Genomic DNA, 54,952 nt, shown 5'->3' with positions numbered 1-54,952 from the left:
AGTCCCATGACCACGCAGTGACACTTGTCCATCTGGAGATTCTCAGGAATGCCACCGATGCCGATAGCCGCCCGCTGCTTGTGCACACCGTGTCGCCTCCGCTCAATCCACGAAAGAGTCGGTTCAGCAAAAACAATCCGGACTTCGCGCCAGGCTATATCAACTGCTTCGTGATCAATGGAGCGGTCATTGCCCCCGAGTTCGGTGACAAGGCAGCAGATTCGAAAGCCTTTGACCTGTTGTCCGAGCTCTACCCGGACCGTGAAGTGGTAAACCGGTGTGCATCTCCAGCCTTTGGTCGATGCAACGAGAGGCGGCAATCATGAGCCTGATCCAGTCATGCGCGCGTGAACGGGCACGATCCATACGCCTATCTGAAAGACGTCCTCATGCGCTTTCCTACCCAGCGCGCCAGTCAGATTATTGATCTGCTGCCACATAAGTGAGTTCGTTAAGCCTCGCTGTGTGTACGAGTTTGACTTTGCTTAGGGACGTGCCTCCAAAGCTGCATGAGCGCCAAAGAAGCAAGACTCGCGATAATGAGCGCAAGTGAGCTTATTCCAATGCTCAGCCCCCAAAAGTCGATCAAGTAACCTGTTACCACCGGGATCACTCCAGCGGGCACATACCCCCCCATGTTGAACACTGCGTTGGCTTCGGCTCTGCGCTGCGCAGGCACGCGGTCAGCAATAAGGGTCAGTCCACCTAACTGGCCCAAGCCTTGACCGGCGCCTGCCAACAGAGCGGAAACGATCAGCCATGGAGCGGAACCGGTTTTCAGCGCGATCCACACGAAAATCATTGAGAAGACAGTACCGATCCCGCTAAGCGAAAACACAGTACGGCTGCTGTATCGCTTCGCCGCAAACTGCACGCTCACGGCGACGAGGAACATTGAAAAGGCCATACAACCTGTGACAAGGGGACTATTCACGCCTAGAAAAGTCGCTATCAGCTTGGGGCCGAGCGACAGGATGAATGATGTCGAAGTTATTCCAGGGCCGAAGAACGCTATCCCCAATAGCACGATGCCGAGGTTTTCCTTAGCGACGGTGGGCAAGCGCGGTTTAAACGTACCGACCCCAAGCTTCTGGTTCTTTTGATTGAGTAACGCTAGGAGCGCCACGCACAAAATCGCGATTTCCACTCGGAAGACTGTGTGGATCGGGTTCGGAAGATATTGCGCAACGACCCCTGCCAATAGCGGCCCGGTGCCCGCTCCAGCCACCATCGCGACAGATGCCATTAGCGAAGCAAAATGCTTGCGATGAGGCTGAGCATGCTCGACGACATTCGCCATACCCCCAGATACAACGAGGCCCACCGAAACGCCGGTGAGGAAGCGTGCGAGCATCAAGACGCCGATGCTGTGCGCTTGGTCGAACAGAATCGCTGCAATGATAGCCAGCCCCACACAGGGTAGAAGCAAGGCTTTGCGCCCGTAGTGGTCGGACAGCTGCCCAGCGATGGTGAGCGTTAGAAGAAGACCGATGATGTAGCAGGCAAAAATTACGGTTAGCACCCCCGACGCGAAACCGAGGGACTGCTGCCAAAAGCTGTAGAGTGGCGTAGCGGCATTTGAAAGTATAAAAATCGCGGTCACGATCCACGCTGTACGGTATACAGCCATTGAGCTTTTTATGGGATGGGAACTGCTCATTGGTGAAGGGCCTCTCAGTGGGCAGGAATTCAATTCGGAGCCCAGAGTAGAGAAATGTTTCGTGATGACCCATTCATCAAAGTCACAAACCGGATGTGAAAAAATTCACAGCTCCTGTGCCTGCACTAATCCCTCCATGAGGAAATCAAGAACTGCCCGGATTTTTAGAGAGCTGCGTAAATCTTCATGAAACGCGAGCCAGATGGGTAGTTCCAGCGGTGTGTGATCCATATCAACCCTTGCCAGCCCATATTCTTTGCCTAAAAAATCCGGAAGGAAAACTATGCCAGCATTGCCTACGGCAGCTAATGCCTGGATGCGCAGGTCGTTGCTGGTGACGGAAAGCGGTCTTCCTTCCAGCCGATCCAGGAGCCATTGCTGCTGTACCGAATCGTCCATGCTACGGTCGTAGCCTATGAACTCGAACTCTTCAGGTTCACGTTGACTAATGTAGCCCTCGCTAGCATGCGGGTAAAAACGCAAGGAGCCGAGACTTTTGGCGACGACACTCTGTTCATCCGGCCTGCTGAAGGTAATGGCAATATCGGTTTCTTTCCTTGCCAGCGACGCAGTGGACTTGGCTCCGACGAGCGTCAGCTGCAACCGGGGATAACGCTCGCGCAATACCCCAAGTCGCCGAGCTACCAACGTTCCGAGGTATGCAGGAGGTGCAGACAAGATCACCGCACCCTCAATACGGCTTTCTCCCCCGTCAGCGAATCGCCTGAGCGCAAGTGACGCAGACTCCATCTGCGCTGCATATTCACCTACCCTCACACCGTCCTCGGTCAGTTGGTAGACACGGCCCCTACGATCTACCAGCTTCATGTCCAAAGAGGCTTCAAGGGCAGCTATTCGGCGAGCCACAGTCGCGTGCTCCACCCCCAGAGAGCGAGCCGCAGCGGCTAAGGAGCCCTCATGAACAAAGGCAAAGAAAAAACGGAGGCTGTCCCAGTCAAGCATATTGGTCATCAGGGTATGGTTAGGAGTGGATTTACAGCGAGCTAAAAGCGTAGCTTACCGATAAATCAGGTGGCGCTGCCGCATAAAGCTTGGACTTCATTTCGTCCCCACGTTTTCCGCCCCGCAAAAACCGTTTGGCGATTACAGCGATCACGACGAGCAAGGAATATTCAGTCCCCCCCGGGGGCCTGTAGAGCAACGGGCAAAATCGCGGGTGATATCAAGGGGCCCTTGTCCTTCCATCGGCGCTCCGACTTCGGCTCCACTGCTCACTACGCGCACTTCCATTTGCACCTAACACATCGCTTCCAGCATCCCCGACGCGGCTGCGGTTAGGATTCTAGCCCGGTGCAAGTCAGTTACGTTGCGCAAGGTGTATTGGACGGACGCTTACGATTTTTGCAGGTGGCAACTGAGTGGAATCGACCTGAAGGAGGTGGCGGCCCAGTGGGCACAGTTTCAGCTCCAATGTAAGCAAGGCTAGCGCGCAGGCCCTGCGAATGTGCTGTCCATCGCGTGTCGGTCGTAATCCAGCAGGTATGTATGATGCTGACGATACAGCTGTGAAAGCAGATCTTTGTTAGGGCCAACTACATCCATACCCCTGTCGTCATATGGGAAAACCATGACCCGCTTCTTCAAATTGAAGAGGTACAAAGCACACTTGGGTTTAGGCTCAATTGCAGCAAAATCTCTAGCCAATGCACACCAAAGAAATGCTTGAAGCAGGGCCACAGGCGCTTCAAATGCGATATTGATCCAATATTCCGGTTCGCTTTCGCAATACCAATCCTCTGGATCTATCTTCTCGCTCCAGACTGACCGTTCAGTGGGGATGTCAATGCCAGCAGATCGAAGGGCGTAGATCGAGGCCCGATGGACATGCGCGCAGGCACCGATACGGCTTTAGACAAGGTGATTGCGCGCAGTCGCACTGTGCTTATCTGTTCGCCAACCGCCGCACCAATCGCATGAAAGTGCTGGTGCATGACGGATTCGGAATATGGCTGGCGGCGCGCCGGTTGAACCAAGGCAAGTTCCACTGGCCTGGCATTCGCCATGGTTCTGAGATGGAACTGGATACCGAGCAACTTCAGGCATTGGTGCTGGGACTGCCATGGCAACGCGCAGTTGATGCAGCGTGTTGAGACGCTCGACCGTCAGGTTGACACGCTGGGTAAGACGGTCGAAACGATGGGTAAAACCATTGAGACGATGGGCAAGAAGATCAACCGCAATCAGGCGGTGATCGAGAAGCTGACCCACGAAATCGCCCAGCTCAAGCGTTTGAAGTTTGCCAAGCGCAGCGAGCAGATGAATCCTGAGCAGGCCAGTTTGCTCGATGACCTGATCGATACCGATATCGCAGCGATTGAAGCAGAGCTTCAGGCCTTGCAAGCAGTACCAGCGGCGTCCGAGAAAAAGCTGGCTCTTCGCAGGCTCGTTACGCAGTGGAAAACGGGCGGCGGCGATCATGAGTTTGATTCAGTCTGCGCGGCTCAATGGTCATGATCCGTATGCATATCTGAAAGATGTTCTCACGCGCCTGCCGACGCACCGGGCGAGTGAGATCGACCAGTTGCTGCCGCATCAGTGGGGGCCGACCCAACTAATGTAGATTGAATTGGGAGGCTCTTGCCACTCAAGGGCCGACTATTGGGTAGTGCTTAATACGGCACCCATAATTATTGCCATCTCCCTTACATATGCCATCCAAATACCGGTAATTAACGTGCACGGACTGTCCTTTGTTGGGCCACTGTCGACGTGGGAGCTCACTTTGGTAGTTTGTAGTTTCTGGGGTAAAAGTGAGGGTGGACCCTTCTTTTGGACATTCCACAGTGGGCGATGCCGGGATTACCTTCAGGATCTGGGCCTGTAGCTGCGGATACGGACGTTTCAATACATTAGTGATACGTAGTTCCATACTGCAAATTTGCCATACTGATGCTTGTACTGGCTCACACAACACGAAGAGGGACAAAGCAAATATCACATAGCGTGCTGCATAATTATCCATTATTTACCCTGCCTAGGACTCTGATATCCAGGGTATTATCAGACTCGGATTCATTGAATCATAGAGTGCTCATCAACCTTTTTGGTTAGCATTCAGCTAGGTCGATGCTGAATCAGTGGTCGGCACTAGGTGAATTGGCTAGCCGCTTACGCTAAACCGAGCAGCCAGCGACTTCATTTTGCTGATTTTTGTCGGCGTAGACCGGCAGCTATCGATCCGAATGAGACCATAGACGTCAAGAGCTGATAGAGGAGGACGGTGCTACGGCTAAACACCCCATCCTGGTTCCGTGTAGGGGATTTGATCTTGTTCGGGAAAGTCTGTCTGGTATTCGCCCCAGTCCATATACGAATAGTATTTGCTCATCGCTACGAAGTGACTTTCAGCTTCAACCTCCCAGATAAGTTTGGCTTTTTCGTGAAGAAGCCTGCGCGCCCCATCTCCGTGAGCATCGGCTAGGCAGAAAGTCTGGCAGCCATCCGGTTCCAGCCAAAGTTCATGTTTCATATCCACTACTCGTTATTGCTTGGCTTTATGGTGCCCGAAAATCTTGATCAAGTGTCCGCTCTTGGGTCACGCTCTACCCATTTCCTCGTACGAAGCATCGACGACTGTGATGCGCTCACCCCAAGCAGTTTCAGCGACTTCCCGGATAATTTCCGCTAGCGTCTCAACATCCACACCCTGGGCCTTGATGCAGGCCAAACGTCCGAGCGACCAATCGATAACGGTGCACTGTGGATACTTCCATAGCAATGCGGACAGGGCTTCCTGAGGCGGCTCTTTGCTGGTGTACATGAAGTCAAAGTACGGGGCACTGGCATCCTGAAGCGAGTACACCAGAGCCCAAGCACTTGATGGGCCGGGAAACCATAGGGTGACATTACGATGTGGAAAAAGGGGGGCAGATTTATTCTTCATTGCTGTTGAGGCTGGTGACAGAGAAACAAGTCTGTCCTGTTTTCATTGCAGACTGTCACACAGGCGGAAAGTCTTCATACGATTTTGGGATGTACCCCCAAATTCTCAGAACGTCAGCGCGCACGTCAAACTCGAATCCAATGTGTGCGACGATCTTCGATATTTCGTCTGTATGGTCAATGGTTGTACGTGCAAGCAGCCTTCCTTTTGAGGGGGCTGCTTCCAACAAGCCAATGTCGAACCATTCGACGGACGCAAATGGAAACGGCAGATGGTAAAACCACTCGACATCCCACCCTGAGATGTATCCAGTGACGGACTTGAATCGGTATGACGGACGCCAACCCTGAAGCTGGCGGAAATGGTTGATCAGCTCATCCCACTTGGTATTGTTCGATGCGCTTGCCAAGTTTCTCGCCGCTACGGCAGCATGGATTTTCTTCCGTGTTACATCATCATGGCCCGTGCCGGACTTCGGTAGCTCGCTCATATTCAGTCCTATCGATTTTTTGGTGTTCAAGAATGAATGACCGCTATTGGCTGTCAGTCACGAATGACTCCGCAGAGGTCCCTTGAACCTCTTTTCACCTTTAGGGTGATCGCCTTTACAGACGCATTCCCATCTCGAAAGCACGCGTCTCAAACCCGAACTCTGTGTACATGTGAGCCGCACGTGCATTGAACGGCCAGACAGACAACCTCAAGTCCTGAGCGTCATGTTCGATTGCCCAGTTTTTAACGAGTTGAATAAGCCCACGTCCAATACCTTTCCCCCAAAATTGCTCGGCAACACATACCGATCCGATGCGAACAACATTCAGCGGTTGCATCAGCGGCCCAGAACTTGCCGACAGGCTGACAGTAATGAAGGCTGCAGTCTGGTGACCGACATTCGCGATGAATACAACCTGACCCGGTTTCTCGAAAAGGCCTGACCAGTGAGGAAGGTCGCGCGAAAAGTCTTGGGTGGCAGCCGCGTAAATATCGGGACGGGCAGCGTGGTGCACCGCGTTAAGCAATTGTCCCAACTCACACATGCTAAGTGCGTCTTCTACCGTTGCGGTTCGGTAAGTAATGGCTTCGTCCATGATGTGCAACTCTCCTTGATTGGGTAGGTGGTTCGCAGGGCTCCCGGTCGTTGTCTCATGGTCGGGAGGATATTCCAATGGCTGCTTTTGGCTGATATTTGCCCAACACCTGCACTAACACGACCGCACATATCCACGCAGCTGTACCGGACTTAATCCAAGGCGTTGCCTGAACGTGGTTGCCATGTGCGCCTGGGAGTTAAAACCGCAGGTGTGGGCGATCTCTGCCAGGCTTGCTGTCGAATCGCGTATCAGTGCGCGGGCCTTGGCAAGACGTCGGTCGATCAGGTAACTGTGCGGGCTCTTGCCCGTCGCGTTCTTGAACGCCCGCATGAAATAGCCTTCGGATAATCCAAGTAAGCCCGCCATTGCCGGTATGCCCAGCGGCCCGTCGAGGCCAGCGTCAATGAACTCGTCGAGCAGACGCATCCGGCTGCCGGTGATAGAGCCTTGGGGTAGAGCCGAAAATGTTTGATCGCCCGTCGCCCGTTCAGCCAATGCGAGTGCCCAGGCCTCCCAATCGTCCTCCACTGAGGCTTGCAACAACGCGCCGCGCATTCGCAGGGCGAGGGTAATGGCCTGCTGATCAATGCGATTGTTGAATGCACTTTCCCCGACCAACGCATTACCGTCAGTGCGCATTACCCGCAGGTATTCACCGCCCATGGGGGACTCGGACAGCACGTCACAGCCGGCGGGGACGAACGCCAGACCGTTGGGCATGGCATCGAAGGGCAGCACTCGGTCGCTGCCAATGGCGTGAAGGCCTCGCTGGCTGTCGAAGGCAAAGCCAATCGCTGCCTGGGGCGCCACATACCGGGTCGCGTAGGCGGCGCCGGGTAGCAATTCAATCGTCCATGGCCCTGCCTCGACTCGGCGGACCGGTTCGGGGCGGGGCGTTGGCTGAAGGCGGCTTCGATGGTTCATGAACACCATAGTAGTGAAGCGGGGGCGCAAAAGTCAGGTCAGTTTTTTGAAAGCCTGCGTGATGCGCCCGTATCTAGACTGGGCAAAACCTCAGGGAGACGACTCATGAACAGACTGACTCGCGACGATATCGAACACGCTGCTCAGCACGTGTACCAGGTCATGCCCGCTACCGCTCAATACCCTTGGCCGTTGTTGGCCGAGCGCTTGGGTTGCACCGTTTGGGTCAAGCACGAAAACCACACACCGACAGGTGCTTTCAAGGTGCGTGGCGGCATTACCTTTATGCACTGGCTAAAGCGCGAGCACCCGGGCATCAAGGGTATTGTCGCCGCCACTCGCGGCAACCATGGCCAGAGCCTGGCGCTGGCAGCCGGCGCGCTGGGTTTGAAGGCGCTGATTGTAGTGCCGGAGGGTAACTCGGTAGAAAAGAACAATGCCATGCGCGCCTTTGGCGGTGAAGTGGTCGAGTGTGGTCGCGATTTCGATGAAGCCCGTGAAGAGGCCGCGCGCCTGGCGCAAGCGCATGGCCTCTATCTGGTTCCGCCGTTCCATGCCGAGTTGGTCAAAGGCGTGGCCACTTACGCGCTGGAGCTGTTCAAGGCTGCGCCGGATCTGGATACGGTCTACGTGCCGATTGGCTGTGGCTCGGGGATTTGTGGGGTGATCGCCGCCCGCGACGCACTTGGCCTGAACACCCGGGTGGTGGGCGTGGTTTCCACCAATGCCGAGGCCGCAAAGTTGTCGTTTGACGCAGGAGCACTATGCGAAACCGCCTCGGCGAATACCTTTGCTGACGGCCTTGCCGTGCGTAAGCCAATTCCAGAAGCCTTTGCCATCTACGCGCAAGGTGCGCAGCGAATCGTATCGGTCAGTGAGGCGCAGATTGCCGAGGCCATGTGCGTGTATTACACCGATACCCACAATCTTGCTGAAGGGGCGGGTGCGGCGGCCCTTGCGGCGCTGATTCAAGAGCGTGAAGCAATGGTTGGAAGGAGGGTGGGGGTGATTCTGTCCGGTGGGAATGTGGACCGATCGGTGTATGCGAGAGTGATTGCGTGAAGTAAGTCGATGGGGTAGATGACCGCTTCTGGCCGATTTCTGCCTGACTGTCATCGGCAAGAGCAGACATTGACGTGAAATAAAGCTGCCCGTTACTCCTGTGCTTAGGACAGAATGAGATCTTTCCTTAGACCATTCGGCCTTGTACACCATGGACGACTCTCGTTTCACCCCGGAGCAAGTGGCATCGCGATCTGGTATTGCTCAGGCGGATAGGCATGTGAGGCAATGGCTATTGAGTCTTCCAATCGCTGAGAGACTCGATTTTCTAAAGCGACTATGGCAACTGAACTACCGATACTCGCTCAAACTACTCCAAGCGGCACAGCTACCGAGGCAGGAAAACGAGTACTTATTCAGGTACTGGTTGCGTACTGGCAAACACAATACGGCGCAGGAACTAATCAAACGGTTACGGCCGGTTCTGGGGGAAAGAAAGTTCTGGCGGATTGCTTCACAAGAAAAGCTTTCACCGACCATGCGGGACTTCATGAATTACCACGGCCATGGACGCCTGGATTCTCAACTCGACGAAAAATAAATCTTTAGCCTTTTTTAGCAGTTTTTCGGCGTACCCAGCTAACACGTCCATGGGTGTTGACTGTTTTCTGCGGGTCGATTTTTGCTCTTGGTGACAGGTGGAAGACGGCTAAAAACGGACGATAAATAAAGACCACTTTGGGTCGAGAGCTGCCTCCTGGAATACGGAACGTCGCCATTACAATCGGGGGGAGAAGATGAACGAAGAATTCAGCTATGTCTGGTTGTTGCCACTGCTTGAGAAACCTTTCGAAACAGCTGCACTCGATTTGCCAGATGCGGTAAGAGCCCTTAGCGAAAAATATACACTGCCTGCCGATATAGTGTTGCAGCCGCTGGTAATCACAGCCTTGACGTCGCATTCCGAATATTGGTCGGGGCTGGCGCTTAAATGGCTTGAGGATGGTTTTCCTATAGACGTTGAGCTGACTGCGCTCTTGGCGCATTGCGCCGAGGACAAAACGTTGTCCCAGTCTCGCCGTCATAGGGCACGTAGGCTTGTTGGTCGGAAAAAATCAGGGAGCTGAATCCTATGTCTGGCTGTTATCGGCCAAAATCGGACAACTCGCTAACTGCTCGTTCCGCCGACGCTGAATGGAATCCGCTGAATCTCCGCTTCGCTCATTGCTCGCCAATCATTGGGCAAAATTCCATACTCCAATTCGGCGCTTTCCAATGCTTCTTCTAATCCGAGCATCAAGTGATCACCTTCAATCTGCATTTTTTCATAATCCCGAAAGCGAATTTCCAGATATACCGGATCACCGCCTTCCGCCTGTAAACCAAACAGTACGATAGCGGTTACATCTGGCCGGCCCTCGCTCACTTTGCGAACATAAGCAAATAGGTAACTCGTGGGTTTTGGCATGACGTCACTCGTATTGATGATGTGTAGAGGCCTTCTATGCGTCCGCTGTACGGCCAGAAGCGGCCGGTCACCAAAGGCCTAAAACTGGCCAGAAACGAGTATCTAATCACTGCCAATCGGGCCCGTCCTAGTGAGCAAGGCGAGCGGTTTGAACCATTTACTAGCTGGAGGTAATCGCAAATAGATTTTTACACAAGTAAGCATCCTCTCTTGGGATGAAATCTTCAGGGCTTTCATTGCAGGAAAATGCTTCGAAAACGTGGTTGATAATTTTCTTTGCTTGGTCCGTAGTAAGGGCTCGCGTGTCTATCAGCTCAAGAAGAGCATCAGCTATCTCGTTTAAACTAAAGCAGTATTCTTCAGCAGCAATCCTAAGCAGTGCTCGCATCTCCCTATATTTACAACCCGGATTTACGTCATTTGTCAAAAACTCAAGTGGCTCTTCCAGAGTTTCAAAAGGATAAATCTCTTGATACCTACAGCAGTACTCTATAAGGGTCCGTCTAACCTTCACGCCATCAAATTTTTGAGCGTTAGCCTCTAACAGTGCATTAATTTTCGTATTAGCTATCCAGCTCTTCATTGCGATGTCCACCTTAGTTAGTGCTTATTTAAGGGAAGTCGCCCAGCAGCTTCTGCCGATGGCAACGCTTCATGACAGGCCACTACCGGCCCTGAGTGTGTAAAAACGCTCATAGCTTCATCATCTTGGATCATTAACATTCTTGGCGGAACGATCACAAGGCAAATGCTGCGTGTCGCATCAGTCGCGACCTGGAACACGTCAACGCCGTTTTTACCGTTTTTACCGTTTTTACCGTCTTTTGGATGAGCAAAAATCAGCCTTTTTTAGGCCAGCAGCGCTTTCATCAAACCGTTGGCACCGATGATTTTCATGACCCGTTTCAGGTTGTAGGCGAGCACATTCAAGCTCATCTCTGCACTCACCCCGGCCAGCTTCCGCGTCAGGAAGTGCGTCGTACCCATCCGTTGTTTGAGCGTCCCGAAGGGATGCTCAACCGTCCGTTTTCGGACTCGCATCATCTCCGGGGACTTGCTCAGTCAAAGCTGCATTTCCTCCAGTATGGCTTCATGTTCCCAGCGTCGAATTCGTCGCTCCGTGCTCGGCGTGAACTGAGCTTTCAGCGCGCAGCCCTGGCATTTCGAACTCCAGTAACGGTGCAACTTCAGGCCTTTTTCAACGTAGGAATAGTGCCAGATCAGCGCCTCTCCAGCCGGGCAAATGTATTCATTTTTTGCCGCGTCCGCGTCATAGATGAAGGCATCGTTATTGAAACGCCCGTCAGCCTTGGCTCCAGAGGTCATCGGCTTGGGCACGTAGGCTGTGATGCCTGCATCGTGACAAGCCAGGATTTGTTCGCTTTTGAAGTAACCTCGGTCAGCCACTACCGACAACGTATCTGACGCTATCGCCTCGCGGGCCTGCCTGGCCATTGAACTGAGTTGGTCGCGGTCGGAACCGACGTTGGTCACCTCATGTGCAACGATCAAATGGTGCTGAATATCGACAGCTGTCTGCACGTTGTAGCCGACGATTTCTGTGCCGCGCGTCATTATGGAGCGGCTGTCTGGATCGGTCAGTGAGGCCTGTTTATCCGGCGATTCATTGAGCTGGATTTCGATCGCTTGAAGCTCTTTCATTTGAGTTTTGAGCTTGGCGATTTTCTCTTCGAGCCGCACGGCGCTAGGCTCGGAAGCTGCTGGCTCTTGCCGGTCGGCAGCATCGAGTGCAGTCAGGTAACGGTTGATGCTCGATTCAATTTCTTCCATTCGCCGCTTCAGTTTGGCGCTGGTGAAATTGCGGTCGCGGTTGTTGACGGCTTTGAATTTACTGCCGTCAATGGCGACCAGATTTTCTCCGAAAAGTCCCAACTGCTGACAGAGCACAACGAACTGGCGGCAGGCTCCTCGGATGGCCTTGCTGTTGTCTTTTCGGAAGTTGGCGATGGTCTTGAAATCCGGCGTCAATCGCCCGGTCAGCCACATCAATTCGACATTGCGCTGCGTCTCTCGCTCAAGGCGCCTGCTCGATTGAATGCGGTTGAGATAGCCGTAGATGTAAATCTTCAGCAGGATCGCGGGATGATAAGCTGGCCGGCCCATATCTGCCGGTATGACACCGTCAAAACCCAGCTTGACCAGGTTGAGTTCATCGACGAAAACGTCAACTACGCGCACCGCATTGGTATCGCTGACGTAGTCGTCAAGGCTCTCGGGAAGCAAGGTGCTTTGGCCGCGATGTTCGCCTTGGATGAAGCGCTTCATTGACGATCCCTGAGTTACTCCCTCGGAAATCATAGCAAAGGTGCGCGGAGGTATAGGCTCCATGGCAGAAGCAGACTTCAGTTACCCCTCTCACCGGTGAACAATTTTTGAGGTGCTGACGATGACCCGCTTACAGGTTGTAAAGATTGACTTAAGTGGGGTGGCGAGTTCCGATGAACTCCATTCCACCTTGAGGGTTGCGCTCGGATTCCCCGGCTGGTACGGCTGTAATTGGGATGCTTTCTGGGACGCAATTACAGGACTTGTGCAAATGCCCGCGCAACTGAAAATTTCAGGGTGGGATACTTTATCCAGACGTTTGCCGAGGGATGCGAAGCTCATGCAAAAATGCCTTGCAGACATGAAGGTTGAGTATCCGGAACTCGCATCAGATGTGGAGTTCGACTAAACGATTTTTCAAGTCTACCTTCGGCCGGGGCCACTTAAAAACGCCAGCTTCAGTCAGGGAAACTTTTAGCAGATCCAGCAACGAGATCCTTGGTTGAGTGCCGTTGGCTGATCTGTTTTTACACACTATGGGCCGGTTGCTGCCTGTCACGAAGGGCAGCAAACGACTCAAAACAGACGTCTTGGACCATAGTTTTATACCGCTCAGAAAACGATTTCGCACCGTGCTTCAGCGGCCTGTACTCGTAATATCAAACCAGACTCGAAGCACATGACAAGGTGATGATCTGGTTGGATGTTATCCGTGAGGTAGAAGGCTTGTGTCTCGGCGTAGGACTCCACCGCTCCAATCGAATGAATAACACCACCGCCTTCGTCAACTGGGTTTTCGTCCCGGCCACTCGCTGAAAAGTAGTCGACCTCATGGAAGCTGATAGTAATCTTGTTTGCTTCTTCGATCGGCACCCAAGCTTCAGTCCGTCGAGTAAAACTAAGCACAAGCGACCGATCCACGATGTCGTAATTGATGGCGCTGGCTTGGTAGAAGTTATGCAGATCGTACGCACGGTCGTGAATCTCAACCTCGATATGTCCGAACGCAAAGCCATGGAACTGCATGGGTTAGCCCTAATGATCTATCGGTGGGCGAGCATCGTACTGCATCGTCGAAATGACCGCCTCTGGCCGATTGCTGCCTGCCACCACCGGTTGAATCCACAGCCAGAAGCAGCCCTTCGAAGGTGCCTGCCAATCCAGGGGCGATTCACAGTGTCGATCCGCTGTTTGCACGTTAATCACTGACTCCGCCCCCCGCACGCTCTTGGATTTTCAAATGCCAACTGGTAGCGTGCAGCACCTCGCTGTATTGCCCGATCCCTTTCGTCATCGTTGCCAGTCCAAGGCAGACGCACGCGGATACCCGCTGCCCCACTCAAAGGCGCTGCGCAGGACGCATCGGGCGATGCACAGTCATTCGCAAATGGAGTTCACAATGACGCAAAACAGCACCGTGCTGTCCGGCATCCAGCTGGATCAATTCATGGACCGTCTTGAGGTCGAGCATCAGGAACACGGTGCCGACTACCTGTTGGGCCAGCTGCGCGCCCAGCCGCTCAAGGCGGCCTCGCTGGAGTCGATCGACCGTCTGCACGTGCTGTGGGTCAACGCCGGTGATGCTGACGCAGCCAAGGCGGTACTGGCCGACGACGGCCAGGCACTGATCGAGGCTACGCCTGACGGCGCGCGCAACGAACTCAAGGTCAACCTGCTGATCTGCCAACTGCGGCTGGGCAACTACCTCAAAGACGAGCAGGGCCTGCTGCAGGTGCTCGACACCCTGCAGCAATTGACCAACGAGCCGCTGACGTTCGACATCGAGCAGTACCGGCGCTACCGCATTTTCGACGATCTGCAGCACACCACCCTCGACGTCGCCCTCAAGGTTATCGAGGTGCGTCGCACCCTGGCCCTGATCAACCCCGGCCGTCACGCCCTGCGGGCCTGGGACGATGCCGATCAACACCGGCGCCGGGCCCGGGTGCTGGCCGCCCATGAACGTGACGAAGAGGCTCGCGAAGCCGCGCTGGCGGCAATTGCCGCGTTGCGCAACGCCGGCGAAGATCAGGATGTCGACGGTAACGACTGGCTGTGGCTGGGCGATGCGCTGATCGAAATCGTGCCGTTGCGCCTGGCGATGTTCGAGCAACCTGTGGTGCGGTTGATCGCCGAATTGTCGCTGCCCCGGCGCCGGGAATGGGAAGTACGCCTGGCGCGTCTGGCCGCCCGTTCACTGAAGGCCCAGGGCGACCTGGCCGGCGCATTGAAAATCTGTGAAGTGGCGACCCTGAGCCTGGAGTCCGGCGGCGGTGACAACTTCGTTGATTTCCATTTGCCCTGGCTGCTTGAGAACGGCCAGATCGACGAGGCCGGGCAACGTGCGTTCATGGAAATCTATGAAGTGCGCGACGAAATGTGGCCGGGCACGGCCTACTGGGTACACGATCGCCTGCTCGATGCCGAGGACCAGTCCGCGTGGTGGCCGTTGTGCGTGATGCGTGCCTGTGACGATCAAGCGGTGCTGGAGCGGTTCATTTCCGGCCTGCCGTGGCGTGACGAGTCGACGCCGTCCCAGGGTCCGCTGCTCGATGCACTGCATGCTGCGCGCGATGACCTTGAGCAAATCGACAACGTCTTCGCCCAGGCCCTTGCAGAAGCTCGGCGCCGCGCGCCGAACCACCCGTGGATCAGCCGCCTGATGGCGGTGCGTGAACGCCAGGCCGGGCGCATCGACGTCAACACCGAACTGACGATGCTGCGCGAGGCCGTCCCGGCCGGCGATATGCAGGACAACCGCAGCGCCTACAGCCTGGTCAGCGCCCATGCCAGTGTGTTCGGCATTATCGATGCCCTGCGCCAACCTTTGCCGCCAATGGCCAGTGGCATGTACTACTACCAGTTTGCGAATGCCATCGAAGACCTGGTCGAAGCGCAAGTCGAGAAGCTCTCGAGCGAGGAGACAGATCGGGCCTGGTCGTTGCTGCGCGAAGTACAAAAAGTTGCCTACGAACACGGCCAGGCCCGTATGGAGCAATGCTTCGCCAGCGGCCGCGGACACCGCTTCGATGCCTGCGCGCACCTGTACTCGATGCTGTGCAACAACCTGGCGATCAACTACCGCTGCTACAACGACCAGCGCCTGTATGAACAGGCCCTTGAGTTGCATACCCGCGGTATCGCCGCCAGCTCGTTCGCAGAACATTATCAGGGCATCCTCCAAAACCGCATTCTGTTGGAGGATAACCCGGGCATCGCCGAAGCCGCCGAACAGCTCTGGCACTACGCAGCCGACTATGGCTACAGCCGCCACGACCCGGAAGAATACCTGCAGGACGTCGCCCGCGCCCTGTACCGCCTGGACCGCGAACGCGAGATTCTGATCTGGCTGGAGCGTATTCTCAAATGGCAGGAAGAGCGCGGAATCAGCGACAAGGAGCTGAAATACTCGCCGCTGTTCGCACGGATAAAAGTTGCCATGTACCTGTCGTACAGCCTGCCGGAGGCGGCCACCAGCCTGTGGCTGCGTTACGCGCCGCACATCGACGAACGCGACGAATCCTCCCTGCTGGGCTGCGCCGGCGATGTGCTCAAGGGCCTCGGGCGCAAGGAAGAGGCCCTGGCCTATTACCAGCGTTCCATCCTGCGCAGTGATCCGAACAACGACGTTGACCAGAGCAACAATGAAATCTTCCGCCAGAGCATCGCCGAGCTGCAGGCTTCGGAAAAACCGGCCGGCAAGGCCTGGTGGCAGATATGGAAGTGACACCAGAGCTGCGACAATCCGGTTACGCCCCGCGCAACGCGCTCAATGCCGATCAACTCAAGCGTGGCATTGCCGAGCGCAGCAAGGCCCGCGGTGATGCGCCAGAGGTGGGCAAATGGTTGCTCAACCATTTCTACCGTCATCTGGTCGGCAACTTCGAGCCTGCGCGGCGGATCCTGACCCTGGAGCAGGCTGTCGAGGCACTGGGAACCGAGCCGCCGTCATGGGTGGCCAGGCATTTAAGCGACGCTGGCAAAGATTCGCAGCAGGCGCTTGCGCCGCTGGTCTGGGTCGATCCGCAGCAGGCGCCACTGCTGGCCCAGGAGGCCTTGCTGGTGGAGTTCCTGACCTCGCGTCAGGGCACGGCGCTGGCCGGCAAGCTCGACCGTATCAACTGCCCGCAGGCGCTGGCGCTGTGGCAAAAGGAACACGTGCAGATGACTGCGCGGGTCGAGCAGGGCTGGCGCCAGAGCCAGCCCGAGGCCTTGCTCACGCGGGTGACCACCGCTGAGCACGTATTGCAGGAGCTGCGCCCCGAGAGTTCTTTGCTGCGCGCGGAAATGGCCTTTGAAAGCTACGTGATGCGCCACTGCCTGGGCCAGTTCGCCGATCGCCGCGCCTTGACCGGCGGCTACGGCGAGCGCTATGCCGAAGCGGTGGAGCAGCGGCGCATGCGCGTGTTCAGTTTTCGCGATGGCCAGGGCCAGCCACACATCACCATCAGCCTGATCGTCCAGGCCGACGGCACCTTGACCGTCGAGCAGGTCAAGGGCAAGCAGAACCGGCCGCCGGTCGAGCGCTATTACCAGGACCTGCTGCAGTGCCTGAATGCCCTGGGCACCGACCAGCAGACGCCCGCCGACTGCATCGCCATCGGCATCGTGCGCACCGAAGCCGGCTGGCTGCGCATCGAAGAGGTCAGCGACCCGACCGCCCAGACTCGCCTGGTGGCCCGTTATCCGCAACTGTACGAGCGCCTCGATGCGCCTTCGGCCATGGTCGAATGGCTGGTGGCCGGGCGTCAGCCGCAGCAGTTCTTGCAGGTTGCCCCGCAAGCGGTGTCGGTCAAGTACGCCACCCGGCATATTTTCAGTAAACGCATTGAGCGTCAGCCTAATGACCCGCTGTACCTGACCGAAGGTGTGCCGTGGCCTGACATGACCTCGCCCCAGGCCGAGGAAATCCAGGCCTGGCAGGCCCGGGCAAGGTAAGGAGAACGGCATGTCTTTGTTTATCGCAGTTGTTGTTTCAGCCTGGTTGCTGTGGCGAGCATTCAGACCACGCGGCGCCACGCCGTTGTTCAGCCAGCGCAAGCACTGGTCGCTGCTGCTGGCCAGGCCCATGGCCGATGCGATGGAAGTCGAGGGCTTCTACTCGCCGGCGTGCGATCACTTCACCGAGCAAGCGCAGACGATCATGCGCGCAGCGTTGCTGCACCAGGCGGGGGTACGCAGCAATTGCAATGACGAGGCGGTGCGGGCGCACTTCAGTGCGACCCTCGAACAGCAATGGTACAGCCTCGACCTGCAGGCGCTGACGGCCGGCGATGAGCCGCGTGCGGCCATGGCCTTTGCCTGCGCGCGGGTGGCGTTTCTGGTCCGTTGTGCGTTGCTGATGCGTTGGCTCGAGCCCGATCTCGCCTGGCGTGTGCTGCTGCTCAATGCGCAGCGGGCGCAGGACTGTTTCGACGGTTGGGAAGATTTCGGCAAAGCCTATAAGCTGGGGCGCGAGCAGTGGGTTGCGGCGTTTCGCGTCGACTCGCTGGGCGAAGCGTTCCACGAGCAGCATCTGCACCAGTTGCTGGCGCCCGGCGGCGGTGCCTGGGCCGATATACCCTGGCGTACGCCAGCGGCGTTGAACCCGGCTCTGGCGGGGTAGCGGCGCAGCTGTTGGTTCAAGTATCCGAGAGGGGGCATTGCGATGATCGGCTTCACCTTCCGCCAGTTGGAGTATTTCATCGCCGCCGAGCAGGGCAGTGTCAGTGTTGCGGCGCGCATCAAGCGTCGAGGCTGATGGCAGATCAATAAGTCTGTCTCCTTATCAGATGCTTATCACTGCAATGCCAATCGAGTCAGCTGGTTCTAGATCGATGACGACTCAGACATCTCCACCAGCAGGTGCCCAAATGCGTCGGCCGCAGGTGTCTTTCCTGTGACACTCCAAATCAGTCTGAAATCTGCAGCCAGCAGCGGTGGCAGGCCATGCTGACCGTCAATCACCACCATACCAGGCTCCAGATCACCCAGCGGTAGAGCGGTGACGGCAAGCCCTGCCAATACCGCCGCTCGCAGTCCTTGTTGACTGGGGGAGGTAAAGGCGACTCTCCAATCTACAGTGGAATGCTCCAATGCCTCTACGGCCACCTGGCGGTGCAAGCAGGGCGCTGGTGCAAACGCCAGCGGCAAAGGGGCATCGCCGGTGAAGTCGAAACTCTGCGCCGCCGCCCACACAAACCGGGTTTCACGCAGCACGGTACCGTCGGCCTGACTTCCCGGCAATGCCAGGATCACGGCCAGATCGAGCCCATCGACATCGACCAGCGCGCGCAGATCGAGGTAGGTGCCGACGGTTACATCCAGGCGTACTGCGGGAAATTGTCTGGCGAACCGAGTCAGCAACGGCGGTAGACCATCGCCGATAAAGTTTTCTGGCACACCGAAGCGCACAGCCCCGGATACCGATGATTTTTTGAAACGCCGGGAGAGGGCGTTTTGCGCTCTGAGGACGTTTTCGGCATGGCGCAGAAAATCTTCGCCATCTTCTGTAAGCGTCAAACGTCGGGTGGTGCGCATCAGTAGCGTGGTACCGGCTTGTTCTTCCAAACGCCGGATCTGATGACTGATCGCCGACTGGCTCAAGTGCAGCCGCTCTGCGGCACGAGTGAAACTACCGGCCTCCTTGATCGCAACAAAGGCACGCAACAGAGTTGGGTCGAAGTCCATTAAGTCGACTCATGATAGATATTAATAAAACTTACGAAATTAAATCATTTCTGTCATTTTTTAATTGCTTCCAGAATGCGTCCGGTCACCTGGACTTGTACCGGGTGACCCTGGCAAGGCTATCGCGTCTCTTCCCTGATGGTGTTCGGGGTGGTCTTGCCAGCACCCATCAACTTGATCTGGAAGATCATGATGCCGTTCACTTCTTCGCAAAAAGATGTTTTCACACTAGCCGCCGTTTGCTTGGCCTCATTGATGTTCGGCCTGGAAATCTCGAGCGTGCCGGCAATCCTGCCCACTCTTGAATCGGTTCTGGGCAGCGATTTCAAAGATATACAGTGGATCATGAATGCCTACACCATCGCCTGCACCACGGTACTAATGGCCACCGGCATACTGGCGGATCGGTATGGGCGCAAGCGAGTGTTTGTCATTAGCCTGGTGCTTTTCGGCATTACCTCTCTGGGTTGTGGATGGGCGCCCAGCCCCGGTGTGTTGATCGCCAGTCGATGCCTGCAAGGTATGTCCGGTGGTGCCATGCTGATCTGTCAGGTGGCAGTGCTGTCTCACCGATTCCAGTCGGGAGCTGCGCGCGGCAAAGCTTTCAGTGCGTGGGGGATCGTGTTTGGCATCGGTTTGGGGTTCGGTCCGATTATTGGCGCAGCTATCGTAGCGTTGTCGAGTTGGGAATGGGTGTTCCTGGTGCATGCGCCAATTGCCGTGCTCGCGCTGGTGCTGGTGATCGCCGGTGTCGATGAATCACGCGATCCGCAGCGTCGCCGGCTTGATGTGTTGGGTATTATTTCACTGTCGCTGGCGGTGCTGGGCCTTTCCTGGTTCATCACTCAGGGAGCGGGGGTGGGGTTCTCCAGTGGCTCGGCGATCGCCAGTCTGGTTGTGGCAATGGTCAGCTTCATCGTCTTTGTCGTCGCACAGCGACGCAATGTCGATCCGATGTTCGACTTCTCAGTGTTCCGCATTCGCCGCTTCTCGGGTGCATTGCTGGGGGCGGCGGCCATGAACTTCAGCTTCTGGCCATTCATGATCTACCTGCCTCTGTACTTTCAAAATGGCCTGGGCTACGCCAGTGTGGGCACTGGTCTGGCACTGCTGGCCTATACGCTGCCGACGCTGGTTGTCCCCCCGTTGAGCGAGCGGCTGGCGCTGCGCTATCGACCTGACGTGGTGATTCCCGCAGGCTTGTTCACCATAGGTTTGGGATTCTTGCTGATGAAATGGGGCAGCAGTGTCGCGCATGCCAGCTGGCTGACGATGCTTCCGGGCTGCCTGATCGCCGGGATCGGGCTGGGGCTGACCAATACACCTGTTACCAATACCACCACCGGATCGGTGCCTAATGAGCGCGCCGGCATGGCATCGGGCATCGATATCAGCGCTCGTATGATCAGCCTTGCAATCAATATCGCGCTGATGGGATTCATCTTGGTGGAAGGTATTTTGTCTTCTCTACGCAACCAGTTATCTGGCTTGTCCGATGATGTTCAACTGAGGTTGCTGGCGGAAAATATTTCAGCCGGCAACTCTACCGTGTTGGCGCAGACTGGCCAGGGAACCACGATTCCGGTCGATGTCGCCAACGCAGCGTTGGCGCATGGGTTTGGCTGGGTGATGCTCTATGGCGGGGTTGCGGCATGGGTGCTGGTGGCAGCGAGCTGCTTGGTCTTTCGTTCGAGTAAAGCCGTTCATTTTCAGCGGTGACTGTCATCCGAAGGGCTGCTTTCAGCCGGTCGCGACTGGCAAAAAAACCAAAGCTGACATTAGACTTAAAACAGCCGTTCGCCTCGGTCAGCTACCGGTTGAGAGCCGCCCGGTGTCACACAACGCTAGCACGATGAAGGCTGCTCATATGTCCGACGCCCGCAGCCTTCAAACGGACCACCAGATCCTCGCGTGCCTCTCGCCCGCCAGAACGGACGTATTCAAGCTCCGACGCTGTGATCAATACCACTGGAACCAATCTGACCGGGGATAAAGGCATGTCATCCAGTTGGGTAGGGAAATCCGGTTCAGGGGCTCCCAGCAAGACGCCGGTAGAGTCGTCATCGGTCACGAAGAGTCTGGGGAGTTGATCACTCATGTGGTGCGACAGGCTGAACCCGGGAATTTCAAGAGATAGCGCACCGTACTGCTCGAGACGGTGGGTGATTCCTCCAGCATCTGCCACCGTTTTGGCAACGTGTTCCACCAGCTCGAATGCCCAACTGCGCTTGAAAGGATCGACCTCACCCAAGGGGCCACGGGCGTGCTCGGGTATATCTGCTGTTTCTATGAACAACTCCATCTCGAAACCATTGCCCATCCCTTCAGCGTCATCGAATGGATCTGACAGGCCTTCGGTGGCGATGATAACTGAGTCGCCACGGCGGACCACTCGGTAAGCCTGACGGGTCGAGGGCCAGTAAGGACCACCCGAAAAGCTCGGACTAATGATATAGGAAAGAACATCCCGCTCGACTGTGCCGACGGATCCCCAATGACGATCCAGGCACGCTTCGCTAGCTTGTCGGGCTGCCTGATTTACCACTTCAGCCTCAGTCAAGCTGCCGGGAGTAACAGGCTCGCGCAATTCGAGGGGTTGCGGTGTAGGTTGGACGTCTTGGGTCAAAGGAGTTTTCAATGAAATGAGAAGTTTCTTGAAGAAATTCATGTGCGTTCCTTGCTGGCTATCGGCTCAGCCCCACAAGTGTCAGCTCTCGCTGATCTGATGGCAGGCGTTGAACGCATTCTGGCGTATTGGCTTCGATATGAAAACGCAAAAGCACATTCCGCTCCTGCATCGCCATGGTGCAAAGTTGTGAGTCACCGTTGGTTTCGTAGACGCTCAACGGCAGCTTCTGGCCGTTATCTGCCCTTCGCGATGGGCATAAACCGGTCAGTAGTAGTCGTTCCCTCGCGTTAGGATTGATACAGAAAGCTGCCATGAGCAGCGATCGAGTCTGTAGATTTAGTGACGTCGGGGCTATAAGGGGCCCCGACACATTTGGTTCTTTTCGTCGCCCGGGGGTGGAGCAGAGGTGATCGTTCACTCGTCTGAGATGCGAGGCAAGCGGTCACTCCGCGCTCGCTGACCCACCGCATTCGTCACTAAGCCGGCTCTCCTGCTACGGCATGGAAATCCTGTACTCGGCGAGCTTGGCCTTGTGCTCCTCCAGCACGTACTTCTTGTTGGCGATCTGCGAGAACTTCATGAAGTCGGCCTTGGCGTCGTCCTTGTTTCCCAAATGGTCGTACGCGATCGCGCGCGCGTAATAGGCCCAGGCATAGTCCGGCTGGCGCTGAAGGCCGGTGCTGAACGCTTCAGCGGCCTCTCGGTACTGACCCAGGTCTGTCAGCGCGAGGCCCAGATGATAGTAGGTCGGCATGTGGAAGCCGGAACCCTTTCCGGCTTCTCCCATCCCGTTGTCAAGGTTGTACTGCACGAGTTCAAGAGCTTTTTTCGGGTTGCCAGCGTCGCGATACATGGCGCTCAAGTCCAGGTTGGCGCGCGGATCAGGCTTGACCGCCAGTTGCATGGATTTTTCCTTGGCGGCCACGGCTTCGGGAAAGTGCTTGAGGTTGCTGTAGGCGTCGGCCTGCACCGCGTAAATCAAGCTTTGCAGCGAGGCGGGCAGCGTATTTTTCTGCAGGCATAGATCACCTTCCTGCAGCGCCAGAGAGTAGTTTTCGGCTTTGGACGCTTTAAACTGATTAGTGCAGTGGACAAGGTTGGCTTTTTGCGGGTTCTGCATCCCTGCACAACCTGTGAGGATGACGGAGCAGGCGATCAGTGCGGGCCAGCGAGTATTCATGATAAGCATCCTTGTCAGTCGAGCAGATGAGCGTTGAGGTCAGGGCGATAGACCTGCAAGAGCGGCGCGGTCACGGTGCCTTGTAGCGAGCAGAACACGGTGGTGTGTCCCGCGAGCGGCGGTGTCGTGTCGCCCGTGTCGACGATCAGCACGCGGTCTACGAAACCAAACGGCGTGGCGACGCCGGGGCCGGTCAGTCCTTCGGTGCGCCATTGACCGATCGGGTCACCGATGCGGCGAATTTCGGCGCGGGTAATGGCTTTGCCCTGACTGACAAAGCGTGCGTTGTCGACGATCAGCGGCTTGAGTTTTGCGGCCACCTCTTGCGGCAAGCCATCGGCTACGAAACCCCAGAACAGAAAATTGCCGACGTTCTTGATGGTTTCGGCCTGGTTGTAATAACCGACCATACGCACGCCGTTAACGATCAGGGGCGTTTCGAAGTGTTGGTAAGTGCCACCTTCCTGCAGCGGACTCATGATGGTCGGTGCCTTGACCGAGCCGTAGTCACTCAGGCGCAAGGTACCTGCTGGCAGGCGGGCATCGCGCAGGCTCTCGAAGAAATGCGCGTCGCAACGAGAGAATTCGGTCAGCAGTTGTTCGGGCGTGGTGACGGTCTGGGCTTGGGCAGTGCAGGCGGCGCTGACGGCGAGCAAAGCAACGCCGAAAAAAAGAGAGCGGGACATTAAAATCATCCGTGAAGTGGGAACGAAGGCTGTCGGCTGGTGAGCCGGGAACTTGAGCAATACGGGCCTGCGGGAGAAGGCCAGCTTCTATTTTTTTTTTTGGCTGAAAGCAGGCATGGATCGAACGTCCGTATATGGACTCCTCCTCGTTGGCAACAAGTGCTCCGCTCACCAGCAAGCCAGATGTTTCTCGATCAAGCTCGCCACCTCGGCCGCGTGAGTAAAGCCCAGACTGTGATCGGCGCCAGGGAAAACGTGTAGTTCCGCGCGGGGTAACAGTTGAGCAAGGCGCTGGCCGACGGTAACGGGGCTGATCGGATCAGAATCTCCCCAGAGGAGCAGGACTGGCATGCGCAACTCGACCAGCCGGAGCGTGAGGTCGGTGCGGTCGTCGAGAAACCACCTCGGCAGTGTCGGGTTGTCGGCAGCAAAATCCGGGCGCCAGTCATGCGCGTTCAGAGCAGACATATCCACCCCACCAGAGGTGACGGTCAGTATCAGGTGCGTGATCAACTCAGGGCGTTCAAGCGCTGCAAGCACCGCGACTATGCCGCCCATGGATTGCGCCACCAGCGCTGTGGGCCGGTCGATTTCGGCCAGCACGCGAGTCACCAGATCATCCATACCGGTTACGCTGGGCAAGGGCGGAGTGTCTCCAAAGCCGGGCCAGCCGATATGGACCTGCTGCTCCGGGTGGGCCAGGCGCTCAGCAACCGGGCACCAAAACCGGGTGTTACCTGAGGCTCCGGGCAGGAAGAGGAGTTTGGCGGGGGATGCGATCACAAATTCGGTCCTTGAAGGTGGGATTGAAAGAGTCAGCAAGAGGGCAAAATGGATGCCGCAAGGTTCGATGACCACTTCGGAGCGAGAGCCGCCGGTAGTGAAGGGTCGGCTCGCGACCCGAAGCAGTCAGTCGACCTGGGGACAACATTTGGATGGCGTGTACCAATCGACTGCGGAGTCGACATGAAGGTGTTTTTGCTTTTGAGGCAAGAAGGGCGTGTCGAGCGTGCCCAGTGCTATCGAAACCCAGTCGGCAAATTCGCCTTGAAATCGTGACCAGAACAACGTCGAACCACAGTGCGCGCAGAACTCGCGTAACACCGTCGCTGAGGACGTATAGGTTTTGATGCTGGTGGCGCCACCAAGTATCCGTAGCGCGTTGCGGGGAACGCTGCCGTACGAAGCGAATGCTGCCCCGTGACCTTTGCGACACTGGCTGCAATGACAATGACTCACTGCTTTTGGTGGCGTGAGTAGCTCGTAACTGACTGCTGCACATAGGCAGCTTCCTTGGTATACCTCTGTCATGCACCCAACCCTGCACGTGAAAACACGCCAGCTTATCCATCTCAGTCAAGACAGTCGACTGACTGCTTTTGGCTGTGGATTCAACCGGTCATGAGGGGCAGCCATCGACCCAAGTGGGCATGCGACCGTCTCACGATCCATGTCTGCGGAGACTGCCTTTGCCTGTTTTTCTCTTGAGATTCCCTGACCCAATAGCGTTCAGCATTTTCTGAAACATCGGGCATTCGATATGACGGGGAGCAGGACAGGACGCAGCACGACGAAGCTCGTCACGTATGGCACTGAGGCGCTCGATGGTGCGGTCCAGTTCATCAGCCTTCTCTGCAAGCCTCTTGTGATCAATGGCAGGCTGACCGTCCGCGTCCAGCATGGCGGCGATATCGTCCAATGAAAACACCGCAGATTGCCCGAGCGCGATCAATGACAGTCGCTGGAGTACATCTGCACGAAATACGCGGCTCAGGCCACGACGACCTATCGAGCGGATAAGACCTTTTTCTTCGTAGTAGCGCAGGGTTGAAGAGGGCAAACCGGAACGACGTGCCACTTCACCGATATCCATCTCTTTCATGCTTGACCTCAAGTCGACTTGAACTTGCAGACTACCGGAATCAAACCGCCAAGACAGGCTGAAGGCAGGGGAAATATCATGGAAGTAGGTGAGACAGTACTGCGCATTCTGTTTGTTGGAATGGGGGCCACGCTGATCATGGACGTATCGGCTTTTATTCAAAAGCGGGTATTTGGCTTGGCGTCGCCTGACTATGGGCTCGTCGGTCGTTGGTTGGGCCACATGTTACAAGGGCGGTTTCGTCACGCCTCGATTGTGACTGCGCCCCGTGTCCAGAATGAACGCCTGGTTGGCTGGGTGTTCCACTACATCACTGGCTGTGTCTTTGCGATGATGCTCTACGGTGCCCAAGGGCTTGCCTGGATCTGCAATCCCTCTCTGATGCCCGCGCTGGTGACGGGCTTGATCAGTGTGATTGCACCTTTCTTCATCATGCAGCCCGCGTTCGGTTTTGGCATCGCGGCTTCGAGGGCAGCGGCACCGAACATGGCAAGGTGCAGAAGTGTCATTGCGCATCTGACGTTCGGAATCGGGCTCTTTGGGGCGGGGTGGCTATTGATGCTCCTCTTTCCTGCGCCGCTCTGCCTAAGGTGAGCGCCTGTGGGATCGCGGTGGGCTCTCAGCGCGCTGTCGCCCGGAGGTTAATCACGGCCAGGTGGGGATGTCGCCATCAGCGCTTGCTAAAGGCCAGACCAGCTGCGAACAGCACAAAGACCATGCCTGGTGTGATCCATCCACTTGATCACTTTCTCACGCCGCAGAACGCCGGCAAGGGATTGAGTAGCGCCAATCAACGTCGAAGACCACATCAAACCCAGCACCACGTGAATGCTGACCAAACCAAATGTCCAGGCAACCAGGCTGTGCCCGTGGGGGATAAATTGAGGGAGAAAAGAGACGTAGAAAATGCCGATTTTGGGATTGAGGACGTTCCCCATCATGCCCTTCAGGAACCAGTTTGCATTTGGCTTGCCGTCATCTTCGACGGGCGACAGTGAGCTACGCGGGCGCAGCAACATGTTCAATCCGAGCCATGCCAGATAAGCGGCGCCGCAGTATTTCAACAGACTGTACGCCAGCTCCGATACCGCAATCAGAGCACCCAGGCCAAAGGCGACAGCGGCGCCCCACAGTAAGCAGCCAGCATTGATACCGAGCGCAGCGCGAAACGCCTGTTGCTTGCCTTCCACCGTTGCGGTTCTCAAAACCAGAGCGGTATCGAGGCCGGGCGTCAGCGTTAGCAGAGTGGCTGCGAAGGTAAAGGCGAGGAGATTATCTGCAATAGACATCGGCGTATGACTTTAAAGTGATGACGCGCGAACGTTAGCACATGGCGGGTTGTCTTCTGCGACTACACGATCTTCCGGTCTTTTTACGAACGCTTCGGCTTCTGCATGGCTGCGAAATTTGATGCACCCTGCGTCCATCCAGACAACCCAGCCTTTCGGAGGCGGCTAGGCGGTGTCAGGACGGGTGTGCCGGGAGGTCTGGTGCCTGTTGCATTGAAAATGGAGAGTGGGTGTCATCTTGGCGTCATCGAATCGATGGCAAGATCCTCGCAAACCGTCTTGAGCGCTCAGCAGTGCTCCGCCTGGTGGCTGATGAATTTGCGAGGAATACCCGTATGAAAGGAGACGCCTCCCTGTTTGCGGCCATTGACCTGGGTTCCAATGCGTTCCGCATGATGATTGGCCAGTCGGTCAAACGGAACCGGCAATTCGTTATCCAGGAAGTGAAAACGCTGCGTGAGCCTGTCCGCTTGGCGGAGGGATTTCAGGGCGGGTCGCTGAACGAGCTGGCGCTGGATCGGGGATGGCAGGCACTCGCGCGATTTGGCAAAAAGTTACGCGGCTTTGAGGCCGGTCGTGTACGTGCGGTGGCGACCAGTGCCGTCCGCGAAGCTGATAATGCTCAATTGTTTCTGGGCAGTGCGGAGCGGCATTTAGGTTTTCGTATTGATGTCATCTCCGGGCATGAAGAGGCCCAACTGGTGTACGCCGGGGTTGCCCACACGATACCGGGTACAGAGAGTATGCGGCTGGTCGTGGACATCGGCGGTGGTTCCACTGAATTGATTCTGGGGCAAGGTGCTTACCCCCTGTTGACCGAGAGCATTGCCATTGGCAGCGGTACCTTTGGTGCACGTTACTTTCAGGGCGGTGGTATCACGGCTCAGGCGCTCCTCGAGGCTGAGCGGGTGGCCACCCTACAGTTTGAAAAAGTTGCACGTCGTTATCGTGCACTCGGTTGGCAGCAGACTATCGGCTCTTCAGGTACCGCAAGGATGCTGGCCAAAGTGCTCAAGGCCAATGGATTGAACGACTACGGCCAAAGCGGTATCACCTACGGCGGTCTGTTGCGTCTGTCATTGCGTCTGCTGGAAGCGGGGCATGTGAAACGTCTCAAATTAGCGGGCTTGCCAACTCATCGCCTCGGCATCTTGCCCGGAGGCCTGGTGCTGATGCTGGCGGCGTTCAAGGTATTTGGTATCCCGCATATGACTCCGTCCGAACCAGGCTTAAGGTTCGGCGTTCTTCATGGCCTGATGTGTAAACACTAGCGGAAACCGAAGCCGACTTTTTCAACACGGTTGGCCGATTTCTGCCTGTCGCCAAGGACATGGAAAGGGCATCGATATATTTTTCATTGCTGCGGCCCTTGCTGCTGAGACGGATGCTGCTGGCGTTGCGGTTTCTGTTGCGGCAGCGGCTGCGGTTGTTGCTGCGGCTGATGCGGTAACTGTCCCGCCTCGTGCTGCCGTTGAGGCAGCCTCTGTTGTGGCAGCGGCTGCGGTTGTTGCAGCGGCTGATGCGGCAGTTGTCCCGTCTCGTGCTGCTGTTGAGGCAGCCTCTGTTGTGGCAGCGGCTGCGGTTGTTGCAGCGGCTGATGCGGCAGTTGTCCTGCCTCGTGCTGCCGTTGAGGCAGCCTCTGTTGTGGCAGCGGCTGATGCGGCAGTTGTCCCGCCTCGCGCTGTTGTTGATGCAGCCTCTGTTGTGGCAGCGGCTGCGGTTGTTGCAGCGGCTGATGCGGTAGCTGTCCCGTCTCGCGCTGCTGTTGAGGCAGTCGCTGTTGCGGCTGCTGTGGCCGTGAAAGCATGTGTATGTGACGCCAGTGAGCACGATGGCGGAACCAGTCCCGATCGCGGTAGTGGCGGTTCCAGTAGCTGTCGAAGCCGAAGATCAGAATCGGCATACCTATCTGGGCGCCATAGTCGGGGATGTATACGCGCCGCCCGGCGTAATCGTACTCAAGTAAGTTGCCGGCTATCCAACCGCGTTCGCCATGCCAGCTGACATCGCACCACCGCCAGTCACTGAGGCAGCCATAGATCGTCAGCCTCGAGCCCCGAGGTACGGTCATGATGGGCGGATAGGCGAGATCCGGGCCGGTTCTGAGGACGCTGTTGGAAACGGTGTAGGCAAACTGGTCCTGAGCAAAGGTCATGGGAGTTGAAAGGCACGCAAGCACTCCAATGATCAAGTAGATAATCGGTTTCATGTCTCGGGCCCTCTGTACCGAGACATCATTTTACATCCGAATGAACGAATTCCCCCCTTGTCTCGGCACGCCCCCTATCTAGCGCTCCTGGCCGCTTTCTTCTGGTGGCCGTATATCCCGAAACAGGCTCAGCAGCAGTAAGTCGTAGGTGATCTTCAAACCGCCCGCGATCACCAATGGCCAACCAAAGGTCGATAAGCCCAGCAAATAACCAGCGAGCAATGGGCTCAACGCCGACGCCAGGCTTCGTGGGACCGTCGTGATACTGGCCGCAGCTGCGCGCTCCCCACGTGGCACGATTGCCATGATGTAGGAGCTACGGGTCGGCACATCCATTTGCGACAACGCGCTGCGTGCAAGCAGCAGGATGATTGCCAGGCTCAATGTCGGCATCAGAGGAATGAGGATCAGGAACAGGCTGGAGGGTAAGTGGGTAAACACCATCGTATTCACGAGTCCAAACCGATCGGCAATGCGATTCGCTGCCAGATATGAAAATGCCGTCAATACTCCGGTCCAGAAAAAAATCTGCCCTGCGATCGTGGTGGAAAGCTGAAACTTCTGGAATAGCCACAAGGCGATCATCGATTGCACTACGAAGCCACCCCCGAACGCATCCAGGCTAAACAAGGCTGCGAGGGTATAAACGACCCGTTTCGATTTTTGTAACGGCGCAGCCGGTGCCTTGTGCTCGTCCGTGCCAATCTCCTGAGGTAGCGTGGAGTAAATCAGGCCCGATGCCAGTCCTAATAAGCCGTAAAGGAGAAACATCGCTTGTAGCGCTTTCTTCCTGTCGAGCCCGGATGTCGCGACTATCCAATCAGGCGCCCCTGCGACCAGCGCCCCCAATGCGGCAGCCAACGCAGCGATCAGACTATAGCGGGCAAACACCGCCGTCCGCTGACGTTCGTCCACCAAGCCGGAAAGCACGGCATGCTCTAGCGGCAAGAATACGCTGACATCGCCGCTGGACGGATTCAATGTCCCGACGATGGCAATCACCAGCAAAGGCCAGAAATCGGTGACAGTCGCAAAACCAAAACCGGTTCCCGTCATGAGCAGCGAGGCCATCAGCAGCAACAGACGGTAGGTAAAACGATGAGCATAGAGGCCAACCAGGAGCGTCAATACACCTGAGCCTAACAACGTGCCGGTGGCGATCATCCCGACTTGAAGTGGCTGCATGCCCAATGCCAGCAAATACAGTGGCAGCAGTAAGCTGACGTAACCGTCGGCGAATGCCCGCAAGCCTCGCACGCATAGCAGACGGGAAAGGACCGGCGAGTTCACTTGACCCAGCGTGCAGGGCATTTTCCGACCGCGCCGCAGATCCGGCGGGTAGGCGCTTGCCCCTTAACGTTTGCGTCCAGACTTTCCGTTGCAGCGAGAGCATGGGACGCAGTGCAAATAAGGCTGGTTGCAATGATCATGGATTTCATCTGATCCATCTGAAACTCCGCAAGGCAAGCCGGACCGTGTCGAACAGCGACATTGTGTCTATTGCTCAGGTTCACCTCACCCGCTGGGCGGCCTCGATAAGACTGGGAAAAAGGGGACACATTTCCAAAGAGTCGGCAGCTTTGGTAAATGAACCTGCTTCGACGACCCGGGCAAACACGCGAATGGCTAAAAGTTGGTTCATGCTCGGTTGTGCCCAGTGGGTGAGTTCGGTCGCAGTCTAGTGTGTCAGGAGCAGAAAACCGAACTGACGCCCTTACTGTTCCCGTATCGGAAAAAACAGATCGAAACAGGTCACGCCATTTTCACTGGTGACGCTATAGCGGCCACTGTGCAACTGCATGATCGTGGCGACGATCGAAAGCCCCAGGCCATTGGACTGGGCCGAGCGCTCGCGTGATGGATCAACGCGGTAGAAACGCTCGAATAGTCTCGGAAGGTGTTCCGCCGGGATGGTGGTTCCGTAGTTGCGCACGCGCAGATTGATGCCGTCCTCGGACGGTGTGGCCTGGATCAACAGTTCGGAATGAGGTGCGCCATATTTGATCGCATTGGCGCACAGGTTGGCCAAGGCGCGGCGTAGCAGCATGGGCTCGGCCCAGATAAGGCCGTCGCCCTCCGCGCGGATGGTCATGTCGACGTCCGCGGCCAGGCCTTCAAAGTAATCGGCTACGCGTTCCAGCTCGTCGGCGGCGCCCAGTTCCTGGCGCTGATCACGAGCGCTACCGGGATCAGTACGAGCAAGGAACAGAATGTTGTCGAGCATGCGTGCCAGGCGTTCGAGTTCTTCGACGTTGGAGGCGAGCAACTGCTGGTAATGCTCCACGCTACGGTTCTTATGCATGGCGACCTGGATTTCGCCCAGCAAGTTGTTGATGGGTGTGCGCAGTTCGTGGGCCATGTCGGTCGAGACCTGGCTCAGTTGCGCAAAACCCTTGGCGAGTCGCTCAAGCATGGTGTTGAAGGAGTCGATCATCGGCAGCAACTCTTTCGGAGCACCTTGGCTGTCGAGTCGCTCTGTCAGGTTGCCGATGCCGATACCGTGGGCTTGTTGCGCCAGGCGCCTGACGGGCAACAAACCGCGGTGAACCAGGGCATATCCAGCCAACGCCAGGACGATCGCCGCGAGGCTGGCGAGGATGTAAACGCTGAGACGATAGCTGGCGAGTACGGCAGTTCGTTCGGTCATCAGGCAGCCAACGGTCAGTTTCAGCTTGCCCGAGTCGATACTTGCGGAGATGGCCGCGAAGGGCGTTCCGTTCACGGCGGGTAGATGCTGTACATCGGTCAGCGACAGGGAATGGTCCATGGTCACGGGAGTGAGGTCGGGAATATCGATATGACGGGGATTGACCAGCAGTAACGGGGCTTCCCCTGGAACGCCAATCGTGAGTATGTATTCGCGATTGCCCAGCATGTTCTGAAACAGCATAGGTTTGGTCTTGATCAGTTCCAGCGTATTGCTGCCATTAAGAAAAGTACGCAGCTGATCGATGCGGTAGACCAGAGTGGACTCGTCGCGTCGGATCAGTTCGCGCTCAAGATCGCGATACAGTGCGACGCCGGTGGTGGCCATCAGGGCGAAGGCCAGCAAGGCGAACACCACGGCCAGGCGCAGGGTGAGGGAGTAATGGCGACGGTTCATGGTTGCGTATCGAAGCGGTAGCCAATGCCCCGCACACTGTGGATCAGCTTCAGCTGGAAAGGGTCGTCGATTTTCAGGCGCAGGCGTCGCACCGCCACGTCGACCACGTTGGTATCGCTGTCAAAGTTCATGTCCCAGACCCGGGAGGCGATCAGTGAACGCGACAGCACCTGATCCTGATGCGTGGCGAACAGGTGCAACAAGGCAAACTCTTTGTTTGTCAGCGTCACTCGCACGCCGGCGCGGGTGACGCGGCGTTTGATGACATCGATCTGCAGGTCGGCGATCTGCAGTTGCTCTTCTTCCCGGGTTGGACCCCGACGGGTCAAGGTGCGCAGGCGTGCGACCAGTTCGGCGAAAGAAAAGGGTTTGATCAGGTAGTCGTCGGCCCCCAGCTCCAGGCCTTTGATTCGGTCGGCGATGTCATCGCGCGCGGTCAGGAACAATACCGGCGTATCGGCTTCCTTGCGCAGGCGGCGCAGTACTTCCCAACCGTCCATTTTCGGCATCATCACATCCAGCACGATGACGTCGAAAGGCGTTTCCAGGGCCAGGTATAAACCCTCGACGCCATCGCGGGCCAGGCTGACGGAGTATCCCTGCTCCTGCAGACCATTGAGTAAGTAATTGCCCGCCTTGGGCTCGTCTTCCACGACAAGGATGTTCATGAGAATGACCTTGGTTCGGTGTCGGCCTTCAACCCAAAAGTACGGGTCTGAACGCCGAGAGCAGGTCGCGCAATTTTAGCCCAATCATCAGGTTTTGTTGCGTATTGCCTGCTCCCGGACAGTCATGTGTATAAAGCATTCCATCAGTTTCCGTTGGTGCAACGTCCTTGAACCGAATAGTCCAGCACATGTTCCTGACCCTGATGATCCAGGTAATCGAGACGGGCTGGAGTGACGTCACATTGGTCCGGAATTTCAGTCATAGACAGGACTTTCGCAACGTCCAGGTGGACGAAGAAACCGGTCCTGTCGTGGATCACCGCCGAAGTGTCGTTGGTACCGGCGAAGGCTGAGCCGGTGGCGAGGAGGGTGGCGAGTCCGAGCGTTAACAGTTTCATGGCAGTATCTCCTTGTCTGAAGTGGACTGCCTGTTGTTTGGCAGTGAGTTCACGGTAACAAGGCAACTCCAACAGCCGACGAACAGGGCCATTACAAAGTTGTAATGCAAGGGCGGGGTGCTTGAGGCGATTGAAGCGAGAAGTTGCATCGAGAACTATCCTTACCTCTCCAGAGGAGGATGGCGATGAAGTACATGATCAGCTGGTTTGAACGGCCACAAGGTTCGCCTGCGGAGTACGAGAGTGCGCAGAAACGGATCCTGGAGGTGTTCGGTCAATGGAAAGCCCCGGACAATTTCAAGATCGAGGTGTTTGTCGTGCGCGTGGGCGAGTGGGGCGGACACATGCTGGTGGAGTGCGACGATCCGCTGGCGGTTCACAAGGTTTGCTCGACGTTTCCTGCGTTTGAATTCCAGGCGCGCCCGGTGGTTGCCGTCGAGGACGCGGTCCGGGTCGAACTCGAAGCTATCGCCTGGCGCGATGGCCTGAAACCCCAGTGATGCAGATTATCCCGGTGCTATCGAAGAGCGGGCGCATCGCCCGCTGAGCTTTGTTGAATGAACCGATCAATCAACCACCTTGCGGCGGGTCCTGGCGGCAGGTCCGTGCGATAGATGGCGTCGAAGGTGTACATCCCGCTTTTGTATTCCGGCATTTTCAGATGGACGAGTCGGCCAGCATCCAGATCTTCCCGGACCATCGTGATCGGCATGTTCCCCCAGCCAATGCCTTCACGCAGCAACATGTGTTTGGCTCCCAGGTCGGCCAGCCTCCAGGTGCGGGTACTGAGGACTGCGAAATCCTTGTCTTTTGTCAGGAGCGAACGGTCGGACAGCACAAGCTGGATGAACTCACGTCCAGCACCTGGAATATTCAACGCGCTTGAGGCCAGTGGATGATTGGGGGCTGCCACCGGAATCAGCTCGACACTGCCGACTGCAATTCTTTCGATACCATCAATCCCCTCATTCATCGGGCCACTGACGCCGACGGATGCACCGCCGTTGATCACCAGTTGAGTGACTGCGCCGAGCGCCTCCATATGCAAGTGGAGTGCAACCGTAGGAAATTCCTCTCGAAATGATTTGAGTGCGTCCACCACGCGCTCAGCGGGAAGCATCACATCCAGTACCACATGAACTTCAGCTTCGAGCCCCTGAAGCAGGCCTTTTACTTTGGCGCGTAACCCATGAATGCCATTGGCGATGGTTCTGGCTTCGGCCAGCACGGTGCGGCCGGCATCGGTGAGCTGGGGTTTGCGCGTCGTATGGCGGTCAAACAGCGACACGCCGAGTTGCATCTCAAGATTGGCGATCGAGTAGCTGATGACTGAAGTGGCTCGGTGCAGTTTTCGTGCGGCAGCCGCAAAACTGCCAACCTCGACAACCGTGAGGAACACACGCAGTTGATCGAGAGTGGGAGTGCCTGGGTCTGAGATCATTTCTATTTACTCGAACGTAATCGTCGAAATTAGTCGGCTATTGCGATTGTAGAGTGGGTGGCAGACTTTCTTCAACGCGGTGCTCCAATGGTGGATGCGCCCAACTTGATGGAAGAACGACCATGTCCCAATCTGCAGCGACTACCTCCAAAGATACCCATGAACTGTCCAGTGCTGTCGCTACCACCGCCACGGCGGCGCTGGTCGGCCGTGTGTTCCTCAGCGCCATCTTCATCCTCTCGGGCATCTCCAAGCTGAGCGCCCCGGCGATGATGATCGGCTACATCGGTTCGGTGGGTTTGCCATTCCCGCAACTCGCTCTGGCGTTGGCCATCATCATCGAGATCGGTGGCGGTATTGCGCTGATCGCTGGCTACCGCACCCGTGCCGTGGCGCTGGTGCTTGCGCTGTTCAGTGTGATCACCGCGCTGGCATTCCATAACAGCCTGGGCGACCAGAACCAGTTCATCCACTTCTTCAAGAACATCGCCATGGCGGGTGGCCTGTTGCAGGTCGTCGCATTCGGCGCCGGTCGCTTCAGCCTCGACGCCCGTCGTCGCTGAGCCAATGGCGCCGCAGTGGATGAACGCGTGCGGCGCCTCTCAGGTTCATCTTTCGAAATACTCCGAGGATTCACCATGAAAGCCATACGTGTGCATGAATACGGCAACCCGGATGTGCTGTCTTCGGCTTCGTTGTCGAAAACCTGCCGAGTAAGCACCGGGCGAAGGTTTCCTTCTGCCCGATGTCCAGCTTCGAGTCGCTCACTTCAATTTATAGGGGAGGTATCCTGTTTTGGCATAAAGAAACGCGAAAATAGTTCGGATTGTGATTTGATGTTTAATTTGGCGTAAATATTGCGGTGGTGAACTTTTATCGTCTCTGTCGACAGGGAAAGTTTTCCGGCTATCTCTTTGTTGGAGAAGCCACCCAGTAGCAATTTGAGTGCGTCATTTTCGCGTGTTGTTATTTGTTCTTGATTGAAGTGGATGTTGCTGCCAGCGGAAATGCATAGTTATCGATTTGCACGTATTCATTTAATGTGCGAATAAGCGATCTCCAGAACTTTGGACGGTTCAACTGCATGATCAGCGTTCCAATCGATCGGTGCCAGGCCAGGCTGTGAAGGTCGAGTGGCATTTTCTACCCCTTTAGGGTTAGGGATTCGTCGGTCAGGGGTAAGTATTCGTAGGTATTTACTATTCGCTAGTGCCCGGTATATTCACTATTCAGGGCTTGGAATGGCCATGAGGGCACATCGTCTTGACAAGGATAGTTGCATGAGAAAATCACCTTTGCGAAGCATTTTTTCAGCCTCGCTTCTCTGTGTAGGGATCAGCACATCAGTGGCGGCTGTAGAGCCTGGGATGTATCTGTATAACTGGTTTGGGCTTATCGCACCGGAGACCCCAAAGGAGTTTGAGCAGGAAACCGGTACCAGAATGCAGATGGATGCGTTCGACAGTGCCGAAATCATGCAGAGTAAGGTAATGGCTGGGCGCACGGGGTATGACGTGGTTGTGGCTACCTCCGACGTGTTGCCAAGCCTGATCCAGGCGGGAGTCCTTCAGCCGTTGGATCGTAATCAACTGAGCAATTTGTCACATATCGATCCTGAGATCTTGTCCCAGGTCGCGGTCAATGATCCTGGTAATCGCTACGCCGTGCCCTATTTATGGGGCACTACCGGCATTGGCTATGACGTTGATAAAGTCAAAGCGGCATTGGGTGAGGATGCTCCGGTGAATAGCTGGGATCTGATCTTCAAAGAAGAAAACATCAGCAAACTCCAGTCGTGTGGTGTGGCAATGCTCGACTCTCCCAGTGAGATCGTTTCGATTGCTTTGCATTACCTTGGGCTCCCCAGCAACAGCAGGAATCCGGATGATTACCAGAAAGCACAAGCCCTGCTGTTAAAAATCCGCCCCTACGTCCTCTATTTCGACTCATCCAGAATCGACGCTGACCTGGCGGATGGCAATATTTGTGCGGTGGTGGGATGGGCTAATGGCGCCCTTGCTGCGCGGGCCATAAACGAGAAGTCCAACACTGGACGCAAGATTGCCTACAGCCTTCCTCGCGAGGGCGCGCTGGTGTGGTCGGAAAATCTGGTTCTGCTAAAAAACGCACCTCACCCGAAGGAAGGGTTGGCGTTTATTAATTATATGTTGCGACCAGAAGTTATTGCCAAGACCTCAAACCACACGCTGTACCCTAACGCTAATAAAGATGCCACTGAGTTTGTCGAGCGGAAGCTGGCAGACAATCCTTGGGTTTACCCGGATCAAAAGACGATTGCTACACTTATTCCACTTGAACCGCTGCCATTGAAGTTGGAGCGTGTCCGCACCCGAGTTTGGAGCAAAGTCAAGACTGGCATTTGATCTGGCTGGGGTGTTGTCTTTACTGAAGAGTTGCTTCTGCTTCCGGCGATAGTCAGCGTTTATTTAAAATGCGGGTCATCACGTAGGGAGCAGGGGCAGCCTTTATCAGTCGACTGACTAAAGGGTTGTCACAGCCGTTCCAGGGAAGGAGAAAAGCCATGCGTCAAGGTGATTGCCAATGCTACGTGGAGTCGGACGAATACAAAGCCTACAAGGAAATTGAGGAACAGATCGCCCATTGCACGCCCGAACAAGCCTGGGCCATGTATTACGTCTCGGCCGGAGTGGTACGTCAAAACATCGCCCAGGCGGTGACGGAGCACATCGCCAGGGGTAACAAGGCACTGCTGGTTGAGTTTCCCGAACTTGCACCGGCTGCTACGGGTCATGTGTTGCCTGCGCGGTCTCTTGACTGACTTGCATCAGCCTTGAAGGCGCCCGTTCTACAAGTGCTGGCCAATCATTCACTGATCTAAATCGAAAGGCCAAATCGATATTCGTGCTCTGTCCCTTCTTGCCGAGAAGCATGTTCGATCGAGAAGCCACACCGTGTCAGTACTTTTGCCGAGCCGATATTGCCTGCGTATACGTTGGCAACCAGTTGTTTAAGGTTCCAATGCAGCTGCGCCTGCTGGATCAGATGCTTCACCGCCAGCGTTGCCAGCTCCTGGCCACAAGCGCTTTGAGCAAACGCGGCTAGGCGCGTTCATGCCGGCATGGTCGATCCTGTGCCTACCGTACTTCCCGGAGCCTTTATCCTGTGTCTGACATGCCGACCAACGCCGCCTATGCGAAACGCTTCAACGCCGTACTCGCCTACATTGACGCCAACCTCGAAGGTGTCCTTTCGGTGAAGACGTTGAGCCGTGTGGCGAACTTTTCGGAATTTCACTTCCATCGGCAATTCACCGCGTTCGTGGGCGTACCGGTCTCACGTTATGTGCAACTGATGCGGCTACGGCGCGCGGCGCATTGCCTGGCCTCCCTTGCGGATCATTCGGTGCTGGACGCCGCACTCGGTGCCGGCTTTGAAAGTCCCGAGGCATTCTCCAGGGCGTTCAGGCGGGCGTTCGGTATGACGCCGAGTGCATTCAGGAAGCAACCGAACTGGCAGGTCTGGGGTGCGGTGTTTGCAATTCCTCATTTTTCCAGGAGCATCATCATGCAGGTACGAATCGTGGAGTTTTCCGAAGTCAGGGTCGCAGCGCTTGAGCACTGCGGGCCAACCGGGCTCATCGATGAGAGCGTGCGCAAGTTCATCGAGTGGCGTACGCAGAGCGGACAGTCGCCGGTGGCATCGAGTCGCACCTTTGGCATTCCCTACGGCAACCCCGATACGACACCGCCGGAAGAATTCCGCTTCGCCATGTGCGGCGAGATTCACGAGGCAGTGGCGCCGAATGAGTTTGGCGTGCGCGAACTCGTCATTCCTGGCGGCCGTTGCGTGGTGGTGCGACACGTGGGCTCGACGGATCATATCGGCGAAACGATCTATCCGATCTACCGCGACTGGCTTCCTGCCAGCGGTGAGGAACTTCGTGACCATCCGCTGTACTTCGATTACCTGAGCGTCTATCCCGAGACACCGCACGATCAGTGGCAGACCGATATTTATATTCCGTTGCAATAGCGGTTGTGGCGCACGTTGCTTTCGACCCGGTGCTGTCGCTGGGCAATTGAGTGAGCGGCGGAGCCCTGTTTCAGGGCTCCGCTGAATGGCGACTCTCTCACCGCTTCAAAGCAACGCAAGCAGGCTCTGGCGTGGAAGAAAGATGGCCAATAGCTTTCATTTCAGTCATTTGTACCGTTCGAAGGCGTTTATACTGCGCGGGCTTTTGATCAATGCGCGCTCAACCGCCTGGGTACTCACTTGAAACGCGACCTTCGACTTGCCACTTTGCTGACCTCTCTGGTGTGTGTATCCGTGGTGGTGCTGACTGCCTGGCAGATCTGGACAGCCCGTGAGAACACCCTGAGTGACATTGAAACCGATACGTTGAATTTGACCAAGGCACTCAACACGTACACCGAGGGCACGTTCAAGCAAAGTGAAGTGGTATTGCTGGGGCTGACGGACAGGATCGAGAAAGACGGCACCGGCCCGCAGCAGCTCGAACGCCTGGAAGTACTGGTCGCTCAGGAGAAGGGTGCACTGAAGCAATTGAACAGCGTGGCGCTGTATGACGCTCAGGGTAACTGGATATTCTCGACCAACAAGCATGTCTCACCCAACAGCAGCCACGCTGATCGAGCATTCTTCAAGCATCACCGCGACAATTCGGACCGCGGCATCTTCATCGGTCCGGCGATTCTCAGTCGTGCCACTGGCGTCTGGGTGATTTCGGTCAGTCGACGAATCGATCATCCAGATGGAAGTTTTGCCGGGGTGATCGCCGCCACCTTGAGTCTCGAGCACTTCCTCAAGCTCTATCGAACCATGTCCGTTGGGCAGTATGGCGCGATTAGCCTGACCTCATCCGAAGGGCGTCTTCTGGTGCGGTATCCCTTCCAGGAGCAGGACATCGGGCGTGATCTGTCTCGTGCACCGATATTTTCCGAGTACCTGCGCAAGATGTCGTCGGGTACCGTGGACTTTGTTTCAAACGTCGATGGCATCCATCGAATCTACGCGTTCACCAGAAGCGATCAGTATCCCCTCGTGACGACGGTCGCGGTGGGCCAGGACGAGGCCATGCAAGCGTGGTGGAGCCAGACCAGGCAATCGGTTGCGGTGGTGATGGTGTTGCTGGGACTCCTGATTACGCTTGGGCGCAGATTGATTGCCGATATCAGTCATCGTATTCGGGCAGAGGCAGACCTGCGAACCACCCAGACTACGCTGATCGAGCTTAACCAGACGCTGGAAGTTCTCGCCAGCGAAGACAAGCTGACCGGTCTTGCCAATCGCCGGCATTTCGATCAGTTTCTGGATATCGAATTCAAGCGCGCCAAGCGCCAGCGAAGTCCTTTGTCGCTGATCCTGATCGATGTGGATTTTTTCAAGCGTTACAACGATCACTATGGGCATCTCGCCGGAGATGAATGCCTGCGCATCATCAGCCAGTCGATCAAGCAGTGCGTGCGTCGTCCAGCTGACATGACCGCCCGCTACGGCGGTGAAGAAATCGCTGTGGTGATGCCCAACACAGACGAGTCGGGTGCCCGCTCGGTTGCCGAGGCCATTCTCCTCGGCATTGCACAGGCGCGACTTGAACACCTGTCGAGCCCTTTCGGTAGCGTGACCGCCAGCCTCGGGCTGGCGACTTTTACCGCCTACGATAGCGAGCATGATGAAACGTCGCTGATTGACCTGGCCGACCGTGCGCTGTATTTGGCAAAGTCGCAAGGCAGAAATCGCCTGAGTGTCGCCGCTGTTGGCGTGCAAGGCGAATCTGCGTAAACCGCGATGGCACTGGTGCAGTGCTAGCGCTTTTCAAACCAGCCATGATCGCGGTACCAGGCCAGCGTATCGGTAAGCGTCTGTTCGACGGGGCGAAACCGCAGGCCAAGCTCTTGTTTGCTCTTGTCAGGGTTGAAATGCGTGCGCCCGGCTTCGCGCACCATCAGGCGCACGGTCGCCATGCTCAGCAGAATCGGCTTGCCGGTCAGGCGCGCATAGAGCTCTTGCGTAAACGCCAAGGCGTACAGCAGTGACAGCGGCAATTGTCGTAGCGGCGTCTTGACGCCCGCTATCTTGCCCAGCAAGGGCACCAACTCAGCCATCGTCATGTGGCGTCCCGCTGCCAGGTAACGTTCGCCACTTCGGCCGTGCTGCGCAGCGGCGATTTGCGCCAATGCCACATCGCGGGCATCGACGACAGAGAAACTGCCGGGAACCAGGCCGGGCAGTTTATTGCGCACGACGTCGTTGAGTAATTGCCCCGAGGAAGTCGGGCCAATATCGGCAGGGCCCCACATCCAGCCAGGCAGAACCATGCAGGCATGCAGGTCGGGATGGTCTTCCAGGAACGACAACACGACACGATCAGCTAGGATCTTGCTGCGATAGTAGCCATCAGCATCGGCTTCGTTGCGCAGGCACGTCTCATCGATCGATGTGCCGGGAGCGCCGTCGAGCACGGCAATGGAAGAGGTGTGGATGAAACGGCGAACACCGGCATTGTAGGCGTGCTCAAGCAGGCGCTGCGTGCCTGTCACGTTGATCCTTTCAAGTTCCTCCCAGTGGCTGCCGCCCTTGTAGTTGTCGCGAAAGAACGCCGCCGTGTGAAACACCGTATCGCAGCCTTGCATCGACGCGGCGAAGGCATCGACATCGGCCATGTCACCCACGACCAGTCTCACGCCCGGAAGATCTTTGAACTGTTGTTCACCTTTGGCTCTTGAACGAACCAGGGCTTTGACCTCGTAGCCACCGGCGACCAGTTCACGCACAAGGTTGTTGCCCAGCAAACCGGTTGCGCCGGTGACGAATGTACTGCGCATGTTTCATCCCTTCATTGACTAAAGCAGGTAGATATACCGTTGCTGTCACTCCCGAAAAACAGCGACTGCTGCATAATGGTTTTGCACATTTGCAAAGCGGCGGGCATGTACATGAGTTCAGAAGCGAATTGGGACGATCTGCGTCTGTTATTGGCGGTCTCGCGACGTGGCAGCTTTCTTCAGGCCGGCCAGTTGTTGGGCATTGCGGCGTCTACAGTGTCCCGACGGATCACTCAGCTTGAGGGTTCACTCGGCGAGCCACTTGTCGAGCGTGGCGTTGAAGGCTGCTGGCTGACCTCGCGGGGCCAATCCCTGGTTGAAGTTGCCCTGGCCGCGGAGGAGGGCTTGAGGCGTCAGGCCGCTACCGGCGCGTCCGTATTACCAACGGAGCTTTGCGGCAGTGTCCTGGTCAGTGTCGGCGAAGGATTTTCGTCTTGTGTGCTGGAGGCCTCGCATCGCTTTACGTCTTTGCATCCGCGTTGCTCGGTGGAATTGCTGGTCACCGCCGACTTTCACAAGATCGTCCGCGGCGTAGCGGATATCGCTATCCGCACAGCGCACCTGGGCGAGCCATCACTGGTTTATCGACCCATGGGCAAGCTCGCTTATGGCGTCTTCGCTGATGCGGCTTATCTGAAGCGCTTTCCAGCCGTGACTCCGGTCACCGCGGTGAATATTGCCTTGCTCCCGCCGCTGGACATGTTGCCGCAAATGCGTGCGGCACGGGCCGCGGGGCTGGAGCGTGCGCAGATCAGAGTGAATTCGTTCGCCGCACAGATCGAAGCGGTAAGGCGAGGGATGGGCGTCGCGGTGCTGCCGCGTATTTTGGCAAAGGACCTGATAGCCGTGTTTCCGGATATCCAGCTGCCGGATATGGAGGTCTATCTGGTGACCCGGCCTCAAGCGTTGAAACAGGCCCACATCAAGTGTTTTTTTGCCATTTTGGAACAGGTGCTGCGCGAGGCCCTTTGTGCAGCACTCGTCGAAGGATGAGAAATTTTTGCGTCTTCGTCGATTCGGCACACTGAGGTAGAATGCCGCGCTCTGGACGCACGTCTGTTCATTTCTGCGTCCGATATTTTAAAAACAGAATTAGTGTCACCCGAGTAGCTGAAGCCAATGACTAATAAAAAGTCAGCGCGGGAGGGGCCTAAACGTGAGACCGATGGTGTCTGTCGGTCTTATATGTCTACCCATCAGTCTTTCTGAGTACAGGGTTCGACGGCATGCGGCATTGCATGCGGCGAGCCCGGGCAGCTCATGATCAAGAGTGGTAGGTGGATGGCGTTCTATCCTAGGTATTACTGAATGTTAAAAAAAGTCAACACAGGGCTACTCGGCCTGGCCATGTCGATGGTCCTCATGCCTTTGCACGCAGCTGAAACAAAGAAAGTCGATGTGCTCCTCATCGGCGGCGGCATCATGAGTTCGACCTTGGGCGTTTATCTCAATGAGCTTGAGCCTGGCATGTCCATGGAGATGGTTGAACGTCTTGATGGCGTCGCCGAGGAAAGCTCGAACGGCTGGAACAACGCCGGCACCGGTCACTCTGCTCTGGCTGAGCTGAACTACACGCCAGAAGACAAGAATGGCAAGGTCGAGATCCCCAAGGCCGTTGAAATCAATGAAGGCTTCCAGATCACGCGTCAATTCTGGGCCTGGCAGGTCAAGAATGGCGTGTTGAAGAACCCCCATTCGTTCATCAACTCCACTCCGCACATGAGCTTTGTGTGGGGCGATGACAACATCAAGTTCTTGAAGAAACGCTACGAAGCCCTGCAGGCGAGCCCGCTGTTTGCCGGCATGCAGTACTCGGAAGACCCGGAGCAGATCAAGAAATGGGTTCCGCTGATGATGGAAGGCCGTGACCCGAAACAAAAGGTCGCAGCAACCTGGACTCCGATTGGTACCGACGTGAACTTCGGCGAGATTACCCGCCAGTTCGTCGGCTATCTGCAAACCAAGCCGAACTTCGCGCTGAAGCTTTCGAGCGAAGTGGAAGACATCAAGCGCAATGAAGATGGCAGCTGGCGCGTTTCCTACAAGAACCTGAAAGACGGTTCCGAAACCCAGACCGACGCCAAATTCGTGTTCATCGGCGCGGGCGGCGGTGCACTGCATCTGCTGCAGAAGTCGGGCATCCCTGAGGCTCAAGAGTATGCAGGCTTCCCGGTCGGCGGCTCGTTCCTGGTGACCGATAACCCTGCTATCGCTGAACAGCACATGGCGAAGGCCTACGGCAAGGCGTCGGTTGGCGCACCGCCGATGTCGGTTCCGCACCTGGATACCCGCGTGCTGGATGGCAAGCGCGTGATTCTGTTTGGCCCGTTCGCGACCTTCTCCACGAAGTTCCTGAAAGAAGGCTCTTACTTCGACCTGCTGACCAGCACCACCACGCACAACTTCTGGCCGATGACCAAGGTGGGCATCGAGCAGTACCCACTGGTTGAATACCTGGCCGGCCAGCTGATGCTGTCGGACGACGACCGCATGAATGCCCTGAAGGAATACTTCCCGAATGCCAAGAAGGAAGACTGGCGCCTGTGGCAAGCCGGTCAGCGCGTTCAGATCATCAAGCGTGATGAAGAGAAGGGCGGCATCCTGAAACTGGGCACCGAGCTTGTCAGCTCCCAGGACGGCAGCATTGCCGGTCTGCTGGGTGCATCGCCAGGTGCGTCCACCGCGGCTCCGATCATGCTGGGCGTGCTTGAGAAGATCTTCAAGGACAAGGTGGCGACCCCGGCCTGGCAGGAAAAGCTGCACCAGATCATCCCGAGCTACGGCACCAAGCTGAACGACAGTCCTGAGCGTGTTTACCAGGAATGGACGTACACCAGTCAAATTCTGCAACTTGCTACACCGCCTGTGATTGGCAAGGCAGCGGCCGCGCAACCAGCTGCTCCAGCTCCAGCGCAACCACAGAAAGAAAGCAACCCAGCGACTGATATGGCCCTGTAAGACGAAGCCCCGCCAAACACTGTTTGGCGGGGCTTGTTGCTGGACCGATCAGAAACGATAAAGCCCGGACTCGTGCCGGGCTTTATCGTTTCTGGCGTTTGTTCGTATGCATCCGGCCAAGTCATCTACCCAGCCCCGCAAAGCCAGGACATGGTTTCGGGCTATGGCTACCTACTCAGATGTACACCGTTCAGTTTCCCCCGGTGGTCGTAACGCCAAGGGCCGAAGTATGAGGTCCTGATTGTTTGACGGCAGAATGTGTTATGACCACTGCTATTTCAATGGGCCAGGTGTGAACTATCAAACCGACCGCGCAAGCTTCTGGAGATTGTCCTGATGAAATATTTAACTGCGGTCTTGGTACTGGCTTGGGCAGCCGCACCTTCCAATAGTTGGTCCAAGGATGCCCCGAAACACTCTCCACAGGCAGGCGAACGTACCTACGCGCAAAACTACAAGGATATGGTACTGGCAGATTGCATCGCTACCGCCTACAAGAGCGAACCTAAAGCCGCCCAGGATGCCGGAAGCAGTGCCAGTGCGCTAATGGACTGGACCTATTTCGATCTGGAGCAAGCACCTCAAGCCGGTAGGCCTCTGATTGACCAGTTTCTGGCTCGTGATTATCACAACCCACTGGTCGAGTCAGAGCGTCAAGGCGTTCGCTTTGAACTGCTCAAATGCCTGGACCTCTATCACAGCAAAGAGTTGGACAGTCAGGTCAGGCAATTGGTCATCAATCCCCAGCATACCTATCGTCAGGACAACCCGGCACGCCCCCAAAAGGATTGACCCGGCACCGCGATTGACGCTGAGTAACCGCTCGGCCGCTCGGCCGCTCGACTTCGCCAGCTGCTACAAGTTGCGTAATGGTTTCTGGGGTTTTTCAGACAAAAAAAGAGCCTCAAAGCTCTTTGATGGGGAGGAAGTAGAGCCCAGAGGCTCAAGATGCACGTGAAGCAAGTGGTGAGCTTGGTAGGGGTTCAGATCACTCACCACCTACGCAACTGTTGGAGCATTTAACAGTTGCGCAAAACTATCCTAGGAAGGTGGGTGCGTGGGCTCAAGTACCGTTAGTCGAGTGTCGCGGGGGCTTGTATCCGCTCCTCAAGTGATGCCCGGTGCCTGGAGAAACCGTTGGGGGATGGCGTCCGCAAACGGGTAGAGCGAAAAGTAAGGTCGGGCTTCGTCGATGACTCGCTGCACGGAGGGTCTGCGTGTCAACCGGTCGAAATAGGCACTCAAGTGCTTGAATTCGCTCGGGAACGGCACCAGCGTGCTGGCATAGAAAAGCGCCGGGGTTGCGGCGCAATCGGCCAGGCTGAAGTCCTGGCCGGCCATCCAGATTCGCGACGCCATTCGATGGTCGAGCATGGCGTAGGCTGTCTCCAGCATGGACCGTTGTTTGCTCAAATCAGCGTTGGTGCTGTTCAGTCGATCACTGACAATCTGTTGCAGCGGCCCCTGCACATAGTTGTCGAAAAAGCGGTCCCACAGACGCACCTCCAGCGCGGTCTCCCAATCGTTCGGAATCAACCGTTGCTCACCCGGATAGTGGTGATCCAGGTACTCGATGATGATCGTGGCCTCTGGCAGGGCGCGCTGGCGCAGGTGATCACTGATGACCGGGAACTTGACCAGTGGCCAGAGGGCTTGAAGCTCCGCGCGGTCTGCATCGTCTGTCAGGTCGATGATCCGCTTTTCGAATTCGGTAGCGTTTTCGTAAAGCGCGATCAGCACTTTGTGGCAGTACGACGACAGCGGATGGTAGTAAAGAGTCAGCGACATCGTTCAACTCCTCGGTGGTGTTGCCCCCTCATCATAGTCGCTGGAATGACGGCTCGAAGGGGATCACTGGTCGCCACGACAGAACCTGTAGTTGAGTGGGTTGAGCGAGGCGGGCGACAGGCTTCGATAGACGCATTAAAACTGCGGGGCTCATCAATATGAGCCCCGCAGGCGACTCTGAATCCCCCGCCAAACCTTGTGCATCAAGCGCGTCGGGCTTCTAGCGGCGGCGTGCCATCGTGAAACATGGTCTTCAGTTGCGCGCGCAGTTCTGGCGAATCGACGTGCTTGTGAACACTGACCGCATGCTGCGCGGCGGCATCCAGCAATTCTTTTTCGGAGTCAGCGGACAGTGCGACAGAGCACTTGATTCCGCTTGGAAATTCACGGCAATCGATATATTTACGCGACATGATGTTCTCCTTCATACGAAGGCAGGCCTGCGCCTGCGTGAACGGACCGCTCGACACGTCACGCAGCCCAGCGAACACGAATGCGTGGCGCATCGAGTGTGGTAATCCACACAGTATAGGTCGATCGCCGGATCGCCAAAGTACTTACGGCGTACCGAACATCGCCGTCCAGTAAATGCCCGCATCGCTCTTCGGATCAACCGCATACGCCGCGCCCAGCTCGCGGAACTGCGGGTTCATCAGGTTGGCGCAGTGACCGGGGCTGGACAGCCAGCCATCGACCACCTTGCGCACGGTGTCTTGCCCGGCGGCGATGTTCTCGCCGATCTGCTGGCCGGCGTAGCCTGCCAGTTCGGCCCGATCACCCGGTGTGCGGCCATCGCGGTCCTTGTGGTCGAAGAAGTTGTGATTGGCCATGGACTGGGTGTGCGCCTGGGCGGCTGTCGCCAGCGTGGCGTTCCAGGCCAGCGGTTGGGTGGCGGTAAAGGACTGAGCGCCGCACTGACGCGTTTGCTTGCGGGCGCTGTTGATCATCTCGAGCAGCTTCTGTCCCTCGGCCTGCCAGTCGCCCAGGCGGCCGGCCAACAGTGGGCGCGCGAGCACAATGCGCCATAGAGTTCCTTCATGGCTCACGCCGATATCGACGAACTGCGGGTCCAGCACGACCTGGCAGAAGCTCTCCCGAACAGCCTTCATGGCCGATGGCGCATCTCGCGGGCCGGACAGCGTGATCGCCTGTACGCTGACCATCGGATAAGCCGTACGCGCCAGCGCCTGCTGCAGGTCGCCGATATTGTTGCCGGGCAGGATCAGGCGCGGATCGGCCGCGAGCGGTGGCAGCTCTTGAGACACCAGGCTGGCGCAACGCTGCACCTGGCTGCGGTAGGTGTTGATCGACTCGACCAGCTGCGACTCTTCGGTGGCCACGGCAGTGGCGGCGAACACCAGCCCCAGCGACAACGTGGCAAGACGCATAACGGATGACAGGACGCGCATGGAACTCTCCTTGAGCTGACTGCGCTCATGATGCGCGAATTAGCCCCACCCAGCGCAATGCCTTTTTAGGCTGCAGCCGATTTTGTTTTTCGCGTCATGACCACGGACTACCTCATGACCATCGACTACCTCCGTAGCAGCTGCCGAGCCCGCGAGGCTGCGTTCGGCCGCGCAGCGGTCGTAAAATCCGACAACGCGTTCCTTCAAGCAAACCACGTACACAGGATTGGCGAGGACTTCGTCCTCGAACGCAGCCTCGCGGGCTCGGCAGCTGCTACGAGGGGGAGCGTAAAGATTGCAGATTTTTATTACGTCACGAGACGTCGGCGGGGAGAGAAGGGCGGGGTGTCAGCGCGCGGCTTCCCTGCGCGATGACGAGCGCAGTGGCGATCAGCGCCAAGGCGACAACGAAGGTGATTCGCATACCGCTGGCAACGGCCTCGGGACGCGCCGCGGTGATGTCGTTTGTTGCCGATGCGAGCACGAACACCGCACCCAACGCGGACGCACCGGTGATCAGCCCCAGATTCCGCGACAGGTTGAGCAAGCCGGAGATAACGCCGCGCTGGTCCGGGCGAATGTCGCTCATGACCGCGGTGTTGTTGGCCGTCTGGAACAAGGCGTAGCCGATGGTGATGACAACCATCGGGGCGATGTAGCCGAGGACCCCGAGTGTCTCTGGTATCAGCGAGAGCATGAGACAACCGCTCGCCACTGCGATGAGTCCGAAGACGGTCATGCGTTGCGCGCCAAAACGGTCCGTAAGACGACCTGCTGGCACCCCGGTCAGTGCTGCGAAAATCGGTCCGACCGACAAGGCAATCCCAACCAGCACGGCGTCAAGCCCGAGGCCATGCGAGAGATAAAACGGCCCGACCACCAGCGTCGCCATCATCACCGTCGAGACCAGCGCGCTCATGGCGAGACTCCCGCTCAGCACCGGATCGCGGAACATCGCCAATCGAATCAACGGTGAGGCAACTCGCGCTTCGGCGAGCACGAAGAGGCCGACACCGAAGGTTGCCGCCACCAGCAGGGCCACATTGAGTGGACCGAAACTGCCGTGCCCAATCGTCATGGCCAGCGCATACGCCGCAAGCGTCAGTGCCAGCAACAACGTACCCAACGGATCGAAGCCGGCGCGCTCAGGCTTCGGCGCTTGGCGATCGACGGGCAGGTAACGATGCGCGAGCAGAAACGTCAGGATTCCCAACGGTACGCTAATCAGAAAGATCGCCTGCCAGCCGAGGCCTGCGATCAGCACGCCGCCGAGCGACGGTCCCAGCGCGGTGCCAATCGCAGACATCGTCCCGAGCAAGCCCATGGCGCTACCGGTCTTTGCCTTCGAAACCGTCTCGCCGACAAAGGCTATGGTCAGGGCCATCATGATGGCCGCGCCGAGGCCTTGCAGCGCCCGGGCGGCAATCAGCAGCCAGAGCGTGGGCGCGACGCTGCACAAGGCCGAGGCCAGCGTGAACAAGAAAATGCCGGCCAGTAGCAGCCGCCGACGACCAGTGATATCGCCGAGGCGTCCGACGCTGACGATCAGGGTGGTGATAGCGAGGAGGTAAGCGAGGACGATCCACTGGACTTCCTGGAAGGAGGCGTTGAACGCCTGTGCCAACGTCGGCAAGCCGACATTGGCGATGCTGGTGCCGAGCGAGGACAGCAACATGGATAACGAAAGGCTGGCGAGGGCCCAGCGAACCGAGGGTACTCGTGGTGCGCTGCCGGCGACGGCCTCATCTCGTGCTGCACTGATTGGCTTCATCATGTTCCCTTTGTTTGGCGACGTCCGAAACGGAGTTGTCAGAAATCTACGCTGGCGCATAACATGGCGGAAGGCGCAGCATTTGCACTTAATTCGTGCGTCTAACGCCTTATCACCCTCACGCCGTACCAAGGGGCGATCCATGTCGACACCCGATCTCAACTTGCTGGTCACCCTTGATGTGCTGCTCGCAGAAGGCAGCGTTGCACGGGCTGCGAAGCGCTTGCGGCTGAGCCCGTCGGCGATGAGTCGGGCACTGGCGCGACTGCGTGAAACCACCGGCGATCCGCTGCTGGTCAGGGCCGGCCGCGGACTTGTGCCCACCCCGAGAGCGCTCGAACTGCGCGAGCAGGTCAGTCAGTTGGTGCAGGATGCCGAGACGGTTCTGCGCCCGGCTGAAGCACTCAACCTCCAACGGCTGGTCCGCACATTCACGCTGCGCACCAGTGAAGGTTTTGTGGAGAGTTTCGGCGCGCAGTTGATTGCACGCGTCAGCGAGCAAGCCCCCGGCGTACGGCTGCGGTTCGTGCAGAAGCCCGATAAAGACAGCACATCACTTCGCGATGGGAGCGTCGATCTGGAAACGGGTGTGGTGGGGAAAAGTGAAGGCCCCGAGGTGCGTACGCAGGCACTGTTCAGGGACCGTTTCATTGGTGTTGTGCGCAAGGGGCATCCGCTGAGCCAAGGCGAGATCACGCCGGCTCGTTACGCGGCGGGCAAGCATATTTACGTTTCCCGGCGGGGGCTCGACAAGGGCCCGATCGATGAAGCTCTCAAGTCGCTGGAGCTTGCGCGGGAAGTGGTGACTATCGTCGACGGCTTTTCGACTGCAGTGTCGCTCGCCCGGGCCAGCGACATGATCGCCAGCGTTCCGCAGCGGCACACCGAAAACCTGCGCGCCGGCATGCACAGCTTTGCGCTTCCACTGACCCTGCCGACGTTCACCGTCTCAATGCTCTGGCATCCACGGCTGGATGCCGACCTGGCGCATCGCTGGTTGCGCGGCTGCCTTCGGGAGGTGTGTGCGCAACCCGGCAATGAGCGGGCATTGGACACGAGCGCGGTTGAAGGGGGGGCCTTTCTTGCACCAGCAGATACGAAAAAGCCCGCACAAGGCGGGCTTTGAAAATCGAGTAGGTGGCCGGCGCTGGTCCCCGGCTTACAAGGTTTATCAGGCCTCTCACAGAATTGCACGGGAACAAAAATATGCTCTTCTGCTTCACACGGCATAAGGGCTGGATCTCAGCGCGGAGATCTTTCTAACCGTGTACCCTTCGGAACGTCGCCCCACGTTTCCTTGCTATCCTCTTGCGCATCAGTCTGCGTCTTCACCTACAGTTTCAGAATAGCAAAAACTCCAAAAAGCAGGCCGGGATTTTTTAGACCGATTGCGTTCAAGGAGGAGGGTGGCAGGATGGAAAAATGCTATCGCCAGCCGGAGATTTTTGGCGCCTTCGGCCCATGTGCATCGCTTGTGGCTGGGTGGATGGAAAGGTCAGCCCTTGGGGGTTTTGCAGGCAACCTCCCGGGCGAAACGTTACGAAGGTTGGTACCGGCAAATAATCTATCCGGGATATTGGAGCCGTTCCACGGTCACTCGGGTAACCCGGCCAACCGTAGTCCATCGGCGAAGCGCGTGGAATCCTCGTGCCGTTGGATGGGTAGCCAGTCTTTCAGGTTGGAGATACGCAAAGAGGGATCCAGATCGCGAAGACGCTGCATCGCCAGCCGCGCTTTATCCATTCGTCCGCTGAGGGCATGACTGGCCGCCACCAAGGCCACCGGGGCGAGGAAACTGGGCAGGTTGCCCAGCGCCTTTTCCGCCCAGTCCGTCGTGAGATCGAAGCGCCCGGCAAAGAAATGCGCGAGCGCCATTCCGACCTGCATCCTGAACATTTCCGGATCCAGCGGACTCAAGCGAATGGCATGGGTAAGTTGCTCGATGGCGGCGTCTGTTTCACCGCGCAGCGTGCGCAGGATACCGCCCAGGTACCAGGCGGGGGCGAGGTTGGGGTTGAGCAGACGTGCCCTGTCGAGCAATGCAATGCCGCCGTCAACATCGCCGGTGAGATGGCTTAATGCATGTCCGCCTCGCGTCAACGCGACTGCATCATCCCGGCCAAGCGTCACCGCCAAACGCGCAAGCCGTACGCCCTCAGCGATCTCTTGCGTACGATCGGTCATCCAGCCATTCAGCTTGCGCCAGAAGTGACACCAGGCTGCCATGCCATAGGCCGATGCAAATTCCGGATCGAGCTCGATGGCCTTGTAGAACAACGGCAGCGCCTGGTCGAGGGCTTCCCGGGTGCCGTTGTGCAGTTTTGCCATTCCACGCAGGTAGTAGTCGTAGGCGTCCAGGCTTTCCGTCGGTTTGCGTTTGGCACGTTCGATTTCTGCCCGTTCGAGCTGCGGTGCGATGGCTCCGACGACGCTTTCGGCGATTTGATCCTGCAGCTCGAAGATGTCGTTGAGCGTGCCTTCGAAGCGCTCCGCCCAGATATGTGTCCCGCTCGTCGCGTCGATGAGCTGCCCGGTGATGCGTACCTTGTTCCCGCACTTGCGCACGCTGCCTTCCAGCACGTAGCGAACGCCCAGCTCCTGGCTGACGCCCTTGGCGTCCACCGTCCGGCCCTTGTAGGTGAAGCTCGAATTGCGCGCGATGACGAACAGCCAGCGGATACGCGACAGGGCAGCGATGATGTCTTCGACGATGCCGTCAGCGAAATATTCCTGCTCCGGATCGCCGCTCAAGTTCTGGAAGGGCAAGACGGTAATCGAAGGTTTGTCCGGGAGGACGAGCGAGGAGGAGGGCGTTTCCTTCGGGTCTGTATGCGCGCGTTCGTCGATGACAGGCTGGTCAGGCTGTTGCGCTTCACCGATTCCGCCGACCTTGATCTGGCCGACAAAGCGGTAGCCCTTGCGGGCGACGGTGCGCACCAGGCGCTGCTCCTCCCCCGTATCGCCAATGGCCTTGCGCACCGCATTGATGTGACTGGTGATCGTCGATTCCGAGACGATCCGGCCACTCCACACGGCCTTGAGCAGGTCGTCTTTGCTGACGACACGATCAGGGTTGTTGACGAACAGCAGCAATAGATCGAAAACCTGCGGTCCGACGGCCACGGTTTGCCCGCGCAAGGTGAGTTCCCGGCGCTCCTCATCGAGCACGTAGTCTTCAAATACGAATGGCAAAGTGCGGTTCCCCTGGCGAAGCGCCCTCAACTCCGTGTCCCGGGCGACTGGCGATTAGTATTTGATTTGATGATACGGCAGCGCTAAATCCGCCGCACCGTCCGTGGCAGAGACGGCGGCGGACAGCGGCGTCTTTGGACGTAAAACCAAGCATTCGTGGAGGGAAACCCATAGCAGGCACAAGGACTAAGTTCACGCGCGCAGGCAATCTCCCCTTACACCGACGCAATGGTTGCAGTCGATACGTGGAGAAAGCCCATGAAGATCGTCGTCATCGGAGGCACCGGCCTCATCGGATCGAAACTTGTGAAGAACCTCCGCGAGCGCGGCCATGACGTGCTCGCTGCCAGCCCCAGCACCGGCGTAAACAGCATCACTCGCGAGGGCCTGGCCCAAGCGATGGATGGTGCCGACATCGTCGTCGACGTGGCGAACGCGCCGTCGTGGGAGGACCAGGCCGTCCTCGAGTTTTTCGAAACGTCGAGCCGTAACCTGCTGGCCGCCGAAGCGGCTGCCGGGGTTCGCCATCACGTTGCGCTGTCGATTGTCGGGAGCGAACGGCTTCCCGAGAACGGCTATTTCCGGGCCAAGGTCGCGCAGGAAAACCTCATCAAGGCATCCGGCATTCCTTACTCTATTTTGCGTGCCACGCAATTCTTCGAATTTGTCGGCGGCATTGCCCATTCGTTTACCGTCGGCGAAGAACTTTGCGTTTCGCCGGCGCTGATCCAGCCGATGGCGTCCGACGACGTGGTGGCGGCACTTACCGACGTCGTGCTTGCATCGCCGGTCAATGGCACGGTCGAAGTCGCGGGGCCCGAGGCTATGCCGCTCGACGAGTTGATCAGGCGTTTTCTGCGGGCCACTCAGGATACTCGCCAGGTCGTACCGGACGTACACGCACGCTACTACGGCGCCGTGCTTGACGATCGATCGCTGACCCCCGGCAAGAACCCGCTCCTGGGCGCGATCCGTTTCGAAGACTGGCTCAGCCAGTCAACGGCCGAAGCGGGCCGCTGAGGCCCTCAGGGACAACTCACGAAGGCGCCGCCCCGGTAGTGGGGCGCGCCGTCATAACCCCTGCACACGAAGGAGTATTGCCATGGTTGCCCGATTTCTCTTAGCCGCTGCTTTCGCAGCACTGTCGATCAGCGCAGCGTCGGCCGCTGAGCCGCCTGATGCCAAGGTGACAGTCGTGTTTGACCGTCCCATTCCCAACATCCCTGGCAAGAGCATGAAGGGTGTGGTCGTCGAGTATGGGCCGGGCGCCGCGTCGCCGTCCCACACCCATCCGAAAACGGCCTTCATCTATGCGACGGTCCTGGAGGGCGCGTTTCGAATCAAAGTCAAAGGCCAGCCGGAAAAGATCTACCACGTCGGCGAAAACTTCGTAGAGGAACCGGGTTCCGTGCACGAAGTCAGCGCCAACGCCAGCAACACCGAACCTGCACGCCTGTTGGCCGTGTTCGTCCTCGACAGCGACGAAAAGACACTCGTTATACCTATCAAAAAGTGAGCGGATCAACGCGCTCATAAATGCTCGACAGCCGGGCGGCAGGCCACTGTCGCCCTGGGCTGCTGTAGTGCATGGCATTGAACAGGAAATGAAAAAATGAACTCGCTCCAGGACCAGGCCGCCATTGCCACCGGGGCAATCGCCGGACCCACCGTCGTAGTGGCGCGGCGAAGCACGCGCAAGACAATCGGCATACTGCTGTGCGTCGGCGCGGTGGTGGTCGTGGCTGCCTGGGGGACCATGGCTGTTTCGAGCGGCACAACCTCGACCGATAACGCCTATGTTCGCGGTGACGTGACCTCACTCGCTGCAAAGGTGGCCGGCTATGTCACTGCGGTAGAGGTCGTGGACAACCAGACCGTCCGGGCGGGTGACGTCCTGTTTCGTATCGATGACCGGGACTTTCGCGCAAAGCTTGCGCAAGCAGAGGCTAATGTCAGCGCGGCAAAGGCTCGCCTGACCCATGTCGATGCGCAGACCCAGCTTCAGCGCGCGTTGATTCGGCAGGCCGAAGCTCAAAGACGTTCAGCCAGCGCCGACATGGATCTGGCAACCAAGACCCACGATCGCAGTCGCAAACTGATCGCCAGCAACGCGGTGAGCCAGGCCTTGTTCGATGAAACCGGCACGGCGCGTTCCAGAGCCGAGGCGTCGGTATCGGCCGCTTCGGCAACGGTGGAGGCGCAACAGCAACACATCGCCGTCTATGTGGCCGAGCGAGAGGCTGCTGTGGCGGCCGTGTCGCAAGCACAGGCTGCGCGCGATCTCGCCCAGATCGATCTTGACTACACCGCGGTACGCGCGCCAGTGGATGGCGTCGTCGGTAACCGCCAGGTTCGTGTCGGCCGGCTCGTGACGCCGGGCGTTTCCCTGCTCGATATCGTGCCGGTCAATGATGTGTGGGTCGTGGCCAATTTCAAGGAAACCCAGCTCGAACATATCCGTCCCGGACAGCGCGTGCGCATCACGGTCGATGGTTACCCCAACACGGCACTTGAAGGC

At 57.3% G+C, this 54,952-nt stretch carries 53 protein-coding genes and 8 pseudogenes (2 of these 61 running past the window's edge); 27 read left to right on the top strand and 34 right to left on the bottom strand.

Annotated elements, in window-relative coordinates; all coding sequences use genetic code 11:
• Both AC1RJ3_RS22670 and AC1RJ3_RS22665 read left to right on the top strand, forming a co-directional pair.
• Positions 1–272: pseudogene (locus AC1RJ3_RS22670) on the top strand (agmatine deiminase family protein); its annotated part reaches 107 nt to the left of the window's first position; the annotation flags it as partial.
• A 17-nt stretch (positions 273–289) separates the two neighbouring features.
• Positions 290–446, top strand: a pseudogene (locus AC1RJ3_RS22665) (transposase domain-containing protein); the annotation flags it as partial.
• Positions 447–451: 5 nt separating this feature from the next.
• Here the strand turns inward: AC1RJ3_RS22665 and AC1RJ3_RS22660 are convergent.
• The 3 genes from AC1RJ3_RS22660 to AC1RJ3_RS22650 form a co-directional block, all read right to left on the bottom strand.
• Positions 452–1,660 carry an MFS transporter gene (locus tag AC1RJ3_RS22660; protein WP_054598019.1) on the bottom strand — a complete coding sequence of 403 codons (1,209 nt, stop codon included), beginning with the start codon at positions 1,658–1,660 and terminating at the stop codon, positions 452–454.
• A 105-nt stretch (positions 1,661–1,765) separates the two neighbouring features.
• Positions 1,766–2,632, bottom strand: a complete 867-nt coding sequence (locus tag AC1RJ3_RS22655; RefSeq protein ID WP_347927218.1) for a LysR family transcriptional regulator — start codon at positions 2,630–2,632, stop codon at positions 1,766–1,768.
• Between the two features lie 471 nt (positions 2,633–3,103).
• Positions 3,104–3,427 (bottom strand): DUF3885 domain-containing protein, encoded by a 324-nt coding sequence (locus tag AC1RJ3_RS22650; protein ID WP_493080641.1) that lies wholly within the window; start codon positions 3,425–3,427, stop codon positions 3,104–3,106.
• On the opposite strand from AC1RJ3_RS22650, the gene tnpB reads away from it, so the two are divergent.
• The 3 genes and pseudogenes from tnpB to AC1RJ3_RS22635 form a co-directional block, all read left to right on the top strand.
• Positions 3,388–3,771, top strand: coding sequence for an IS66 family insertion sequence element accessory protein TnpB (tnpB, locus tag AC1RJ3_RS22645; RefSeq protein WP_347930057.1), 384 nt, complete (start codon positions 3,388–3,390; stop codon positions 3,769–3,771). The genes AC1RJ3_RS22650 and tnpB overlap by 40 nt on opposite strands.
• 46 nt (positions 3,772–3,817) lie before the next feature.
• Positions 3,818–4,063 (top strand): annotated as a pseudogene (locus AC1RJ3_RS22640) (transposase domain-containing protein); the annotation flags it as partial.
• Positions 4,041–4,241 (top strand): annotated as a pseudogene (locus AC1RJ3_RS22635) (transposase domain-containing protein); the annotation flags it as partial. The pseudogenes AC1RJ3_RS22640 and AC1RJ3_RS22635, both read left to right, overlap by 23 nt.
• A gap of 669 nt (positions 4,242–4,910) precedes the next feature.
• On the opposite strand, the gene AC1RJ3_RS22630 reads toward AC1RJ3_RS22635, so the two are convergent.
• The 5 genes from AC1RJ3_RS22630 to AC1RJ3_RS22610 form a co-directional block, all read right to left on the bottom strand.
• On the bottom strand, positions 4,911–5,150 hold the full coding sequence (locus tag AC1RJ3_RS22630) for a hypothetical protein (RefSeq protein WP_347927217.1): 240 nt from the start codon (positions 5,148–5,150) through the stop codon (positions 4,911–4,913).
• A 66-nt stretch (positions 5,151–5,216) separates the two neighbouring features.
• Positions 5,217–5,564: a hypothetical protein gene (locus AC1RJ3_RS22625; RefSeq protein WP_347927216.1), complete on the bottom strand. Its 348-nt coding sequence runs from the start codon at positions 5,562–5,564 to the stop codon at positions 5,217–5,219.
• 55 nt (positions 5,565–5,619) lie between these two features.
• Positions 5,620–6,054 (bottom strand): DUF6678 family protein, encoded by a 435-nt coding sequence (locus AC1RJ3_RS22620; protein ID WP_347927215.1) that lies wholly within the window; start codon positions 6,052–6,054, stop codon positions 5,620–5,622.
• 115 nt (positions 6,055–6,169) lie between these two features.
• On the bottom strand, positions 6,170–6,652 hold the full coding sequence (locus tag AC1RJ3_RS22615) for a GNAT family N-acetyltransferase (RefSeq protein ID WP_493080605.1): 483 nt from the start codon (positions 6,650–6,652) through the stop codon (positions 6,170–6,172).
• Between the two features lie 114 nt (positions 6,653–6,766).
• The gene (locus AC1RJ3_RS22610) at positions 6,767–7,588 is read right to left on the bottom strand and encodes a helix-turn-helix transcriptional regulator (RefSeq protein WP_493080639.1); all 822 of its coding nucleotides are present in this window, start codon (positions 7,586–7,588) and stop codon (positions 6,767–6,769) included.
• A 96-nt stretch (positions 7,589–7,684) separates the two neighbouring features.
• Here AC1RJ3_RS22610 and AC1RJ3_RS22605 point away from each other — a divergent pair, with 96 nt between their 5' ends.
• The gene (locus AC1RJ3_RS22605; protein ID WP_493080603.1) at positions 7,685–8,641 is read left to right on the top strand and encodes a threonine dehydratase; all 957 of its coding nucleotides are present in this window, start codon (positions 7,685–7,687) and stop codon (positions 8,639–8,641) included.
• A 737-nt stretch (positions 8,642–9,378) separates the two neighbouring features.
• Positions 9,379–9,708 carry a hypothetical protein gene (locus AC1RJ3_RS22600; protein WP_347927213.1) on the top strand — a complete coding sequence of 110 codons (330 nt, stop codon included), beginning with the start codon at positions 9,379–9,381 and terminating at the stop codon, positions 9,706–9,708.
• 41 nt (positions 9,709–9,749) lie between these two features.
• On the opposite strand, the gene AC1RJ3_RS22595 is transcribed toward AC1RJ3_RS22600, so the two are convergent.
• From AC1RJ3_RS22595 to AC1RJ3_RS22585, 3 genes and pseudogenes are all read right to left on the bottom strand, one after another.
• Positions 9,750–10,049 carry a hypothetical protein gene (locus tag AC1RJ3_RS22595; RefSeq protein WP_103315958.1) on the bottom strand — a complete coding sequence of 100 codons (300 nt, stop codon included), beginning with the start codon at positions 10,047–10,049 and terminating at the stop codon, positions 9,750–9,752.
• Between the two features lie 160 nt (positions 10,050–10,209).
• A complete protein-coding gene (locus AC1RJ3_RS22590) occupies positions 10,210–10,632 on the bottom strand; it encodes a hypothetical protein (RefSeq protein ID WP_347927212.1) in 423 nt (140 codons plus the stop codon).
• A gap of 266 nt (positions 10,633–10,898) precedes the next feature.
• Positions 10,899–12,335, bottom strand: a pseudogene (locus AC1RJ3_RS22585) (IS1182 family transposase).
• Positions 12,336–12,456: 121 nt separating this feature from the next.
• Between AC1RJ3_RS22585 and AC1RJ3_RS22580 the strand changes: the two are divergent.
• Positions 12,457–12,744, top strand: coding sequence for a barstar family protein (locus tag AC1RJ3_RS22580; protein WP_347927210.1), 288 nt, complete (start codon positions 12,457–12,459; stop codon positions 12,742–12,744).
• Between the two features lie 203 nt (positions 12,745–12,947).
• Here the strand turns inward: AC1RJ3_RS22580 and AC1RJ3_RS22575 are convergent, their stop codons facing one another.
• Entirely contained in the window at positions 12,948–13,361 is a 414-nt protein-coding gene (locus AC1RJ3_RS22575; RefSeq protein ID WP_103315954.1) for a hypothetical protein, read from the bottom strand.
• A 373-nt stretch (positions 13,362–13,734) separates the two neighbouring features.
• Between AC1RJ3_RS22575 and AC1RJ3_RS22570 the strand changes: the two genes are divergently transcribed.
• The 3 genes from AC1RJ3_RS22570 to AC1RJ3_RS22560 are packed head-to-tail and all read left to right on the top strand — an operon-like array spanning position 13,735 to position 17,940.
• Positions 13,735–16,062, top strand: coding sequence for a hypothetical protein (locus AC1RJ3_RS22570; protein ID WP_493080600.1), 2,328 nt, complete (start codon positions 13,735–13,737; stop codon positions 16,060–16,062).
• Positions 16,053–17,273 (top strand): hypothetical protein, encoded by a 1,221-nt coding sequence (locus AC1RJ3_RS22565; protein WP_347927208.1) that lies wholly within the window; start codon positions 16,053–16,055, stop codon positions 17,271–17,273. Before AC1RJ3_RS22570 ends, AC1RJ3_RS22565 begins: the two co-directional genes overlap by 10 nt.
• 10 nt (positions 17,274–17,283) lie before the next feature.
• The gene (locus AC1RJ3_RS22560; RefSeq protein ID WP_347927207.1) at positions 17,284–17,940 is read left to right on the top strand and encodes a DUF1266 domain-containing protein; all 657 of its coding nucleotides are present in this window, start codon (positions 17,284–17,286) and stop codon (positions 17,938–17,940) included.
• A gap of 203 nt (positions 17,941–18,143) precedes the next feature.
• On the opposite strand, the gene AC1RJ3_RS22555 is transcribed toward AC1RJ3_RS22560, so the two are convergent.
• Positions 18,144–19,004, bottom strand: a complete 861-nt coding sequence (locus AC1RJ3_RS22555) for a LysR family transcriptional regulator (RefSeq protein WP_493080598.1) — start codon at positions 19,002–19,004, stop codon at positions 18,144–18,146.
• A gap of 192 nt (positions 19,005–19,196) precedes the next feature.
• Between AC1RJ3_RS22555 and AC1RJ3_RS22550 the strand changes: the two genes are divergently transcribed.
• Complete coding sequence (locus AC1RJ3_RS22550; protein ID WP_493080637.1) at positions 19,197–20,723, top strand: MFS transporter; 1,527 nt, start codon at positions 19,197–19,199, stop codon at positions 20,721–20,723.
• Between the two features lie 115 nt (positions 20,724–20,838).
• Here the strand turns inward: AC1RJ3_RS22550 and AC1RJ3_RS22545 are convergent, their stop codons facing one another.
• From AC1RJ3_RS22545 to AC1RJ3_RS22520, 6 genes are all read right to left on the bottom strand, one after another.
• Positions 20,839–21,672: a suppressor of fused domain protein gene (locus AC1RJ3_RS22545; RefSeq protein ID WP_493080596.1), complete on the bottom strand. Its 834-nt coding sequence runs from the start codon at positions 21,670–21,672 to the stop codon at positions 20,839–20,841.
• Positions 21,673–22,126: 454 nt separating this feature from the next.
• Entirely contained in the window at positions 22,127–22,813 is a 687-nt protein-coding gene (locus tag AC1RJ3_RS22540; protein WP_347927204.1) for a tetratricopeptide repeat protein, read from the bottom strand.
• Between the two features lie 14 nt (positions 22,814–22,827).
• Positions 22,828–23,499: a hypothetical protein gene (locus AC1RJ3_RS22535; protein ID WP_493080594.1), complete on the bottom strand. Its 672-nt coding sequence runs from the start codon at positions 23,497–23,499 to the stop codon at positions 22,828–22,830.
• Between the two features lie 168 nt (positions 23,500–23,667).
• Positions 23,668–24,282, bottom strand: a complete 615-nt coding sequence (locus AC1RJ3_RS22530) for an alpha/beta fold hydrolase (RefSeq protein WP_493080592.1) — start codon at positions 24,280–24,282, stop codon at positions 23,668–23,670.
• A 126-nt stretch (positions 24,283–24,408) separates the two neighbouring features.
• Positions 24,409–24,810: a GFA family protein gene (locus tag AC1RJ3_RS22525; protein ID WP_103315945.1), complete on the bottom strand. Its 402-nt coding sequence runs from the start codon at positions 24,808–24,810 to the stop codon at positions 24,409–24,411.
• Between the two features lie 130 nt (positions 24,811–24,940).
• Positions 24,941–25,381: a helix-turn-helix domain-containing protein gene (locus AC1RJ3_RS22520; RefSeq protein ID WP_347927201.1), complete on the bottom strand. Its 441-nt coding sequence runs from the start codon at positions 25,379–25,381 to the stop codon at positions 24,941–24,943.
• Positions 25,382–25,459: 78 nt separating this feature from the next.
• Between AC1RJ3_RS22520 and AC1RJ3_RS22515 the strand changes: the two genes are divergently transcribed.
• Positions 25,460–25,975 (top strand): DUF2938 domain-containing protein, encoded by a 516-nt coding sequence (locus AC1RJ3_RS22515; RefSeq protein ID WP_347927200.1) that lies wholly within the window; start codon positions 25,460–25,462, stop codon positions 25,973–25,975.
• 76 nt (positions 25,976–26,051) lie between these two features.
• Here AC1RJ3_RS22515 and AC1RJ3_RS22510 read toward each other — a convergent pair.
• Positions 26,052–26,670 (bottom strand): annotated as a pseudogene (locus AC1RJ3_RS22510) (LysE family translocator).
• 335 nt (positions 26,671–27,005) lie between these two features.
• On the opposite strand from AC1RJ3_RS22510, the gene AC1RJ3_RS22505 reads away from it, so the two are divergent.
• Positions 27,006–27,941 (top strand): Ppx/GppA phosphatase family protein, encoded by a 936-nt coding sequence (locus AC1RJ3_RS22505; RefSeq protein ID WP_493080589.1) that lies wholly within the window; start codon positions 27,006–27,008, stop codon positions 27,939–27,941.
• An 83-nt stretch (positions 27,942–28,024) separates the two neighbouring features.
• Here AC1RJ3_RS22505 and AC1RJ3_RS22500 read toward each other — a convergent pair whose 3' ends face one another.
• The 5 genes from AC1RJ3_RS22500 to AC1RJ3_RS22480 all read right to left on the bottom strand — a co-directional run bounded on the left by AC1RJ3_RS22500 (position 28,025) and on the right by AC1RJ3_RS22480 (position 33,048).
• Entirely contained in the window at positions 28,025–28,879 is an 855-nt protein-coding gene (locus AC1RJ3_RS22500) for an SH3 domain-containing protein (protein ID WP_493080587.1), read from the bottom strand.
• A gap of 78 nt (positions 28,880–28,957) precedes the next feature.
• Positions 28,958–30,190, bottom strand: a complete 1,233-nt coding sequence (locus AC1RJ3_RS22495; RefSeq protein ID WP_493080585.1) for an MFS transporter — start codon at positions 30,188–30,190, stop codon at positions 28,958–28,960.
• Positions 30,191–30,593: 403 nt separating this feature from the next.
• Positions 30,594–31,982 (bottom strand): heavy metal sensor histidine kinase, encoded by a 1,389-nt coding sequence (locus AC1RJ3_RS22490; protein ID WP_347927194.1) that lies wholly within the window; start codon positions 31,980–31,982, stop codon positions 30,594–30,596.
• Positions 31,979–32,650 (bottom strand): heavy metal response regulator transcription factor, encoded by a 672-nt coding sequence (locus AC1RJ3_RS22485; protein ID WP_019689699.1) that lies wholly within the window; start codon positions 32,648–32,650, stop codon positions 31,979–31,981. Before AC1RJ3_RS22485 ends, AC1RJ3_RS22490 begins: the two co-directional genes overlap by 4 nt.
• 143 nt (positions 32,651–32,793) lie before the next feature.
• Positions 32,794–33,048 (bottom strand): DUF2790 domain-containing protein, encoded by a 255-nt coding sequence (locus AC1RJ3_RS22480; protein WP_347927192.1) that lies wholly within the window; start codon positions 33,046–33,048, stop codon positions 32,794–32,796.
• A gap of 185 nt (positions 33,049–33,233) precedes the next feature.
• On the opposite strand from AC1RJ3_RS22480, the gene AC1RJ3_RS22475 reads away from it, so the two are divergent.
• A complete protein-coding gene (locus tag AC1RJ3_RS22475; RefSeq protein WP_054597995.1) occupies positions 33,234–33,548 on the top strand; it encodes a DUF3303 domain-containing protein in 315 nt (104 codons plus the stop codon).
• Positions 33,549–33,565: 17 nt separating this feature from the next.
• Here the strand turns inward: AC1RJ3_RS22475 and AC1RJ3_RS22470 are convergent, their stop codons facing one another.
• The gene (locus AC1RJ3_RS22470; RefSeq protein ID WP_493080582.1) at positions 33,566–34,489 is read right to left on the bottom strand and encodes a LysR family transcriptional regulator; all 924 of its coding nucleotides are present in this window, start codon (positions 34,487–34,489) and stop codon (positions 33,566–33,568) included.
• Between the two features lie 122 nt (positions 34,490–34,611).
• On the opposite strand from AC1RJ3_RS22470, the gene AC1RJ3_RS22465 reads away from it, so the two are divergent.
• Complete coding sequence (locus tag AC1RJ3_RS22465) at positions 34,612–35,052, top strand: DoxX family protein (protein WP_054597993.1); 441 nt, start codon at positions 34,612–34,614, stop codon at positions 35,050–35,052.
• 206 nt (positions 35,053–35,258) lie between these two features.
• Here AC1RJ3_RS22465 and AC1RJ3_RS22460 read toward each other — a convergent pair.
• A pseudogene (locus tag AC1RJ3_RS22460) lies at positions 35,259–35,462 on the bottom strand (response regulator transcription factor); the annotation flags it as partial.
• Positions 35,463–35,769: 307 nt separating this feature from the next.
• Between AC1RJ3_RS22460 and AC1RJ3_RS22455 the strand changes: the two are divergent.
• Both AC1RJ3_RS22455 and AC1RJ3_RS22450 read left to right on the top strand, forming a co-directional pair.
• A complete protein-coding gene (locus tag AC1RJ3_RS22455) occupies positions 35,770–36,873 on the top strand; it encodes a polyamine ABC transporter substrate-binding protein (RefSeq protein WP_493080580.1) in 1,104 nt (367 codons plus the stop codon).
• A 158-nt stretch (positions 36,874–37,031) separates the two neighbouring features.
• A complete protein-coding gene (locus AC1RJ3_RS22450) occupies positions 37,032–37,289 on the top strand; it encodes a hypothetical protein (protein ID WP_347927188.1) in 258 nt (85 codons plus the stop codon).
• A gap of 56 nt (positions 37,290–37,345) precedes the next feature.
• Here the strand turns inward: AC1RJ3_RS22450 and AC1RJ3_RS22445 are convergent.
• Positions 37,346–37,561 (bottom strand): annotated as a pseudogene (locus AC1RJ3_RS22445) (GNAT family N-acetyltransferase); the annotation flags it as partial.
• 72 nt (positions 37,562–37,633) lie between these two features.
• Between AC1RJ3_RS22445 and AC1RJ3_RS22440 the strand changes: the two are divergent.
• Positions 37,634–38,503 (top strand): AraC family transcriptional regulator, encoded by an 870-nt coding sequence (locus AC1RJ3_RS22440; protein ID WP_054597989.1) that lies wholly within the window; start codon positions 37,634–37,636, stop codon positions 38,501–38,503.
• 240 nt (positions 38,504–38,743) lie between these two features.
• Positions 38,744–40,273 (top strand): sensor domain-containing diguanylate cyclase, encoded by a 1,530-nt coding sequence (locus AC1RJ3_RS22435; protein ID WP_493080577.1) that lies wholly within the window; start codon positions 38,744–38,746, stop codon positions 40,271–40,273.
• Between the two features lie 23 nt (positions 40,274–40,296).
• Here the strand turns inward: AC1RJ3_RS22435 and AC1RJ3_RS22430 are convergent, their stop codons facing one another.
• Entirely contained in the window at positions 40,297–41,316 is a 1,020-nt protein-coding gene (locus tag AC1RJ3_RS22430; protein WP_493080575.1) for an SDR family oxidoreductase, read from the bottom strand.
• Between the two features lie 111 nt (positions 41,317–41,427).
• Here AC1RJ3_RS22430 and AC1RJ3_RS22425 point away from each other — a divergent pair, with 111 nt between their 5' ends.
• The 3 genes from AC1RJ3_RS22425 (at position 41,428) to AC1RJ3_RS22415 (ending at position 45,066) form a co-directional block, all read left to right on the top strand.
• On the top strand, positions 41,428–42,309 hold the full coding sequence (locus AC1RJ3_RS22425; protein WP_493080573.1) for a LysR family transcriptional regulator: 882 nt from the start codon (positions 41,428–41,430) through the stop codon (positions 42,307–42,309).
• 315 nt (positions 42,310–42,624) lie between these two features.
• The gene (gene mqo, locus AC1RJ3_RS22420; protein ID WP_489110340.1) at positions 42,625–44,274 is read left to right on the top strand and encodes a malate dehydrogenase (quinone); all 1,650 of its coding nucleotides are present in this window, start codon (positions 42,625–42,627) and stop codon (positions 44,272–44,274) included.
• A gap of 336 nt (positions 44,275–44,610) precedes the next feature.
• Positions 44,611–45,066: a type VI secretion system amidase immunity protein Tai4 gene (locus tag AC1RJ3_RS22415; RefSeq protein WP_054597985.1), complete on the top strand. Its 456-nt coding sequence runs from the start codon at positions 44,611–44,613 to the stop codon at positions 45,064–45,066.
• A 315-nt stretch (positions 45,067–45,381) separates the two neighbouring features.
• Here AC1RJ3_RS22415 and AC1RJ3_RS22410 read toward each other — a convergent pair whose 3' ends face one another.
• The 4 genes from AC1RJ3_RS22410 to AC1RJ3_RS22395 form a co-directional block, all read right to left on the bottom strand.
• The gene (locus AC1RJ3_RS22410; protein ID WP_054597984.1) at positions 45,382–46,062 is read right to left on the bottom strand and encodes a glutathione S-transferase family protein; all 681 of its coding nucleotides are present in this window, start codon (positions 46,060–46,062) and stop codon (positions 45,382–45,384) included.
• Between the two features lie 203 nt (positions 46,063–46,265).
• Positions 46,266–46,475 (bottom strand): DUF1059 domain-containing protein, encoded by a 210-nt coding sequence (locus AC1RJ3_RS22405; RefSeq protein WP_054598376.1) that lies wholly within the window; start codon positions 46,473–46,475, stop codon positions 46,266–46,268.
• 144 nt (positions 46,476–46,619) lie between these two features.
• A complete protein-coding gene (locus AC1RJ3_RS22400; RefSeq protein ID WP_054597983.1) occupies positions 46,620–47,471 on the bottom strand; it encodes a CAP domain-containing protein in 852 nt (283 codons plus the stop codon).
• A 313-nt stretch (positions 47,472–47,784) separates the two neighbouring features.
• Positions 47,785–49,242: an MFS transporter gene (locus AC1RJ3_RS22395; protein ID WP_493080635.1), complete on the bottom strand. Its 1,458-nt coding sequence runs from the start codon at positions 49,240–49,242 to the stop codon at positions 47,785–47,787.
• A gap of 142 nt (positions 49,243–49,384) precedes the next feature.
• On the opposite strand from AC1RJ3_RS22395, the gene AC1RJ3_RS22390 reads away from it, so the two are divergent.
• Complete coding sequence (locus AC1RJ3_RS22390; RefSeq protein ID WP_347927182.1) at positions 49,385–50,368, top strand: LysR family transcriptional regulator; 984 nt, start codon at positions 49,385–49,387, stop codon at positions 50,366–50,368.
• 467 nt (positions 50,369–50,835) lie between these two features.
• Here the strand turns inward: AC1RJ3_RS22390 and AC1RJ3_RS22385 are convergent, their stop codons facing one another.
• On the bottom strand, positions 50,836–52,434 hold the full coding sequence (locus tag AC1RJ3_RS22385) for a winged helix-turn-helix domain-containing tetratricopeptide repeat protein (protein WP_054597980.1): 1,599 nt from the start codon (positions 52,432–52,434) through the stop codon (positions 50,836–50,838).
• 258 nt (positions 52,435–52,692) lie between these two features.
• On the opposite strand from AC1RJ3_RS22385, the gene AC1RJ3_RS22380 reads away from it, so the two are divergent.
• The 3 genes from AC1RJ3_RS22380 to AC1RJ3_RS22370 all read left to right on the top strand — a co-directional run.
• Positions 52,693–53,454 carry an SDR family oxidoreductase gene (locus tag AC1RJ3_RS22380; protein WP_054597979.1) on the top strand — a complete coding sequence of 254 codons (762 nt, stop codon included), beginning with the start codon at positions 52,693–52,695 and terminating at the stop codon, positions 53,452–53,454.
• 82 nt (positions 53,455–53,536) lie between these two features.
• Positions 53,537–53,950, top strand: coding sequence for a cupin domain-containing protein (locus AC1RJ3_RS22375; RefSeq protein WP_054597978.1), 414 nt, complete (start codon positions 53,537–53,539; stop codon positions 53,948–53,950).
• Between the two features lie 96 nt (positions 53,951–54,046).
• Positions 54,047–54,952, top strand: partial view of an HlyD family secretion protein gene (locus AC1RJ3_RS22370; protein ID WP_493080568.1) — the 5' portion only. The gene runs 192 nt beyond the window's last position; the window shows 906 of its 1,098 coding nt (coding positions 1–906); it begins with the start codon at positions 54,047–54,049; its stop codon lies off the right edge, out of view.

Source organism: Pseudomonas sp. GW822-FHT04C11, assembly GCF_058800905.1.
This window is presented reverse-complemented; position numbering and strand designations above follow the sequence as displayed.

Coding starts and splice junctions, on each gene's coding strand:
- AC1RJ3_RS22660 (WP_054598019.1), bottom strand. CDS start 1,660: ATGAGCAGTTCCCATCCCATAAAAAGCTCAATGGCTGTATACCGTACA.
- AC1RJ3_RS22655 (WP_347927218.1), bottom strand. CDS start 2,632: ATGACCAATATGCTTGACTGGGACAGCCTCCGTTTTTTCTTTGCCTTT.
- AC1RJ3_RS22630 (WP_347927217.1), bottom strand. CDS start 5,150: ATGAAACATGAACTTTGGCTGGAACCGGATGGCTGCCAGACTTTCTGC.
- AC1RJ3_RS22625 (WP_347927216.1), bottom strand. CDS start 5,564: ATGAAGAATAAATCTGCCCCCCTTTTTCCACATCGTAATGTCACCCTA.
- AC1RJ3_RS22620 (WP_347927215.1), bottom strand. CDS start 6,054: ATGAGCGAGCTACCGAAGTCCGGCACGGGCCATGATGATGTAACACGG.
- AC1RJ3_RS22615 (WP_493080605.1), bottom strand. CDS start 6,652: ATGGACGAAGCCATTACTTACCGAACCGCAACGGTAGAAGACGCACTT.
- AC1RJ3_RS22610 (WP_493080639.1), bottom strand. CDS start 7,588: ATGGTGTTCATGAACCATCGAAGCCGCCTTCAGCCAACGCCCCGCCCC.
- AC1RJ3_RS22605 (WP_493080603.1), top strand. CDS start 7,685: ATGAACAGACTGACTCGCGACGATATCGAACACGCTGCTCAGCACGTG.
- AC1RJ3_RS22600 (WP_347927213.1), top strand. CDS start 9,379: ATGAACGAAGAATTCAGCTATGTCTGGTTGTTGCCACTGCTTGAGAAA.
- AC1RJ3_RS22595 (WP_103315958.1), bottom strand. CDS start 10,049: ATGCCAAAACCCACGAGTTACCTATTTGCTTATGTTCGCAAAGTGAGC.
- AC1RJ3_RS22590 (WP_347927212.1), bottom strand. CDS start 10,632: ATGAAGAGCTGGATAGCTAATACGAAAATTAATGCACTGTTAGAGGCT.
- AC1RJ3_RS22580 (WP_347927210.1), top strand. CDS start 12,457: ATGACCCGCTTACAGGTTGTAAAGATTGACTTAAGTGGGGTGGCGAGT.
- AC1RJ3_RS22575 (WP_103315954.1), bottom strand. CDS start 13,361: ATGCAGTTCCATGGCTTTGCGTTCGGACATATCGAGGTTGAGATTCAC.
- AC1RJ3_RS22570 (WP_493080600.1), top strand. CDS start 13,735: ATGACGCAAAACAGCACCGTGCTGTCCGGCATCCAGCTGGATCAATTC.
- AC1RJ3_RS22565 (WP_347927208.1), top strand. CDS start 16,053: ATGGAAGTGACACCAGAGCTGCGACAATCCGGTTACGCCCCGCGCAAC.
- AC1RJ3_RS22560 (WP_347927207.1), top strand. CDS start 17,284: ATGTCTTTGTTTATCGCAGTTGTTGTTTCAGCCTGGTTGCTGTGGCGA.
- AC1RJ3_RS22555 (WP_493080598.1), bottom strand. CDS start 19,004: ATGGACTTCGACCCAACTCTGTTGCGTGCCTTTGTTGCGATCAAGGAG.
- AC1RJ3_RS22550 (WP_493080637.1), top strand. CDS start 19,197: ATGCCGTTCACTTCTTCGCAAAAAGATGTTTTCACACTAGCCGCCGTT.
- AC1RJ3_RS22545 (WP_493080596.1), bottom strand. CDS start 21,672: ATGAATTTCTTCAAGAAACTTCTCATTTCATTGAAAACTCCTTTGACC.
- AC1RJ3_RS22540 (WP_347927204.1), bottom strand. CDS start 22,813: ATGAATACTCGCTGGCCCGCACTGATCGCCTGCTCCGTCATCCTCACA.
- AC1RJ3_RS22535 (WP_493080594.1), bottom strand. CDS start 23,499: ATGTCCCGCTCTCTTTTTTTCGGCGTTGCTTTGCTCGCCGTCAGCGCC.
- AC1RJ3_RS22525 (WP_103315945.1), bottom strand. CDS start 24,810: ATGACAGAGGTATACCAAGGAAGCTGCCTATGTGCAGCAGTCAGTTAC.
- AC1RJ3_RS22520 (WP_347927201.1), bottom strand. CDS start 25,381: ATGAAAGAGATGGATATCGGTGAAGTGGCACGTCGTTCCGGTTTGCCC.
- AC1RJ3_RS22515 (WP_347927200.1), top strand. CDS start 25,460: ATGGAAGTAGGTGAGACAGTACTGCGCATTCTGTTTGTTGGAATGGGG.
- AC1RJ3_RS22505 (WP_493080589.1), top strand. CDS start 27,006: ATGAAAGGAGACGCCTCCCTGTTTGCGGCCATTGACCTGGGTTCCAAT.
- AC1RJ3_RS22500 (WP_493080587.1), bottom strand. CDS start 28,879: ATGAAACCGATTATCTACTTGATCATTGGAGTGCTTGCGTGCCTTTCA.
- AC1RJ3_RS22495 (WP_493080585.1), bottom strand. CDS start 30,190: ATGCCCTGCACGCTGGGTCAAGTGAACTCGCCGGTCCTTTCCCGTCTG.
- AC1RJ3_RS22490 (WP_347927194.1), bottom strand. CDS start 31,982: ATGAACCGTCGCCATTACTCCCTCACCCTGCGCCTGGCCGTGGTGTTC.
- AC1RJ3_RS22485 (WP_019689699.1), bottom strand. CDS start 32,650: ATGAACATCCTTGTCGTGGAAGACGAGCCCAAGGCGGGCAATTACTTA.
- AC1RJ3_RS22480 (WP_347927192.1), bottom strand. CDS start 33,048: ATGAAACTGTTAACGCTCGGACTCGCCACCCTCCTCGCCACCGGCTCA.
- AC1RJ3_RS22475 (WP_054597995.1), top strand. CDS start 33,234: ATGAAGTACATGATCAGCTGGTTTGAACGGCCACAAGGTTCGCCTGCG.
- AC1RJ3_RS22470 (WP_493080582.1), bottom strand. CDS start 34,489: ATGATCTCAGACCCAGGCACTCCCACTCTCGATCAACTGCGTGTGTTC.
- AC1RJ3_RS22465 (WP_054597993.1), top strand. CDS start 34,612: ATGTCCCAATCTGCAGCGACTACCTCCAAAGATACCCATGAACTGTCC.
- AC1RJ3_RS22455 (WP_493080580.1), top strand. CDS start 35,770: ATGAGAAAATCACCTTTGCGAAGCATTTTTTCAGCCTCGCTTCTCTGT.
- AC1RJ3_RS22450 (WP_347927188.1), top strand. CDS start 37,032: ATGCGTCAAGGTGATTGCCAATGCTACGTGGAGTCGGACGAATACAAA.
- AC1RJ3_RS22430 (WP_493080575.1), bottom strand. CDS start 41,316: ATGCGCAGTACATTCGTCACCGGCGCAACCGGTTTGCTGGGCAACAAC.
- AC1RJ3_RS22425 (WP_493080573.1), top strand. CDS start 41,428: ATGAGTTCAGAAGCGAATTGGGACGATCTGCGTCTGTTATTGGCGGTC.
- mqo (WP_489110340.1), top strand. CDS start 42,625: ATGTTAAAAAAAGTCAACACAGGGCTACTCGGCCTGGCCATGTCGATG.
- AC1RJ3_RS22415 (WP_054597985.1), top strand. CDS start 44,611: ATGAAATATTTAACTGCGGTCTTGGTACTGGCTTGGGCAGCCGCACCT.
- AC1RJ3_RS22410 (WP_054597984.1), bottom strand. CDS start 46,062: ATGTCGCTGACTCTTTACTACCATCCGCTGTCGTCGTACTGCCACAAA.
- AC1RJ3_RS22405 (WP_054598376.1), bottom strand. CDS start 46,475: ATGTCGCGTAAATATATCGATTGCCGTGAATTTCCAAGCGGAATCAAG.
- AC1RJ3_RS22400 (WP_054597983.1), bottom strand. CDS start 47,471: ATGCGCGTCCTGTCATCCGTTATGCGTCTTGCCACGTTGTCGCTGGGG.
- AC1RJ3_RS22395 (WP_493080635.1), bottom strand. CDS start 49,242: ATGAAGCCAATCAGTGCAGCACGAGATGAGGCCGTCGCCGGCAGCGCA.
- AC1RJ3_RS22390 (WP_347927182.1), top strand. CDS start 49,385: ATGTCGACACCCGATCTCAACTTGCTGGTCACCCTTGATGTGCTGCTC.
- AC1RJ3_RS22380 (WP_054597979.1), top strand. CDS start 52,693: ATGAAGATCGTCGTCATCGGAGGCACCGGCCTCATCGGATCGAAACTT.
- AC1RJ3_RS22375 (WP_054597978.1), top strand. CDS start 53,537: ATGGTTGCCCGATTTCTCTTAGCCGCTGCTTTCGCAGCACTGTCGATC.